The sequence below is a fragment of the Enteractinococcus fodinae genome (assembly GCF_031458395.1).
GTDB classification, from domain to species: domain Bacteria; phylum Actinomycetota; class Actinomycetes; order Actinomycetales; family Micrococcaceae; genus Yaniella; species Yaniella fodinae.
The window spans coordinates 1,956,356-2,014,026 of record NZ_JAVDYJ010000001.1 but is presented as its reverse complement, the minus strand read 5'-3'; the positions used below and the strand labels follow the sequence as shown (position 1 = coordinate 2,014,026).

Annotated in this window: 53 protein-coding genes and 1 tRNA gene (1 of these 54 cut by a window edge); 28 read left to right on the top strand and 26 right to left on the bottom strand. The window is 58.3% G+C overall.

The genetic code is table 11. The features are described from left to right. The 7 genes from eno to J2S62_RS09315 all read left to right on the top strand — a co-directional run. Positions 1-537: the end of a phosphopyruvate hydratase gene (gene eno / locus J2S62_RS09345; protein ID WP_310174007.1), read on the top strand. 744 nt of this gene lie to the left of the window's left edge; only the last 537 of its 1,281 coding nucleotides appear in the window; its start codon lies off the left edge, out of view; it ends in the stop codon at positions 535-537. A gap of 200 nt (positions 538-737) precedes the next feature. Further along, positions 738-1,442 carry a septum formation initiator family protein gene (locus tag J2S62_RS09340; RefSeq protein WP_310174005.1) on the top strand — a complete coding sequence of 235 codons (705 nt, stop codon included), beginning with the start codon at positions 738-740 and terminating at the stop codon, positions 1,440-1,442. 7 nt (positions 1,443-1,449) lie between these two features. Then, positions 1,450-3,036, top strand: coding sequence for a DUF501 domain-containing protein (locus J2S62_RS09335; RefSeq protein ID WP_310174003.1), 1,587 nt, complete (start codon positions 1,450-1,452; stop codon positions 3,034-3,036). Positions 3,037-3,038: 2 nt separating this feature from the next. Further along, positions 3,039-4,397, top strand: coding sequence for a S8 family peptidase (locus J2S62_RS09330; RefSeq protein ID WP_310174000.1), 1,359 nt, complete (start codon positions 3,039-3,041; stop codon positions 4,395-4,397). Positions 4,398-4,447: 50 nt separating this feature from the next. After that, on the top strand, positions 4,448-5,854 hold the full coding sequence (locus J2S62_RS09325; RefSeq protein WP_310173999.1) for an NAD(P)/FAD-dependent oxidoreductase: 1,407 nt from the start codon (positions 4,448-4,450) through the stop codon (positions 5,852-5,854). 119 nt (positions 5,855-5,973) lie between these two features. Beyond that, positions 5,974-6,047 (top strand) — tRNA-Leu (locus J2S62_RS09320). Positions 6,048-6,119: 72 nt separating this feature from the next. After that, positions 6,120-6,527, top strand: a complete 408-nt coding sequence (locus J2S62_RS09315) for an acyl-CoA thioesterase (RefSeq protein WP_310173997.1) — start codon at positions 6,120-6,122, stop codon at positions 6,525-6,527. A 69-nt stretch (positions 6,528-6,596) separates the two neighbouring features. On the opposite strand, the gene J2S62_RS09310 is transcribed toward J2S62_RS09315, so the two are convergent. The 3 genes from J2S62_RS09310 to J2S62_RS09300 form a co-directional block, all read right to left on the bottom strand. Beyond that, positions 6,597-7,775, bottom strand: a complete 1,179-nt coding sequence (locus J2S62_RS09310; protein WP_310173995.1) for an McrC family protein — start codon at positions 7,773-7,775, stop codon at positions 6,597-6,599. Further along, the gene (locus J2S62_RS09305; protein WP_310173993.1) at positions 7,759-11,106 is read right to left on the bottom strand and encodes an AAA family ATPase; all 3,348 of its coding nucleotides are present in this window, start codon (positions 11,104-11,106) and stop codon (positions 7,759-7,761) included. The genes J2S62_RS09310 and J2S62_RS09305 overlap by 17 nt, the downstream gene beginning before the upstream one ends. Before the next feature lie 217 nt (positions 11,107-11,323). Next, a complete protein-coding gene (locus J2S62_RS09300) occupies positions 11,324-12,559 on the bottom strand; it encodes a LysM peptidoglycan-binding domain-containing protein (RefSeq protein WP_310173991.1) in 1,236 nt (411 codons plus the stop codon). 1,017 nt (positions 12,560-13,576) lie between these two features. Here J2S62_RS09300 and J2S62_RS09295 point away from each other — a divergent pair. Genes J2S62_RS09295 through J2S62_RS09285 form a run of 3 tightly spaced genes read left to right on the top strand, consistent with a single transcriptional unit; the run spans position 13,577 to position 17,162 of the window. Further along, positions 13,577-14,815 (top strand): type IIL restriction-modification enzyme MmeI, encoded by a 1,239-nt coding sequence (locus tag J2S62_RS09295; protein ID WP_310173990.1) that lies wholly within the window; start codon positions 13,577-13,579, stop codon positions 14,813-14,815. Then, positions 14,727-16,361, top strand: coding sequence for a DNA methyltransferase (locus tag J2S62_RS09290; protein WP_310173988.1), 1,635 nt, complete (start codon positions 14,727-14,729; stop codon positions 16,359-16,361). The genes J2S62_RS09295 and J2S62_RS09290 overlap by 89 nt, the downstream gene beginning before the upstream one ends. A 24-nt stretch (positions 16,362-16,385) precedes the next feature. Further along, positions 16,386-17,162, top strand: a complete 777-nt coding sequence (locus tag J2S62_RS09285; RefSeq protein ID WP_310173985.1) for a hypothetical protein — start codon at positions 16,386-16,388, stop codon at positions 17,160-17,162. A gap of 313 nt (positions 17,163-17,475) precedes the next feature. Here J2S62_RS09285 and J2S62_RS09280 read toward each other — a convergent pair whose 3' ends face one another. The 6 genes from J2S62_RS09280 to J2S62_RS09255 all read right to left on the bottom strand — a co-directional run bounded on the left by J2S62_RS09280 (position 17,476) and on the right by J2S62_RS09255 (position 23,169). Next, entirely contained in the window at positions 17,476-18,261 is a 786-nt protein-coding gene (locus J2S62_RS09280) for a hypothetical protein (protein WP_310173983.1), read from the bottom strand. 136 nt (positions 18,262-18,397) lie between these two features. Then, positions 18,398-19,156: a cytochrome c biogenesis CcdA family protein gene (locus J2S62_RS09275; protein WP_310175836.1), complete on the bottom strand. Its 759-nt coding sequence runs from the start codon at positions 19,154-19,156 to the stop codon at positions 18,398-18,400. 127 nt (positions 19,157-19,283) lie between these two features. Further along, positions 19,284-19,916: a DUF305 domain-containing protein gene (locus tag J2S62_RS09270; protein ID WP_310173982.1), complete on the bottom strand. Its 633-nt coding sequence runs from the start codon at positions 19,914-19,916 to the stop codon at positions 19,284-19,286. Between the two features lie 327 nt (positions 19,917-20,243). Further along, positions 20,244-20,555: a metal-sensitive transcriptional regulator gene (locus tag J2S62_RS09265; protein WP_310173980.1), complete on the bottom strand. Its 312-nt coding sequence runs from the start codon at positions 20,553-20,555 to the stop codon at positions 20,244-20,246. A 47-nt stretch (positions 20,556-20,602) separates the two neighbouring features. Next, positions 20,603-22,825, bottom strand: coding sequence for a heavy metal translocating P-type ATPase (locus tag J2S62_RS09260; RefSeq protein ID WP_407649948.1), 2,223 nt, complete (start codon positions 22,823-22,825; stop codon positions 20,603-20,605). Positions 22,826-22,959: 134 nt separating this feature from the next. Beyond that, a complete protein-coding gene (locus J2S62_RS09255) occupies positions 22,960-23,169 on the bottom strand; it encodes a heavy-metal-associated domain-containing protein (RefSeq protein ID WP_310173978.1) in 210 nt (69 codons plus the stop codon). Between the two features lie 197 nt (positions 23,170-23,366). Here J2S62_RS09255 and J2S62_RS09250 point away from each other — a divergent pair, with 197 nt between their 5' ends. Further along, a complete protein-coding gene (locus tag J2S62_RS09250; protein WP_310173976.1) occupies positions 23,367-23,963 on the top strand; it encodes a YdhK family protein in 597 nt (198 codons plus the stop codon). 148 nt (positions 23,964-24,111) lie between these two features. On the opposite strand, the gene J2S62_RS09245 is transcribed toward J2S62_RS09250, so the two are convergent. Continuing rightward, positions 24,112-24,519 (bottom strand): four-helix bundle copper-binding protein, encoded by a 408-nt coding sequence (locus J2S62_RS09245; protein WP_310173974.1) that lies wholly within the window; start codon positions 24,517-24,519, stop codon positions 24,112-24,114. A gap of 665 nt (positions 24,520-25,184) precedes the next feature. Between J2S62_RS09245 and J2S62_RS09240 the strand changes: the two genes are divergently transcribed. Continuing rightward, positions 25,185-26,048 carry a 3-hydroxyacyl-CoA dehydrogenase family protein gene (locus J2S62_RS09240; protein WP_310173972.1) on the top strand — a complete coding sequence of 288 codons (864 nt, stop codon included), beginning with the start codon at positions 25,185-25,187 and terminating at the stop codon, positions 26,046-26,048. A gap of 58 nt (positions 26,049-26,106) precedes the next feature. On the opposite strand, the gene J2S62_RS09235 is transcribed toward J2S62_RS09240, so the two are convergent. The 3 genes from J2S62_RS09235 to J2S62_RS09225 are packed head-to-tail and all read right to left on the bottom strand — an operon-like array spanning position 26,107 to position 27,332. Next, positions 26,107-26,436: a hypothetical protein gene (locus J2S62_RS09235; RefSeq protein ID WP_310173970.1), complete on the bottom strand. Its 330-nt coding sequence runs from the start codon at positions 26,434-26,436 to the stop codon at positions 26,107-26,109. A gap of 20 nt (positions 26,437-26,456) precedes the next feature. Next, positions 26,457-26,999 carry a hypothetical protein gene (locus J2S62_RS09230; protein WP_310173967.1) on the bottom strand — a complete coding sequence of 181 codons (543 nt, stop codon included), beginning with the start codon at positions 26,997-26,999 and terminating at the stop codon, positions 26,457-26,459. 36 nt (positions 27,000-27,035) lie between these two features. Continuing rightward, on the bottom strand, positions 27,036-27,332 hold the full coding sequence (locus J2S62_RS09225) for a GroES family chaperonin (protein WP_310175832.1): 297 nt from the start codon (positions 27,330-27,332) through the stop codon (positions 27,036-27,038). A 216-nt stretch (positions 27,333-27,548) separates the two neighbouring features. Here J2S62_RS09225 and J2S62_RS09220 point away from each other — a divergent pair, with 216 nt between their 5' ends. The 3 genes from J2S62_RS09220 (at position 27,549) to ilvA (ending at position 31,064) form a co-directional block, all read left to right on the top strand. After that, positions 27,549-28,424, top strand: coding sequence for a Bax inhibitor-1/YccA family protein (locus J2S62_RS09220; RefSeq protein ID WP_310173965.1), 876 nt, complete (start codon positions 27,549-27,551; stop codon positions 28,422-28,424). 216 nt (positions 28,425-28,640) lie between these two features. Beyond that, entirely contained in the window at positions 28,641-29,804 is a 1,164-nt protein-coding gene (locus J2S62_RS09215) for an AI-2E family transporter (RefSeq protein WP_456077496.1), read from the top strand. A 3-nt stretch (positions 29,805-29,807) separates the two neighbouring features. Continuing rightward, a complete protein-coding gene (gene ilvA / locus J2S62_RS09210) occupies positions 29,808-31,064 on the top strand; it encodes a threonine ammonia-lyase (RefSeq protein ID WP_310173961.1) in 1,257 nt (418 codons plus the stop codon). Here ilvA and J2S62_RS09205 read toward each other — a convergent pair. The 3 genes from J2S62_RS09205 to J2S62_RS09195 all read right to left on the bottom strand — a co-directional run bounded on the left by J2S62_RS09205 (position 31,061) and on the right by J2S62_RS09195 (position 32,978). Further along, positions 31,061-31,726, bottom strand: a complete 666-nt coding sequence (locus J2S62_RS09205; protein ID WP_310173958.1) for a hypothetical protein — start codon at positions 31,724-31,726, stop codon at positions 31,061-31,063. The genes ilvA and J2S62_RS09205 overlap by 4 nt on opposite strands. Positions 31,727-31,842: 116 nt before the next feature. Beyond that, positions 31,843-32,331: a transcription elongation factor GreA gene (greA, locus tag J2S62_RS09200; protein WP_310173955.1), complete on the bottom strand. Its 489-nt coding sequence runs from the start codon at positions 32,329-32,331 to the stop codon at positions 31,843-31,845. Between the two features lie 158 nt (positions 32,332-32,489). After that, a complete protein-coding gene (locus J2S62_RS09195; RefSeq protein WP_310173952.1) occupies positions 32,490-32,978 on the bottom strand; it encodes a DUF4307 domain-containing protein in 489 nt (162 codons plus the stop codon). Between the two features lie 86 nt (positions 32,979-33,064). On the opposite strand from J2S62_RS09195, the gene mca reads away from it, so the two are divergent. The 6 genes from mca to J2S62_RS09165 all read left to right on the top strand — a co-directional run bounded on the left by mca (position 33,065) and on the right by J2S62_RS09165 (position 38,595). Next, entirely contained in the window at positions 33,065-34,027 is a 963-nt protein-coding gene (gene mca, locus J2S62_RS09190; protein WP_310173949.1) for a mycothiol conjugate amidase Mca, read from the top strand. A 7-nt stretch (positions 34,028-34,034) separates the two neighbouring features. Next, positions 34,035-34,406 carry a hypothetical protein gene (locus J2S62_RS09185; RefSeq protein ID WP_310173946.1) on the top strand — a complete coding sequence of 124 codons (372 nt, stop codon included), beginning with the start codon at positions 34,035-34,037 and terminating at the stop codon, positions 34,404-34,406. 13 nt (positions 34,407-34,419) lie between these two features. Beyond that, positions 34,420-35,217, top strand: coding sequence for an isoprenyl transferase (locus J2S62_RS09180; protein WP_407649947.1), 798 nt, complete (start codon positions 34,420-34,422; stop codon positions 35,215-35,217). Positions 35,218-35,285: 68 nt separating this feature from the next. Further along, positions 35,286-35,807 carry a prepilin peptidase gene (locus J2S62_RS09175; protein ID WP_310173944.1) on the top strand — a complete coding sequence of 174 codons (522 nt, stop codon included), beginning with the start codon at positions 35,286-35,288 and terminating at the stop codon, positions 35,805-35,807. A gap of 60 nt (positions 35,808-35,867) precedes the next feature. Further along, complete coding sequence (locus J2S62_RS09170) at positions 35,868-37,004, top strand: FAD-dependent oxidoreductase (RefSeq protein ID WP_310173941.1); 1,137 nt, start codon at positions 35,868-35,870, stop codon at positions 37,002-37,004. 154 nt (positions 37,005-37,158) lie between these two features. After that, positions 37,159-38,595, top strand: coding sequence for an FAD-binding oxidoreductase (locus J2S62_RS09165; protein ID WP_310173938.1), 1,437 nt, complete (start codon positions 37,159-37,161; stop codon positions 38,593-38,595). Between the two features lie 123 nt (positions 38,596-38,718). Here the strand turns inward: J2S62_RS09165 and J2S62_RS09160 are convergent, their stop codons facing one another. The 3 genes from J2S62_RS09160 to J2S62_RS09150 are packed head-to-tail and all read right to left on the bottom strand — an operon-like array spanning position 38,719 to position 41,443. Then, the gene (locus J2S62_RS09160; protein ID WP_310173936.1) at positions 38,719-40,140 is read right to left on the bottom strand and encodes a class II fumarate hydratase; all 1,422 of its coding nucleotides are present in this window, start codon (positions 40,138-40,140) and stop codon (positions 38,719-38,721) included. Between the two features lie 32 nt (positions 40,141-40,172). Further along, positions 40,173-40,829, bottom strand: coding sequence for a carbonic anhydrase (locus J2S62_RS09155; RefSeq protein ID WP_310173933.1), 657 nt, complete (start codon positions 40,827-40,829; stop codon positions 40,173-40,175). A gap of 47 nt (positions 40,830-40,876) precedes the next feature. Beyond that, positions 40,877-41,443 carry a DUF4245 family protein gene (locus J2S62_RS09150; protein WP_310173930.1) on the bottom strand — a complete coding sequence of 189 codons (567 nt, stop codon included), beginning with the start codon at positions 41,441-41,443 and terminating at the stop codon, positions 40,877-40,879. 232 nt (positions 41,444-41,675) lie between these two features. Here J2S62_RS09150 and glpX point away from each other — a divergent pair, with 232 nt between their 5' ends. Continuing rightward, positions 41,676-42,680 (top strand): class II fructose-bisphosphatase, encoded by a 1,005-nt coding sequence (glpX, locus tag J2S62_RS09145; RefSeq protein ID WP_310173928.1) that lies wholly within the window; start codon positions 41,676-41,678, stop codon positions 42,678-42,680. Positions 42,681-42,687: 7 nt separating this feature from the next. On the opposite strand, the gene J2S62_RS09140 is transcribed toward glpX, so the two are convergent. From J2S62_RS09140 to J2S62_RS09120, 5 genes are all read right to left on the bottom strand, one after another. Continuing rightward, on the bottom strand, positions 42,688-43,173 hold the full coding sequence (locus tag J2S62_RS09140) for a hypothetical protein (protein WP_310173925.1): 486 nt from the start codon (positions 43,171-43,173) through the stop codon (positions 42,688-42,690). 86 nt (positions 43,174-43,259) lie between these two features. After that, on the bottom strand, positions 43,260-44,447 hold the full coding sequence (manA, locus tag J2S62_RS09135; RefSeq protein ID WP_310173922.1) for a mannose-6-phosphate isomerase, class I: 1,188 nt from the start codon (positions 44,445-44,447) through the stop codon (positions 43,260-43,262). Positions 44,448-44,475: 28 nt separating this feature from the next. Further along, a complete protein-coding gene (locus tag J2S62_RS09130) occupies positions 44,476-46,107 on the bottom strand; it encodes an LCP family glycopolymer transferase (RefSeq protein WP_310173919.1) in 1,632 nt (543 codons plus the stop codon). A gap of 50 nt (positions 46,108-46,157) precedes the next feature. Then, positions 46,158-46,655 carry a 5-(carboxyamino)imidazole ribonucleotide mutase gene (gene purE / locus J2S62_RS09125; protein ID WP_310175828.1) on the bottom strand — a complete coding sequence of 166 codons (498 nt, stop codon included), beginning with the start codon at positions 46,653-46,655 and terminating at the stop codon, positions 46,158-46,160. 49 nt (positions 46,656-46,704) lie between these two features. After that, positions 46,705-47,865 (bottom strand): 5-(carboxyamino)imidazole ribonucleotide synthase, encoded by a 1,161-nt coding sequence (locus J2S62_RS09120; protein ID WP_310173916.1) that lies wholly within the window; start codon positions 47,863-47,865, stop codon positions 46,705-46,707. Positions 47,866-48,057: 192 nt separating this feature from the next. On the opposite strand from J2S62_RS09120, the gene J2S62_RS09115 reads away from it, so the two are divergent. Further along, complete coding sequence (locus J2S62_RS09115) at positions 48,058-48,621, top strand: GtrA family protein (RefSeq protein ID WP_310173913.1); 564 nt, start codon at positions 48,058-48,060, stop codon at positions 48,619-48,621. Here J2S62_RS09115 and J2S62_RS09110 read toward each other — a convergent pair. Then, the gene (locus J2S62_RS09110; protein WP_310173910.1) at positions 48,618-49,280 is read right to left on the bottom strand and encodes a hypothetical protein; all 663 of its coding nucleotides are present in this window, start codon (positions 49,278-49,280) and stop codon (positions 48,618-48,620) included. The two genes, J2S62_RS09115 and J2S62_RS09110, sit on opposite strands and share 4 nt — an antisense overlap. Before the next feature lie 285 nt (positions 49,281-49,565). Between J2S62_RS09110 and J2S62_RS09105 the strand changes: the two genes are divergently transcribed. Genes J2S62_RS09105 through J2S62_RS09095 form a run of 3 tightly spaced genes read left to right on the top strand, consistent with a single transcriptional unit; the run spans position 49,566 to position 55,251 of the window. Continuing rightward, complete coding sequence (locus tag J2S62_RS09105; RefSeq protein ID WP_310173907.1) at positions 49,566-50,099, top strand: WhiB family transcriptional regulator; 534 nt, start codon at positions 49,566-49,568, stop codon at positions 50,097-50,099. 3 nt (positions 50,100-50,102) lie between these two features. After that, positions 50,103-53,537 carry a glycosyltransferase gene (locus J2S62_RS09100; protein ID WP_310173903.1) on the top strand — a complete coding sequence of 1,145 codons (3,435 nt, stop codon included), beginning with the start codon at positions 50,103-50,105 and terminating at the stop codon, positions 53,535-53,537. Then, positions 53,524-55,251: a DUF5719 family protein gene (locus tag J2S62_RS09095; RefSeq protein ID WP_310173901.1), complete on the top strand. Its 1,728-nt coding sequence runs from the start codon at positions 53,524-53,526 to the stop codon at positions 55,249-55,251. The genes J2S62_RS09100 and J2S62_RS09095 overlap by 14 nt, the downstream gene beginning before the upstream one ends. On the opposite strand, the gene J2S62_RS09090 is transcribed toward J2S62_RS09095, so the two are convergent. Next, on the bottom strand, positions 55,248-55,604 hold the full coding sequence (locus tag J2S62_RS09090; RefSeq protein WP_310173898.1) for a hypothetical protein: 357 nt from the start codon (positions 55,602-55,604) through the stop codon (positions 55,248-55,250). The genes J2S62_RS09095 and J2S62_RS09090 overlap by 4 nt on opposite strands. Before the next feature lie 50 nt (positions 55,605-55,654). On the opposite strand from J2S62_RS09090, the gene J2S62_RS09085 reads away from it, so the two are divergent. Then, entirely contained in the window at positions 55,655-56,035 is a 381-nt protein-coding gene (locus J2S62_RS09085; protein ID WP_310173896.1) for a DUF3499 family protein, read from the top strand. A 75-nt stretch (positions 56,036-56,110) separates the two neighbouring features. After that, positions 56,111-57,652 (top strand): adenosylhomocysteinase, encoded by a 1,542-nt coding sequence (gene ahcY, locus J2S62_RS09080; RefSeq protein ID WP_310173893.1) that lies wholly within the window; start codon positions 56,111-56,113, stop codon positions 57,650-57,652. Positions 57,653-57,671: the final 19 nt, after the last annotated feature.

The window sequence follows — 57,671 nt, the reverse complement described above, 5'->3', positions numbered from 1 at the left end:
TACAACGACGGCTCCTACACGTTTGAAGGCGAACAGCGCGACGCTGCCGCCATGATTGACTACTACGCTCAACTGGTGGCAGATTTCCCAATCATCTCGATCGAAGATCCCCTGGATGAACAGGACTGGGCCGGCTGGACCGACCTAACCGCTCGTCTTGGTGATACCGTCCAGCTGGTCGGCGATGACCTGTACGTGACCAACGTTGAGCGTCTGCAGCGCGGTATCGAAGAACAAGCCGGCAACTCGGTACTGGTTAAGGTCAACCAGATCGGTACCATCACCGAAACCTTCGAAACCATTCGCCTGGCACAGACCAACACCTTTGCGTGTGTCATCTCGCACCGCTCGGGTGAAACCGAAGACACCTTCATCGCCGACCTGGCGGTGGCCACCAACGCCGGTCAGATCAAGACGGGTGCACCAGCACGATCCGACCGGGTTGCTAAGTACAACCAGTTGCTGCGCATTGAAGAAGAACTGCACGACAGCGCCCGCTACGCTGGCGCGGCAGCCTTCCCACGCCTGGCACGCTAAGGCCACGCGAACTAACACCGCGGCCGAGTTCGGCCGCGGTGTTTACGTGTCAAGAGAAAACGTGTAAACCTGGGGATTATCTGACAATTCGCAGCTCTACCGTGTTGGCGATGGCCCATGACAGCTGTCCGGCCAGTACACTAGACAGACCAAGAGCTAGCCACCCGGGAGGTGACACCACGGTGCCGAAGAAACCCCGTATGCCCAAAAGCGTTCAGCCCGATACTGCCCCCGTTGAAGCGGAACACGAGGACGACGACGCGATCATCCTCGATGACCCGGCACCCGTCACCAAAATCTCGCGTCAAAGCACCCGAAAATCCCAAGCTGCCAAGCATCAGGCCGAAGAGCCCGACCCGGCAGAAGAAGACGTTGCACCAGCGCCGCGCTCAAAAATGCGAGAGCGACTCCTCGAGACCGCGAAGAAAGCACAAAAGAACCCAAAAGAGCCGAAATCTAAGCGGATCGATCGGGATATCTGGGAGCGCGCCGAACGCGCCACCAGCTTTGAAAACGACCCGCAACCGGCCCGCCAATTTTCTGGTCGCACCGTCGCGCTGCTAGCGGTGTTATTTATCGCAGCGCTGATCATGGCACAACCACTGCAGTTACTACTTGAGCAACAAGCCGATATCACCCAGGCCCGCCAGCAGCTAGCGCAAGAACAACAGCGCGAACAAGAACTGCAAACGCAGTTGGAACGCTGGGAAGATCCGGCCTTTGTGCAGCAGCAGGCTCGGGAACGGTTTAACATGGTGATGCCCGGTGAACGAAAATACCTGGTGATCGGCGACGAAGAAGCACCCACCGAACCAGAACCTAACGTCGCCACCGTCGATGAAGACATCGAAATGGGCTGGGCAGATCGCCTGTGGGGCTCAGTACTACACTCCGGTCAGGAATAGGAAGCACGTGACCAAAGAACCAACCGCTCAAGACCTCGATACACTCTCGCGGCAACTCGGACGACCCGTGCGCGATGTCGTTGAAATCGGGGCCCGCTGTGTTTGCGGTAGCCCCCTGGTGGCCACCACCGCACCCAGATTGAGCAACGGGATCCCGTTTCCCACCACGTTTTACCTCACCCACCCGCACGCTACCGCGGCCGCATCCCGGTTAGAAAACGCCGGGGTCATGGAAGACATGACGCAGCGTTTGAATGACGACGAAACACTCGCCGCAGCTTACAGGCAAGCCCATGAGAATTACCTCAGCGCCAGAGCTCGCATCGGTGAGATCTCCGGTGTCGGCCCGGTCCCAGAAATTTCCGGGGTGACCGCAGGTGGTATGCCCGAGCGCGTCAAATGCATCCACGTGCTGGTCGGCCATTCCCTAGCTGAAGGCCCCGGCGCCAACCCACTGGGGGATGAAGCCCTAGAACTGATGCGCCATGACTTCGACCCAACCGTGTGCCGTTGTGAAGGTGCCTGGGATACCGCAGGGGATCCACCACAAAAAGACCTGTCACGCCACACCCGCCGCCTGCGCCGTCAAGGCCGCACCAATCCGATTCAGTACGCCGACCCGGGTGCCGGACCGGTGGCCGCCATTGACGCCGGAACCAACTCGGTCAGGTTGCTCATTGCCCAACTTGGCGAAAACGGCGTTGAAGAACTCCACCGTGATATGCGTATCGTCCGCCTCGGTGAAGGGGTCGATAAAACCGGGGAGTTCGCACCGGCAGCCCTGGAACGGACCTTTGCGGCCGTACACGACTACGCCCGGGAAATCACCCGCCACGGGGCCCACCCCACCAGATTCATTGCCACCTCGGCTTCCCGTGATGTCTCCAACCGCGATGCGTTTGTCTCCGGCATCCGGCAGCGACTCCACGTCACCCCTGAGGTTGTCTCGGGTGATGTCGAAGCAGAACTGACCTTCGCCGGTGCAGCTTCGGCGCTGGATACCTCCCGCTGGGACCGCCCGGTGCGCGTCGCTGTTGTCGATGTTGGTGGGGGATCGACCGAAATTGTCATCGGCACGATCGATCCCGAATCCGGCGAATCGACCATCCAGGCTCAGACCTCAATGGATGTTGGCTGCGTGCGCTTCCAAGAACGCCACCAGCTCAGCGACCCTCCGACCGAGACTCAGATCCGTGCGGCACAAGACGATCTGGCCACCTACCTCGACGAGCTTGATCCAGAAGCATTCGACTTCAACTCCATCGACGCGGTGGTCGGGGTTGCCGGGACGATCACGACCATTACTGCGGCGGCACTTGGCCTGCCCGCTTACGATTCGGAAGCCATCCATGGCACAGAGTTGAGCGTTGATGACATCCTCACTGCGGCCACGAACTTGATCGGCCAGACTAAGGCCGAGCGTCTCGAACTGGGTTACATGCACGAAGGCCGGGCCGATGTCATCGGCGCTGGCGCGATCATTTGGGCCCAAATCCTTGAACACATTCGCACCGCAACCGATGGCGCGGTCAGCACTGCCATCACCAGTGAGAAAGACATCTTGGACGGCATCGCACTGTCCCTACTGAGGTAACAATGTACAAAAAGGTAGTGGCCGGATTCGCCGGCATTGCCCTCACCATCCTGCTCGCCACCCCCGCTGCCGCTGATAGCTGGCGCGATGAACAGTACTGGCTGGAAGACTATGGCTTCACCGAAGCCTGGGAAACCAGCATGGGGGAGGGTGTGACCGTCGGTGTCATCGACACCGGCGTTGATGGCTCCCATCAAGACCTCGAGGGTCAGATTGCTGGCGGCTATGATGCTTCCGGCACCGGCAACGCAGATGGCACCACACCCATGGGACCCGACCCGAACCACGGCACCATGGTCGCATCCCTAATCGCCGGGCACGGCCACGGTGACCCACCCGAGCAAGAAGAAGACGAGGACGACGAAGACGCCGATGAGGACTCGGATGATGAAGAGTCTGAATACGAGGAAGAGGAATCCGAGGAAGAAGTCGAACCCGAGCCGATCGACGAGTTCGGGACCGACGGCATCCTCGGTACCGCGCCCAAAGCAGAGATCCTGTCAGTATCGGTGCTGCTGGATGATTCCGCACCAGAGGTCCCCTCGGTCGATGAACAAATCGCCGATGGCATCCACTGGCTGGTCAACCAGGGCGCCGATGTCATCAACATCTCACTAGCTTCCTCGGCACAAGACTGGCCCGAGTCCTGGGATGACGCCTTCCTGCACGCCGAACAAAACGACGTGGTTGTGGTAGTAGCTGCCGGTAACCGTGCCTCCGGATCGGAGATTGTCGGCGCACCGGCAACCATCCCGGGTGTGCTGACCGTGGCTGGTCTGGATCAAGACGGCAACGCCTCCTGGGATGCCTCTACCCAAGGCATCACCATTGGTGTGGCCGCACCGGCAAACCCGCTCATCGGGGCGACCCCGGATGACAGTTACACCCACTGGTCGGGCACCTCTGGAGCAGCGCCGCTGGTCTCTGGACTCGCGGCACTCATCCGAGCAGATGACCCCTCCATGCCGGCCCCTCAGGTGATCAATCAGATTCTAGAAACCGCACAGAATTCCGGAGAGGCAGGCCAAGATCATCTGTACGGCCGTGGCATCGTGGATGCGGCTGCAGCGGTCGCCGCCGATATTCCACCGGTCAGTGCGAACCCGATGGGCTCGATCGCCGACTGGATTACCTTGCATCGTCGCGGCGAACTTCAAGAAGTCCAAACCGATGATGAAGGTCGCGAAGTCGCCGGATCGATCGACTACCCAACAGAGATACCGCAGGCTGCGCAATTAGAAAAACAACCTGATGTGTTGCAGCCCATCGTGGTGATTACCGCCGGGATACTGCTCCTTGCAGCGGTCATTACGGCACTGATTTTGCTCCGAAAACAGGCGAAAACTCGCCAATCCTCGTGACTTTGGTAAAAACTTCACAAAGTCGGCTCAAGGCAACTAAGGTAGGGCACATGGCTATTACTCCTCATCTATCTCCAAAACCACGCGTACTTGTCGTGGGCGGTGGCTACGCCGGATTCAAAGTGGCCAAGCGCCTACAGAAAAAGATTCGCGACCGTGGCGGCATCGTCACCGTTGTCGAACCAAACTCCTATCTGACCTACCAGCCGTTCCTGCCAGAAGTAGTCGGCGGCTCGATCGAAGCACGCCACGCACTAGTGGATCTGCGCACACACCTGCGCCAGTCAGAAGTTGTGCAAGGCAAGATCGTTGAAGTCAACCACGCCGAAAAGACGGCAACCGTCGAAGGCCCAGAAGGCAATACCTTCGAACTGCCATACCAAGACATCGTCATGACCGCCGGTGCAGACTCCCGTACCTTCCCAATCGACGGACTCGGCGAAGCAGCTATCGGTCTGAAGCGCATCGAAGAAGCGGTCACGATTCGCAACCAGATCCTGGAGCGCATCGAATCGGCAGCCCTGATGACCGATGCAGATGAACGTCGCCGCGCACTGACCTTCGTAGTAGTTGGTGGTGGCTTCGCCGGTGCAGAACTCATCGGCGAAATCGAAGATCTGGTTCGCACCGCGATCTCCAAGAACCCACGACTGGCACAGTCCGATGCTCGCATCGTGCTGATTGAGGCCATGGGTCGCATCATGCCAGAAGTCAGCGAAGAACAGGCCCTCGAGGTTGTCGAAGCATTCCGTGCACGCGGCATCGAAGTTCTGCTGAATACTTCACTGGGCTCAGCGGTCGATAACCACCTGAAACTGGTCAATATGTCAGATCAGTCCGATGCCGGTTCCTTCTACGCCGACACTCTCGTGTGGACCGCAGGCGTGGCCGCCAACAAGGTTGCCAAATCAACGGACTTCCCAGTTGAAGACCGCGGACGCATCGAAGTCACCCCAACCCTGCAGATTTCTGATGGTGAGGGTGGGGTCCTTGAAGGCGCATGGGCCGCTGGCGACGTTGCAGCTGTCCCAGACCTGACCGGTGACGGTCCAGGTGGCTTCTGTGTACCAAACGCTCAGCACGCAGGTCGTCAGGCAGAACGCCTAGCCGATAACCTCATGGCAGTGCGCTTCGGTGAAGGTGCAGTCGAAGAGTACTACCACAAGTCGCTGGGTGCAGTAGCCGGAATGGGTGTCGGTAAAGGTGTCGGTAACCCATTGGGTATCGAACTGTCGGGTGTCGCAGCATGGTTCGCACACCGTGCCTATCACAACTACGCCATGCCAACTTGGGAGCGCAGCGCACGCGTATTTGGTGGTTGGGTAAACGAACTCATCTGGGGTAAAGACACCACCCAGCTGAAAGAACTTGAAACCCCACACAATGCATTCCGTGAAGCAGCGGGCGTAGAGCGACTGCCAAACCGCATGGATAGAAAAGCCTCCGCAGACGCCTAAGATCAGCTCTTAGAACGTCACGGTCCGCTAGGAGAACTGGCGGACCGTGACGCTTCCTGGAACAAGAGTTCGCAAAGTATGCTCATGCCTACTAAATGCGCTAAACTCTAAATGTTCCAGCCTCCGTGGCCCAATAGGTAGAGGCAAGCGACTTAAAATCGCTGTGTTATGGGTTCGAGTCCCATCGGAGGCACCGTTTGTTCGGAGACCTATGACTACCATCCTCTGCAGGCTCCGTTAGGCCCGCAGAGTTCAACGAGGAATTATGCTAACTTCAACGGTCAAACCACGAATTGACGATATGGGCCCCGCAGGCCACGTTCACAACACCGTGCTTCCGGCATGGTTCCAACAAGCACGTCAGCCTTTACTTGACGAATTTCGGACTATGCCCAGCTGCACCACAGTGCCGTTGATGATCAAGGAATATACGGTTACTTTTCACCGTGAATTGCTGCTCAAACCTGACGTCGTGATCACAGTTTCCGTAGAACGGATTGGCAATAGCTCGTTTGTACTTCATGAGGTAGCCCGTCAAAACGACGAGGTGGCTGCCGAATCTCGCGTGGTCTATATCTATGTGGGTGCCGATAACCGGCCGGCGCGTATCCCAGATCAGCAGCGAGCGCTACTCGATTCTTATGTTGAGGCTTCTCAAAAGGTCATGAGCTGAACTAGCCGGTCATAGTAAGACGTGCTTCCTCGACTGTCTCGAACTGTTAGAGACTTAGTCTAGGAACTTTTATCCATTTGGGGATTGAGCGCCGAGCTTTCCGATGAGTAGGTTTCGGGCCTCGTATGCCCCGAGGTTCACAGTCACGAGGTGAACGGTCTTGTCTGCTTCGGGGACTGTGATCTTTTGATCTATACCGTCCACACCCGCATAGATCAAAGTCCCCTCTGAGAGCCCTGTTGCAGTGAGGTAGGCGAGCATTTGGTAGATGTCGTTGCGATCTGGTCCAGAGCCTCGTCTTGAACTGGATCCAAGGATTTTGTACTTGACGTCTCCCACGAAGGACCAGGCTCCGTTGCGCCGGATAGCCAGATCCGGTTGTAATTCCACCCGGCGAGCCTCATCAAGCCAGAGGGCACCTTTCCAGCTATCCTGCATCTCCGCTTCGTCGACACCCCAGGCACGTCGTAGCGTTACCCGGACCCATTGTTCGATCACTTTTGGCATGTCGATGACGAATCCCGGGAGCGTCTCCTCGCCGAGCTCGGCGCTTACTCGTCCAAACGATAACAGCAGCATTGCTAGTGAAATGGCCTGCTGATACCACTGGTTGTGCCGGGTCCACACAATATTCTTGGCGGTGGCTAGTGGGTCGCGCAATGGCGCGACGTGCCGGACATCCCGCAAGACGTGGTGGGCTTGTTGTCGGGTGTGATCCGACAGGCTGGGAGTGGCTCGCACTTGTCGCAGAGCGGCTGCGAGCACCTGGTTTTCGGGTGTGTCATCGTCAAACACATCCGTTTCGACCGTTACCGGGACGGGCCCAACCTGTCTCAGCGTTTGCGGGACGAGGAGCTTTCCGCGGATCACGTTCAGTCGTTGCCGTTCGCGCCGGTAGGCACGGTGCATTCCGCGTTCGAAGGTGCGATGGCAAGACTGAATGAAGAGCGCAACAACAGCGTCGTCCAAATCCTGTCTTGTCGTAGTGGCTGCCTCTGCTTCGAGCCAACCGTAGGGATCGGCTATTTCCGATATCAACGTGAGCAAGCGATGAATCGGGAGTTTGGGCGCGACAGAGACCTTCAATCCGTCGATTACTGCGCCACCTACCCGCGAACCGGGGATCACATGAAGCAGACCGTTATCGGCCGGCACGAAAGCTGCCTGAAACCATTCACGCAGCTTTTCTCGCTGGACGACAGTGAGCGCTACAGGTTCGCTGCGGCTGTGCTCAGTCAGCTGCAGCATCGACACCACCGGTGAGTGCATAAGCTCTCAACTGGTCGAATGTGAGCTCGTCTAATCGCCCTGATTGCCCGTAGAAGTGCTCACGAAGAGTCGGCATGACGGTGAACTTCCATGCCTGACGTGCTGTTTCTTCAGTGAGATCGTCGCCCAACAGGAAATGGCTGGGCCCAATGCTTTGGTCCTGATCGCCGATCAGTTCGTTGGCGCGCTCCAGGAGCTTGACCATCCATTTGAGATCAGGAGCGTATTGGTCCAGATGTTGATCGAGCACATCGTTCATGGGCACTTCTTCCGGGCGCAGATCCCGGATGAAAAACCGGCGCCGAAGAGCGGAGTCGATGGCTGCAATGGACCGATCAGCTGTATTCATCGTACCGATGAGCAGTAAGTTCTCGGGAAGTTTGAATCTGTCCCCGTAATTCAGGGTGACCTCTTCGTTTCTATACTCCAGGAGGAAATACAACTCACCAAAGACCGCGGGAAGGTTGGCGCGGTTGATCTCATCAATGATCATCACGTGAGTGGCATGTGGCTCCTGCTCGGCTCGTTTTGCGGCTTCAAGCAGCGGACCGTTGCGGAGTGCGAATGCGCCAGATGTTCCTGTTTCGGGCCGGAGCCCTTGCACGAAATCTTCGTAGGTGGTCGCGGGATGGAACTGCACCAGTGTGACTCGTGCAGGGTCCTGTGTCAGGAACTCGGCGAGTTGGCGTGCAAGAAATGTTTTACCGGTTCCCGGAGGTCCCTGGAAGATGATCTGGCGTTTTTGCCATAGTAATGACTGGGTGACACGCAACCATTCGTTACTCTCATCGGTGACAAACGTCAGCCGCTGAGCAAGCGCATCGAGAGTGGCAGGGATCGTCTTGGTCCGAGCTTCTCGTGGGGGAGTCGGCTCAGTATCGTTTAGGGACTGGGGCTCCGTGGCGAGTTCATCCGGAGAGACACTTGGCAATCCAGCGCGCCAGTCAGCAAATGCTGCTCGGGTGGCTTGGTCCCAATCGGTAGCACCCAGGTCTAAAGAAATCACCTGTTGCGCGAGCGCGGCCAGTACCGGCACATTCAATTCGATTCCGTCGCGGTAGAACAATCCCGACCGGAGTGATTCCATGGCTTCCCGAAGTGACATGAAGAGTTCACCCGGTGAAGCCTCTGGGCTGATGGTGAGCGAACACAGCTCCATGAGGAGGGGACGGACGGAGGCCCGATAATACTTCGGCACCGTCTCATCGATTTGGCTGAGGAGTCCGGTGGCTGCTTCGAGAAATTCTGAGCTCGGTCCATCGAAACCGGTCTGCTGGTGAAGGTGATCTATCGCTGCGCTAGTCTCTGTGTCACGTAATTCAGCCAGTGCTTTGAGGCCCCGATTGTGATCAGCTTGGAACCAGTCGAGCAGTGCCTTCGACGCGTCGCTGTGAAGTTCCTCGAGTGGCGCAGTGATTCTTGGAAGATTATCCGGGGTAAGTTCTTGAGCCTGTGTAGCTGGCTCCTCATCCGTCAGTAGCTCGGATTCCTCCAAGATGAGCGACGCCCAAGCGGACCATGTAGTAAGGCCGTCTCCTATCCCGAGCCATTGGGATCGGTAGGGCGCAGCATATACATTGACCTCGTACCTGTCACCGTACTGAATGTTTGGCTCTAGGAACTGGATGAGGTCATTGACGTCGCCGTCTTTTTCAAGAAACTCACTAAAAGCAATACTCATACGCTGGCGATCAGCCGTGCTGGCATTCAGTAGAGCTCGATCCGGGAAGAAAAGATGTTCCAGGATCAGTCGCATCGACTGGGCTCCCTGAACATGTATGCCGTCGAGCAGTTCCTGGAAGGCCTCCCAGTCATTGAGTGCATGGTCGCGTTCGTCAAATGACTGGGAGGCGAGCTCATGCATGAGATGTACTAAGTATTGGAATATCGCCCAACGAAATGTGTGAAAGGCGGTACCGACTCGAATGATGCCCGCTCGCAGGCTCGTTTCCAAGGCATCTGGCATCGGCGAGCTATCGTCCCGCCAGCCAAGGATGGTGTTCACGTGGGAAATCTTGGTTGTTTGCTTCATGCTGCCTGGTTGTAGCGGCAGCGTGTAGATAAACATGAGCTCGGCCGCCAGTTGAACCGTTGAGGTAGGAGCTGGCGCTAACTGTGTCTGGAGTTTGCCCAGGAATGTTCCCTCGCCGGCATCCGGTCGGTTAACGAAATACTCGATAAAGCCGGTAGTGGCTTCTTTATAGTCCAACGATTCGCCGGAAAATAGGGACTGCCCTTCAATGACAGCATTCTTCCAAGCCTGTGCCGCGTCGTATACCGGGTCTGCGGTGGGGTTTGCTTTGCGATAAGAGGGGTGGCGGACCTTGTCCTCGCGAGCACGCTTCGCTCCCTCGTCTCTGTAGCGCCGCCAGAACTCGGAATTGAGGAAGGCTTCATAATCTTGAGGCTCGTCGTCAAAGATGAAACGCTCAAGGTGCGGCGCCCAGTGATGATCCTGGTTCAGTCGCCATATGGCATGTCGATGGGTGAAAAAGTACCAAACACGCTCTCGGAAAGCGTGATCCCAATCCACAATGATGCGGTCTGATTCAACCGCCTGCACCATGCCCCGTGCCTTGATGATCATTGTCGACACCGGCAGGCCGTAGTTTTCGAACGGTAAATCCCTTTTCTTCGTGGTGGTAGCTTTGATAGCGATTCGATCGCCGGGGACCATTTCCTGCGCCCGGCCAGGTACTCCGTCACTAAGGGCCCAGTAGCCGCTATTTACGAAATCTGCAGTTTTGTCCTCATTATTTATCATTGAGCCGACCAGCCAGATATTTCGAGCACGATGTTGCTCTGCGCTTTCTTGACCGGCTTGTTGGAGCTCATCGAGCTTAGCCTGGTCGTGGGCAAGTTCTTGAAATAACTCGGGTTCTTGTCGTATGCGTGAGAGAGTGGAGATATTTCGTAGCCCATTTTGGACGTTAGATGGTAATGCGTCCTTTGGGAAGTCGCTAACAGTCCACTTCACCGGGATGCGATGGCGATGAGTTTGAGCCCCAGCTTCGTAATAGTACGGACCCGTCACGTAGCCGATCCGTAGATATCTGCTTTCGCTATACGGTCCCACGACGATGTCATCTTCAGCGATGCCGTCGCGAAACCGCAACAAGGTATAGGCCCAGGCCCGTAGAGTGCCCAAGGAGCTCTCGGGGTTTAACCGACCTAGGTCAGCGATGAGATCTTCAATTTCTAATGATCTTCGGTCGAGGTCCCCGGTCCCATCCCACCCGATGGAGATGAAACCGCCTTCTTCGAGTTCCTGACTGAGTGTATCGTTCCGGATGAGCCAAACTTGAGTCACAAATACCCTTCCATCGTGGAGCTAGACCCATCGTAGTCGAAGCCATGCAGTGGCTAGTGAGTATTGGGAGCGTCTGGAGGGTTACCTTGGGCGAGTAGGTACGCTGGGTAGCGCTCCGAACCTAAAGTTCAATAGACAGTGCTTAAACGAGTGATGCCCCGATGATCAAGATCATCGGGGCATCACTCAGATGTGGAGGACTACAGCGCTATGCAGTTTAGTAGCGGCCGTATCCGATCACGTTGTTGTACTGGGAGTAGGTGTTGAGGTTATCAACGGACAGCCCTGCGCTTGGGTTACGAGCGTGAGCAATCTGGCCGTTGCCGACGTAGACGGCTACGTGAGTAACACGACCGTTGCCGTAGAAGACCAGGTCACCTGACTGCAGCTGACCTTTGGAGATCTTCTGAGCGGAGGCGTACTGTGCTGCTGAGGTGCGCGGGATGCTCTTGCCGTCTTGGCTCAATGCGCGCTGGCTGAAGCTGGAGCAATCCCACTGGTTACCTTCTCCGTTAGCACCCAAACGGTAGCTTGAGCTCGAGCTGTTTGCAGTGCTGACAGCCCATGAAGCACCTGAAGTTGAGGTGCTCGAGGTCTGGGTTGCGCCGCTGCTAGCGGTGGTGACGCCACTCGAGGAGGAGTTGGAGCTGGTGGAAGGAGTCGAGTTGCTCGACGATGAGCTGGATCCGGAGGAGCTGGAACCCGAGGAGTTCGACGAGCTAGAGCCGGAGGAGCTTGAGCCGCCAGGAATGGTCAGCTGAGTACCTGGGTAGATCAGCGTCGAGGACAGGCCGTTTGCGCTCATCAGTGCTGAGACGGAGGTGCCGTGCTGGGAAGCGATGCGGCCCAGAGTGTCCCCGGAAACCACGGTGTGGCTACCACCGGAAGAGGTAGTCGAGCTGCTCGATGAAGAGCTGGATCCGGAGGAGTTCGATGATGAGTTAGCTGAAGAGCTGGATCCGGAGGAGCTTGAGCCGCCAGGAATGGTCAGCTGGTCACCTGGGTAGATCCAGGTCGAGGTGAGGCCGTTCTCGCTCATGAGTGCAGACACGGTAGTGCCGTGCTGGGAGGCGATGCGGGACAGGGTATCCCCGGACACAACGGTGTGCGTTCCGCTGCTTGAAGAAGTTGAGGATGAAGACGATGAAGTCGAGTCCGAAGAGCTCGAGCTGTTCGAGAACGACAGGTTCTGACCTGGGTAGATCAGGTGCGATGACAGCCCGTTTGCCTGCATGAGGCTTGAGACCGTTACGTTATCGTACTGCGAAGCGATCTTCGACAGAGTGTCCCCGCGCTCTACGGTGTGGTCCGCATGTGCCGGTGCAATACCTGCAACAGTGACACCTGCAAACGTTGCGAAGCTGGCCATGCCGACTTTCATGGAGCGCATGTGGCGACCGCGGCGTTGGGCCTTCTCAGCTTCGATGCGTTCGCGGCGAGTTGCGTAAATCATTTTGTTTCCTCCGGAGTGACAATGTTCAAAAATTTATAAAGCGTATATGTGTCAGGCGCACCGACATTGCGGTGGCTCTTTCGGAATGTCGCCGGAACAAGTACGCCTTGCACCGTTACCGAACCGTGATCTAGTTTATCGATTCGTTATGAAAAAGCAATTCCGTCGTGATTTTTCCCCTTAACGTTTGCTGAGCGTATGCCCTCGAAGGACGATCAGAACTGGACAAAATCATGGGCTAAACGTCTCTTCTCCCAGGCCAGCGTAGAAATTGGGGTCTTGCTTCTTTGTAGGACACCCACCCGGTTAGTGGGCCGCTATGCTGAGAATGAACTCGTTATTGCAATTTGTCGGATGTTGTCTAGACGTGTCGCTGGTAGTTAGAGAATCCACTGCCACGTCCACCTTCCATCGAGGATTCAGCCTGAGATGTGTTCACAGTTGCTGAACGAAGCGGTAATAACTCGTTTGTCTTTCACGAGGTAGCTCGTCAAAACGAGGAGCTGACTGCCGAATCTCCCGTGGATTATCTCTATGTGGGGCTGATAGCCGGCCGGCACGTACTCCAGGTCGAGAGCGGGAATTTCTGGAATCGTATGTTGAGGCCTCGAAAGATTATCACGAGCTGACTAAATTAGTTGATACGTGGAGGGGCTCTTCTCTTGCTACTGCCCAAGCCACGAATAGCGGTTTTCGACACGAAGCAGGGTGCCCGGTATGTCTGGCGGGGCACCAATGGCACGGCCTGCGACCCGTTGGAGCGCAACCGATGTTCCAGACTCCGAGTCACTAGAATTATCGCAGCCCGGCGGCAGGCTAGCTATCCTTAGTATAGGGATCGCCGCCCGGGGGAGTATCGGTGAATTGTATGGCAGCACTTCGTAATTTCAGTTGGTGGTCTTACTTTTACTATGCCATTCGCTGGGATGCGCTCTTGACCGTTAAAGGCGCTTAAATAACAGAAACATTCTTAGGTACACAGGCAGCGAGCCTATCGCTGTATGGGATACTAAGCGCATGGTTAAAGTAAGTCAGGCGCAGCGTGTGGTTGCGGCCCGGGAGTTTGTGCAGCGGTGGAAGGGTCTCGGCTACGAAAAAGGTGATACGCATAAATTCTGGCTGGATATGCTGACCAATGTTCTGGGGATGGATGATGCCACCACTAACGTGATGTTCGAACAGTCCACCGTCTCACGTGGGTATATTGATGCGATTGTGGTGGATGCGAAGACCTTTATCGAACAGAAGTCCTTAGGCGTTGATCTGGATAAACCAGAGATTCGCCAGAATGAACCGGTCACGCCGTTCCAACAGGCCAAGCGGTACGCCGATGCCCAGCCCAATGTGCAGCGCCCCGACACCATCATTGTGTCGAATTTCTATGAGTTCAGAATCCACGACCTTGCTGAGGAACCGTACCCCGAGCATAACTACGTGGCGTTCACGCTCGATGAGCTGCCCCAACAACTGCACCTGTTAGATTTCTTAGTCGATCCCAAAGCCGACCGCCGTAAACGCGAAAAAACTGTCTCGGTCAACGCTGGGTATCTGATTGGCAAGCTCTATGACATGCTGCGCGAGCAGTATCTCGACCCGGAATCACCCGAAGCCCAGCACAGTCTCAACGTGTTGTGTGTGCGCTTGGTGTTCTGTTTGTTTGCCGAAGATGCTGGCGTGTTTGAACGTCGCTCGTTCTATGACTACCTTAGTGGCTTACCTGCCCGACAGGTCCGGGTGGCCTTGCGTGAACTGTTTTTGTATCTGGATACTGCACCAGCCGACCGGGACCCGTACGCTAGCGATCACCTCAAATCCTTCCCCTACGTCAACGGGGGACTCTTTGCCGACCATGCCGTGGATATTCCACAGTTCACCGATGAGATCGTGGACTTGTTGCTGCATGAAGTCTCCGCTAGCACCGACTGGTCGACGATTTCCCCCACGATTTTTGGTGGTGTGTTTGAGTCCACCCTGAACCCGGAAACCCGCCATGCCGGGGGCATGCACTACACCAGCCCCGAAAATATCCACCGGGTCATTGACCCCGCATTTTTGGATGACCTCACCCAAGAACTTGAAGACATTATCAATGAAACGGGCGTCGGGGCAATCAAGCGCCGCAACAACCTGCGCCGCTACCAAGACAAGCTGGCCACTCTGCGATTTTTTGACCGAAACCTATTTGTCATTGCGTCGGTTGGAAAACAAAGTCATTTCCGAACTCACCCACGGTCAGACCTCCGTGGCGTTCGATGACCTAGATATTAGCCCGATCAAAGTGTCCCTGGATCAGTTCTATGGGCTAGAGATTAATGACTTTGCCGTCTCAGTTGCTGGCACCGCGCTGTGGATTGCCGAGCTGCAAGCCAACCTAGAAACTGAGATGATCGTGACTCGCACGATTGAGTCCCTGCCGCTGAGTGAAGGCAGTCGCATCATCCAAGGCAATGCCCTACAAACCGAGTGGTCAGAAGTCCTCCCACCCGAGGAATGTGACTATATTATTGGCAACCCGCCATTCCTTGGCGCGCGGAACCAATCAGCAGCACAAAAAGCAGAAATCAAAACAGCTTTTGAAGCAATCGGTGCTACCCGCAACCTCGGAAATATCGACTATGTTGCGGCCTGGTACGCCAAGGCCGTCACCTACATGAGCGATCATAAAATCCGGGCAGCGTTTGTCTCCACGAACTCAATCTGCCAGGGGGCACAGGTCGCTAACATCTGGCATCCTATTTACGAACACGGCATCCGCATCGACTTCGCCCACGACACCTTCCGCTGGGCCAACGAAAGCAACGACCCCGCCGCTGTATATTGTGTGATCGTGGGATTCTCTAAACTCGGTGGACAAAAGACCCTCTATCATTACCCAGACATCAACGGGGAACCCGAAGTCTCCCACCCCGAACGCATCAACGCCTACCTCAAAGACGCACCCCAGGTGTTCGTCTGGAACCGCAACAAACCATTAAGCGCGGTCCCCGAGATGGGGATTGGAAATAAGCCCATCGACGGCGGAAATTACCTGTTCACACCCGCTGAAAAAGAGGAATTCCTAGCGTTGGAACCCGCGGCTGAAAAGTTCTTTCACCGCTGGCACGGCTCCCAAGAATTCATCAAAGGCATCGAACGCTGGGTGCTATGGCTAGGCGAAGCAACACCAACAGAACTCCGAGCCATGCCGCATGCACTAGAACGTGTGCACAAGGTAAGAGAACTGCGGCTTGCCAGTAAGAGTGCGCCCACTCAGAAACTCGCAACCACTCCCACGAGGTTTCACGTAGAGAACCTACCTAAAGGAAATTCTTTACTGATGCCGAAAGTGTCATCTGAACGGCGACGATACATACCAGTGGGAATGGTGGGACCCAACGATTTTTGTAGTGACCTGGTGTTCCTGGTTCCAGATGCGTCGTATTTCCATTTTGGCGTCTTGCAATCTCGTCTCCACAATGCGTGGATGCAATCTGTGGCAGGGAGACTTGAGGGCCGATTCCGGTATTCCGCTGGCATTGTCTATAACAACTTCGTCTGGCCACAGGTCACCAGAGACCAAGAATGTGAAATCGCAGAGCGCGCTCAAGCGGTGCTGGATGCACGCGAGGTGTATTCGGATGCCACGATTGCGCAGATGTACGACCCCGACCATGAGTGGCTCTACCCAGAACTCACCGCAGCACACCAGGCCCTCGATGCGGCAGTAGAACAAGCCTACGAAATAGAACCAGGCGAGGATGAGAAGGTTATCGTTGAGCGGTTATTCCAGCTCTACGCAAAGGCCATCAACGGTCTTCGCTAGCTTCTCAGCGCCTACGATGGGGGCATGAGCGACAGATATGAACTCCTGTTAGGGCTGGCTGACACAGCTGGCGCGCCGTTAGGCACGATGTGTCGGATCACGGCAAAGGGCAGACATTTCTATGTTGATTTCATCGGCACAACCGAGGTTAACCTTCATTTATCAGTGCACGGCCCCAATGGGCCGTTTGAAGACCACCGATTCCATGTCAAAATCGACCGGCACAAAGAAAAACAAGCCCAAGACGCGGGGTACGTTATGAACCCCCAACTCCATAAAAAAGGCATCATAATTCCAGGACGACGCTTGGCAGAAAACGCCTATCATGTGGCTCGTGTGCGCTGGACCTGGGATCTTCAACGTCCGCGCTACCGGCCCGTTGCCCTGAATCGCGAACCAATACCCGAAATTCATGATTCTAGGCTAGGGGGGATCATGGAAGTGCCCCTAAAAAAGAATCATGCGTGGGATGTGGATCTGGTGGTGTCCTACGGCAAACCCCTGTGGATGGCTGATGTGTTCTGGATGCCGCGTAAACAAGCTAATTTCTTGTCCCCAAAAATTGGGTCACTTCAGAACGATGCAGGAATGTATCTAACGGCCACTTCCCGAGAATCATCTATCACAGCTGAACCAGGCCCCACGGAGCAACTAGTGCCCCGACCAAAAAACAGTGAAGATGCCCAGCTATTAATATCAGCCGGATTGGGAGAAGGGCGTTTAAAAGATACGCTCTGGTTCGAACAAAAAGTCACCTCGAAAAACTTCCCGCAAGAATATGACTTCATTCTTGGCGGATGATGAGGTGTGACTGTTAACTTCGTTTGGCGGTGTTTCGCAGCTTCATGTGGCGGCCTGCCTGTCACCTAATTGTTGCTACCCAAATGCACCACCTAGAGTCCCGGAGCTGACCAAGGCGGATAGATGCGTGCGTAAAAGCGGGTACACCCCTGCGTACAGTTCCAAATACACTGACACTATGAGACGCCGGAGAGCATTTAAAAGCTCCCAGCCCGTAAACGCCTTGGGCACAACCTCGCAGTTGAGTGATGACGCCGAGATCAATAAAAGACACTCATATCGTCATAAGTAAATCGATCCACCTGTACTATTTTTACGGAGTCTCGCTGCGTTGATCGTAAAGTGACCAGCCCCGCTTCAAGATTTGGAATGAAGCCTCGAATGGTTGAGCAATAGCTTGGAACGATCCGCCTGCCGTTGCTGAACCGAGTAGCTGTCCTTTTTCGGCGGCAGCAACTGTAGATCTAAGCCCTACCGACCATAACAGTGCGTGTGCGTCACCACTCAAGTGTCGCCAGAAAAGATTTACTGCATGCTCTTTGTCAGGTTCCGCTCCATAAACTATTTTTGCAGCAGATGAAACAACATCAGTTGCCGACACATTTTTATCTGCCCCGGTCGCACGTGCGGCTCCCAGGCGTTGCCCGACCCAAGCAATCTGGTCGCTAAGCTGCTGCTTTTCAGATTCGGTTACGTCTGGGGCGCTCAGCATATCCTGATGATATTGTTGGAGCCGTTTATAGGTCTCTACGACGACCGCCAGACCCCGAGAGCGACGTTCACGTGGCTCGTTGGGTCCTAAAATGTAGACCCCCTGGGAAGCCGCAAGCAACGCTGTGCGCAGGGTCGTGAAGTGCGCCACAGGGTAGAGCTGCCCCGCTTTTAGGGCGGTCATGGCAAGACGAAGATGCTCTCCTGCTGAAGTAAGAGAGATGCGTACTGCCTCGCTAATCGGGCTGTAAGGAAAGACCGCATCATCGTCAGCAAGTTCGCTGTCGGTCTGTGGCGGCTCCGGCTTCTGTGCCCGGAGACGCCACCCCTCTAAATCTGGCTCGCGGGACATTATGTGATCAAAGTATGCTTCCTCGGTTGAATTCATGCGTGCCCTGCCTCGTGCGTCATTGGTGTGCCTTTTCTCGCTGCGTCTTAACTTGCACTCTAAAGGATGTGGTGTAAAAGCGGGTATACCCGTGGGGCCGCTACATTATGTTGTTTAGGTGCAGTTGTGTTGAGGTTTAGATGGGGAGTCGGACTTCGTTGGCGAACCAGGTTTGGAGTTCTGTGACCCAGAGGTTCCAAATGCCTGAGACCATTAGCACGCCGACGAGGATCAGTAGGCCGCCCCCGAGACGCATGATGAGGCGTTGGTGTCGACGGAAGAAGGCCATGGTGCCCATAAATCGGTTGAATCCGAGGGCGATGAGCAGAAATGGGAGGCCGAGGCCTAGGCAGTAGACAAATGCTAAGAGGCCGCCGCGGGTGGGGCTGGGGGAGCCGGCGGAGGATAATAACAGCACTGCTGAGATGGTGGGGCCGATACAGGGAGCCCAGCCCAGGCCGAAGATGACCCCGAGCATGGGGGCGCCCAGTAATCCGGCTTGGGGTCGGTAGGTGATGCGATGGTCGCGTTGGAGTTTGGAGAGTCCGCCCATGAATACCACGCCCATGAGGATGACGACGAGGCCCAGTACTTGGGTGAGCCACTGGCCGTCGCCTTGGAGCCAGATGAAGGCTGAGGAAAACATCAGGCCCAGCAGCACAAAGACGATGGTGAACCCCAGGACGAAGAGGCTCATGCCAATAAACATCCGGCCGCGTTGTTGGTTTTCGAGGTTCACCCCTGACATGCCGGTGACATAGCCCAGATACCCTGGTACCAGGGGCAGGACACAGGGGGAGAAAAATGAGACGAGGCCTGCCAGGATGGCCACCGGCACCGCCAGCAGCATGGAGCCGTCCAGGGCGATTTCTGCAAAAACATTATTATTCGTCATGACGATAGCGGTGGCCAGTGTGGTCACGCCGGAGACTCCTTATGCGGTGGGCATCCAACCAGGGGATATTAAAGACTTCAGCAGTAGCCAGGGTTGCAAGGCTGCGCGTCACGGTGGGGGCGGGGCGTTAATCGGCCAGCAGGCCCTCACCTTTGGCCTCCAGGAGGTCTTCCATTTCGCGCATCTCAGCAGTTTGGATCTCAATCATCTGTTGGGCTAGGTCGACTAGGGGCTGGTAGCCGCCGTTATCGATCTGGTCCTGGGTCATGGCAATGGCCCCTTCGTGGTGGAAATGCATCAATTGCAGAAACCGGGTGTCGGCCTGATCACCTTGCAGGGTTTTTAGTTGGTCCATCTGCTCGGGGGCGATCATGCCATTGGCAATGTGTGGGGCATGATGGGCCATCAGCTCGTGTTGGTCCCAGTCATCAGCCCAGCCGACCATGAGGTCGATTTCTTCTTGCTGGCCGACTTTAATCCGCTGTGCCAGGTCATCGGTGGCGCTGCTGGTGCCGTCGGCAGCCAGGATGATCTCACTCATGTCCACGGCTTGTTGATGGTGTGGGGTCATCATCGCCACAAAATGCAGATCCACGCCGTTGACTTCTTCTGGTTGATTCGCCCCGGCGGTCACGGCGACCCCATCTATATCGGTCATCGCGGTATCTTGCGGCTGGTCAGCGCATGAGACCACACCGGCCCCCAGGGCGGCAACCGCCATGAGATTCAGCATGCGGCGCTGCAATGGTGTCCTTGTCATAAATGTCACCTTCCCATGCCTGAAGTGTCGGACGCTGTGGGTCATGAGCAGCTGACTGGGCAGGCTCCCGCGTCCACGATAGGCATACCCCCTAAGGGTACAATCGGGGTGATGAGCGTGTGTCTGTTTTGCTCCAGATGTCTTCTCCCCAGCCGACCACGATCTTCTTTTTTGAACGCACCTTCGTGCACCCAGCGCCCAGAGGATCGGTGCCAAGGCCAGCTCAGGTTGGGAGCAGGTCAGCAAGCCGCTGACCTGCTCTTACCCATGACTGGGATCCACCCAGGCAGCGGAGGCAGGAAAGTTCCCCACGATCCCTGGTCGTTTTTAGGAGCGAACGAGCCGGGCGATGGCATCGGCGGCTTCGGTGAGTTTTTCTTCGGCTGCTGGCCCATCGGTTTGAGCGGCACGGACGACGCAGTGGCGCACATGGTCATCGAGTAAACTCAGCGCGACGTTGTTCAGCGCCGAGGTGATAGAACTGATTTGGGTGAGGATATCAATGCAATAGGTCTCGTCATCGATCATCCGGTGGATGCCGCGGGCTTGGCCTTCAATGCGTTTCAAGCGCGCCAGGTAGCGGTCTTTGTCACTGATATAGCCGTGGTCAGCGGATTCGGCATGCGGGGTGTTGGTCATAGATCTACTTTCTTCGTGCACCGGTGTTGTCATAACAGTGTCTGATCTTAGGCGTCCACGGTTTCGGGTGCCCGGGCCAGAGCTTTGGTGGTGCTTGCTTTGGGGGTGAGGTCCAAGCGGCGCAGCAGCTGGGCATTGAGTGCTACCACCACGGTGGAGGCCGACATCAGGATCGCCCCCACGCTCATGGGGAGCACAAACCCGATGGGGGCCAGCACCCCGGCGGCCAGGGGGACGGCCGCGATATTGTATCCGGCAGCCCACCAGAGGTTCTGTTTCATTTTCCGGTAGCTGGCGTGCGACAGCTCAAAGACCGACAGTACCGAGCGTGGATCCGAGGAGGCCAGGATCACCCCGGCTGAGCCGATGGCCACATCGGTGCCAGCACCAATGGCGATCCCAACATCGGCCTGGGCTAGGGCCGGGGCGTCGTTGACGCCATCACCCACCATGGCCACTTTGCGGCCCTCGGCTTGCAGTTCAGCAACCTTGGCGGCCTTATCTTCGGGCCGGACCCCGGCAAAGACCCGATCAATGCCTAACTCGTGGGCCACGGTCTCGGCCACGGCCTGGGCATCTCCGGTGATCATCACCACCTGGACCCCGTGGGCATGCAAGGCATCCACGGTGTCACGGGATTCGGGCCGGATTTCATCGGCTAAGCGCAGCGCGCCGATGACCTGTCGATCAGCTAGCACATGGAGAATGATGGCGCCTTCGTCGCGCCATTGCCGGGCGATGGGTAATTCTGCTTGGCCATGCCGGTCTAACAGGTAGGGGCCGCCGACTTCGATGACGGTGTCCTTGACGGTGGCTTTGACCCCAACGGCCGGCGAAGAAGAGAAGTCGGTGGCCCTGGGAACGTTGAGTTCGCGGGTGCGAGCAGCGCCGACAATGGCATGAGCTAAGGGGTGCTCGCTGTCGGTTTCGGCCGCCGCCGCCAACGCCAAGATGTCATCTTCGGTGTGGTCCCCGACCGGGTGGATCCCGGTGACGGTGGGCTCACCTTTGGTCAGGGTGCCGGTTTTATCGAACAGCACCGCATCCACGGTGCGCATGGACTCTAGCGCCAGGCGGTCTTTGATCAACACCCCGCCACGGGCGGCGCGTTCGGTGGCAATCGACACCACCAAAGGAATCGCTAAACCTAGTGCGTGGGGGCAGGCGATGACTAGCACGGTGATCGTGCGCACCACCGCCATCTCAGGTATCCCAAGCAGCCCCCAGATGATGGCAGTGATCAGTGCCGCGCCCAAGGCGAACCAGAACAACCAACCCGCCGCGGTATCAGCAATCCGCTGAGCTTTGGACGAGGAGGCTTGGGCATCGGCGACGAGTTTCTGGATCCCCGCCAGGGCGGTGTCATCGCCGATAGCGGTGACTTCGACCCGCAGCCCGGAATCGGTGGCCACGGTGCCGGCCACCACGGGATCGCCCAGCCCGCGTCGGACGGTTTTGGATTCCCCGGTGACCATGGATTCATCCATGGAGGCGCTACCATCCACGATCTGGCCATCAGCCGGGACCGCAGCCCCAGGCCGCACAATGACCACATCCCCCACGACCAGCTCAGCCGGATCGACGGTGACGACCTCGTCGCCGTCGATCTTCTCGGCTTCATCCGGCAGCAAGGCCGCCAGGGAGTCCAGAGCGGAGGTGGTCTGGGCCAGGGATCGCATCTCAATCCAGTGGCCTAACAACATAATGACCACCAACAGGGCCAGTTCCCACCAGAAGTTCAGCTCGTGATCCAAGATGCCTAAGGTCGCGCCCCAGGAGGCAAGAAAGGCCACCGTAATGGCTAACCCGATGAGCAGCATCATGCCCGGTTGTCGGGTCCGGAGCTCGGAGACAGCCCCGGTCAAAAACGGTTGCCCGCCCCAGACATAGATGATCGTGCCCAGAATTGGCGACACCCACCACACCCAGGCGGCATCGGGGAGCTCATAGCCCAGCAGGTGGGCGAACATCGGATTGAACGCCACAACTGGGATGCCCAGGACCAGCATGATCCAAAACAATCGCCGGAACTGCCCGACATGATCCCCGTGACCGGCATGCCCGCCGTGGGCTTCGTGGCCGGCATGGTGCTGGCCTTCCTGGCCGTGCCCGCCCGAGGCATGTTCATGGTGTTCATGAGCATCGTGACCCATGGCGCCGTCGTGGGCTGCGTGATGATCCGGGTCGGTGCCGGTGGCCTCAGCAGACCGGGGCTGGTCGTGAGCCGTATGGCCGTTGGGGTGGTGTCCGTGGTGGTCGCGTGCAACCATGCCGGGTTCCTTTCCGTGGTAGTGATTATGAAATGGTCCCGTGGCCGAAGATCCAGGCGATATCAATCGAGGGTGTAGCGCTTCGTGAAGGCCTGTGGGCTCATCGCGGCGTTGGGTTGGTCGGTGGTCGCGCGCTAGATAGACGACGCGCGGTATCCTGCCGCATCGATCGCAGCCAGCACCGCCGCATCATCAATCGGTTCCTCAGCGCTGAGGACCAAGCGACCGGATTGGGCGCTCACTTGGACGTCGGTCACCGCAGGGAGCTGGGAGACCGCCTTACGAACCGAGGCCTCGCACCCACCGCAACTCATTCCCTGGACCAAAAACTCGCTGGTATGCATTCCTGTGCTCCTTTCAGGCCTCCTTGCGACGATAGCCTATACCCCTATAGGGTATACTTCAATGGATGGTCACCACAGGACCCGACCCTCCCACAATGCCAAAAGCTAAGGGCTCACAGCGTGAGATGATCGTTGCGCCATGAGGTCCTTGCCCGACCAGAACCGTCCAGAGATGCGTTCACGCGACAGGAGCACTGATGAACAAACTGACCCTGATGACCCGACTCGTCTTTGGTGCCGCAGTGGGGACCTTGGCCCTGACCAGCTGTGCCGGAGCAGGTGACGACGAGACAGCCCCAGAATCCGCCCCCACCCAAGACGAGACAGCCTCCGATGCCTCAGATCATCACGCAGGCGCCCATGATCACGACCCTGACGGTGGTCCGCCACCCGAAGGGATCCAGGAAGCCACCGATCCCAGATATGAAGTCGGCGAAACCGTCGTGTTGAATGCCGATCACATGCCCGGCATGGACGGCGCCGAGGCCACGATCTCCGGTGCATTTGATACCACGACCTATTCGGTCAGCTACACGCCCACCGATGGCGGCGACCCGGAGACCGACCATAAATGGGTGGTGCATGAAGAACTCGAAGACCCTGGCGAGGCGCCGCTTGCCCCCGGCAGCGAGGTCGTTTTAGATGCCGAGCACATGCCCGGGATGGCCGGGGCCGAGGCCGCCATTGATCGCTCCACCGACGAAACCGTCTACATGGTCGACTTCGAGGTCGACGGCATGGAGATGACGAATCACAAATGGGTCGTGGAAAGCGAAATCCAACCCGGCAACTAAGACCCAACCAGCCCACCAGGCCAGCAGAGTACTGCACCCACCGCCACGACACAGCGAGGGCCGATGGTCGTGGGGGAGTAGCCCGAATGCCAACGGACCAGTCGAAGGGATGTTTCGGCTGGTCCGTTGGACTGTTAGATATGGTGGTTTAGCTGATGGTGGCCAACAGGTCTGCGCAGGCCTGTTCACAGCGGCGGCAGGCCTCAGCACACACGCGGCAATGGTCGTGCATGTCGGCGTGTTGTTCGCACTCGGCGGCACATTCGGCACACGCGATGCGACACGCTTCCAACACTGCCTTCACGGTGGCCAGGTTACTGCCGGTGCGTCGACTGAGTAGGTGACCAGTCGCGGTGCACACATCGGCGCAATCTAGGTTGAGGCGAATGCAGTTGCGCAGCTCGGTGACCATCTCCTCGCCCAGACAGGCATCAGCACAGGCGGTGCAGGTCTGGGAGCATTCGAAACATGCCGCAATGCAGTTCGCCAGCTTGGCGACGTCAAGATCACTGGTGGTATTGGGGTGAGTTTCAATCATCGAGGTGATATGGCTCATGGGGCTCGTCCTCCTATAACACAGCGGTTTCATTCTTGCTTCCCGGGAAATGCCCCGGTAGGTGCGATGCTACGCCCTTGCCTACGGTTCGCTCTAGAGGCCGACCAGCACCATAAATCATCCTCAGGCCGGCAGTGCCCTGAGGAGAGGACCGAGTCCACGCTCTTGTGATTTTGAATCTCGGGTTCTGGCAGCCAAGGGGCCCCGATAGATATGTAAAGGGGGGTATGCCCACCTTTACGGTATCCGGAAGATTACAGGTGGAGAAAATCCGTCAGCACAATTAGTTCTCACACCGTCAATTGAAGCTGCGAGAAGGCGCCAAATGTAGTTCCCAGATACAATGACTTCGTTGTAAAAGCAAGCTGAAATTGTTTGTTTTGACACTTTGCCTATAAGGGCCTTAAAGGTGTTTGGACAAAGTATAGGGTACGGCCGACAGCATCTACTGGATCCAAAGTGTCGCATCGGCTCAGCAGCAGTTCCCGCTCGTGGAGGTGCGTTCTCTCAGTGGGCATGTTCGTGCGGCATACCGCTTGGGCAACTCTTCAGCAATTGCGAAAGCCCTCGTTCAGCTAGCCGTCAGCTCCTGAAGTGTTGTCTTCGGACTTGATTCCTAGAATGATCTTTCGAGGTATTGAATATAGGACTAAGGAAGAGATTTTATGAAAGAATCCGCAATTACAGTTATCGGTGGCGGAACGATGGGGCGCGAAATTGCTTTCGTCGCCGCAATGAGCGGTTTCCAAACCTATCTGGTGGATATGGAACAACGCTTTCTCGATAACGCTCGCGAACAGCTCCAGAATTCTACGAAGCGTCAGGTCGAGCGTCAGCGCATGAGTGAAGAAGCTGTGGAGACGGGCTTTAATAACCTCACCTTCACCGTTGATCGTGACGCAGCAGTCAAAGAGTCTTCTTTCGTCATTGAGGCAATCGTCGAAGATCTGGAGATCAAACGTCAGGTATTCGCTGAGCTTGATGAAATTGCCGACTCAGATACGATTTTGGCTTCGAACTCCTCATCTATCGTCTCGTCAAAACTCGCAGAAGGACTGAAGCACCCCGAGCGCGTGTGCAACGTCCACTTCTTCAATCCGGCGTTGCAGATGACGCTGGTGGAGGTTGTCGGCGGCGACCACACTGACCAGAAAACTCTGGATCGCTCGTTAGAACTTGCGAAGGCCCTCGGCAAGACGCCAGTGGTGGTCGAGAAAGAAATCTTCGGATTCATCGTGAACCGAATCCTGATGGCCATCGTTGGCGAGGCTCTACACCTGCACGAAGAGGGTTACGCCTCGATCGAAGATATCGACATCGCGATCAAAGAGGGTTTGAGCCACCCGATGGGCCCGTTCACTCTCATGGACCTCGTCGGTCTAGATATCAACTTGGGCATCCAGACATTAGCAGCCGAAGAATCGAACGACGACCTGGTCGAAGAAGTCAGCCCCACACTCGAGAAACTTGTCGAGGAAGGCAACCTCGGTCGAAAAACCGGGAAAGGGTTTTACAACTACAGTAAGTAAGCCAGTTATTTGACTCTGGGTCCGTCACGCATCTGATTGCCGTGGCGGGCCCGTTTCGTTAACCGCCGAGAAAGACTTGGGAGATCAAGATGGCGAGGATCGCGAAAACTCCAACACCGATCAGTGAATAGAGCAGCAATGTAGTCATCGCGAACCGCTCATCCGATTGGTCTGTCTGGTGGTCTTGGGGAGTGTATCGCTGGTACTGGACCTCGTCAGTGGAGAGTCTCTCGTATGCTGCGGCTTCGCGGAGTTGTTGACGCTGCTGCCCAGAAAATACCATCTCGGTGGCCAGTCCGACGTCCTGCTCGTGAGCAGACCAGTCTGCGGGCGGCGGAGGTGGGGGATTGAAAGCTCGTAATTGTTCAGGTGTGGGATAGTTCGACATGACAACCTCGGTGCATGGTCCTAGTTGAGCTGTGACATGGCGTATTCGGTTTGTTCGGCCGTGAACTGCGGTCCGCCCGGTTCATCTCGCAAGAGGTTTTCGATTTCCTCATCGGTGGCATCCGGGTATTCTTCACGCGCCAGCGCCGCGAAATGGGCGGCCTGTTCATTCCAGTCGACCTCAATATTTTCAACAGCGAATTCCGCTGCTTCCTGGCTGAACCCGTAGTCGTATTCGGGGTTGGTCAGCAGTTCTTGGAGCAGGTGCTCTGAGACGATATACGTATCAGCTTCGGCCTGTGCGGCAGCTAGAGCCTCTTGTTCTTCAGGGGAGGCATCAGGATAATCCTGCTGAACCTGTTCTAAGTGCGAGCCCGCATCGGGCTGCCGTTGATCGCCAGCATCCTCGGTGGTTGTCTCTTCAGTCGGCAGGGCGTTTTCCTCGTTGGAGGCCCAGACCAGACCATATATCGCAAGACCGACGGCCAGCACCAAGATAATAACGGGGCCAATATATTGGCGCCATTTGGAAGACTGCTGCGGCTGATCGTACTGGCTGGACAAGATGGTCCCTTTCGACTCGTTTACTAGCGTGCGGTGTTAGAGGTACATGCCCTGGGATTGCTGGCTGCCGTGCGGATCTGCAACGGCATGCAAATCACGTTCACGAACTAACACGTAGGTTTTGGCATCGATCTCTACCTCGTGGCGATCCTCCGGATCATAGAGAATCGTGTCATCGAGTTTGACCTGACGCACTGACGGACCCACCGCGACAACCTTAGCCCACGCCAATCGCTTGCCCATGGCAGCCGTAGCCGGTATGACAATGCCGGAGGCTGAGCGACGTTCGGTGGCACCCTCATCAGGTTCAACCAGGATGCGGTCGTGCAGCATGCGAACGGGTAGCTGAGTCTGTGGAGTTGGGTTCTGAGTAGTCACGCCACCAGCTTACGGGGTTCCGTGGATTGGCATGCAGCCAGACGCAATATGAATTCCTCGTAAAACGTAGTTTCTGGCGTGCAATACACAGGTTGTCCCATTAGGCTAGAAACCGATACGAAACACCTATCGAATGACGCTAGTCGATAGGCATGTCCAGAAAGGATTGGTATGACCAACCCCGTATTTCGTTCGAAAGCTTTTCAGGCGCCGGTGCAGCGCGCCAAGCAGGAACAGCCTGCCGGTTTCCAGCAGGCACCAGGTCAGCAGCCATACGGTTCCGCAGGCCAGGCAGGTACCCCATACGGTGCACAGCCGAACCTGAGCCCGGATCAGCTGGCCAACATGTACCAGCAGCCATCGGCCACCCCGGCTGATACCGGTCGCATGACCTACAGCTCGGTCATCAACCGCACCAGCATGGTGTTCTTGATGATCGTCGCCGGTGCGGTCTTCGGCTGGACCTTTGCCAACCCGGTCCACAACATGGGCTTGTACTTCCTTGCCGCACTCGTTGGCTTGGTTACCGGTCTGATCAACGCATTCAAACGGGAACCATCCCCGCTGTTGATCTCGGTGTACTCGGTTTCCCAGGGTGTCTTCCTGGGTGGCCTGTCTGCCATGTTCGAGCTGCGCTGGCCAGGCATCGTCTTCCAGGCCGTGTTGGCCACTCTGTCCGTCTTCGCCGTGGTGCTGGCGCTCTACCGTTCCGGTAAGGTCCGTGCCACTCCGAAGATGACCCGCATCGTGCTGATCGCAATGGTCGGCTACCTAGTCTTCAGCCTGCTGAACTTCGTGCTGATGATCACCGGTGTGGTTGATGGTGCCTTCGGTCTGCGTTCCGGCTGGCTCGGCATTGCCATCGGTGTGCTCGCAGTACTGCTGGCGTCCTACTCGCTGGTTATGGACTTCACCGCTATTGAAGAAGGCGTTCGTGCAGGTGCACCAGAGCGCTACTCCTGGACCGCAGCATTTGGTCTGGCAACAACCATGATCTGGTTGTACGTCGAGATCCTGCGTATCTTGGCTATCTTCCAACAAGATTAATCGGCGGCTTGCTCGCCTAGACCCTCCCAACGATGGCCGGACCAAATGGTCCGGCCATCGTTGTATTCTGAAGGAATATAACGCACGCCGGCGCAGCGAGAGACTACGCTAGACAGCAGCTGTAGTGAAGGAGACTATGTGACGACCCCACCACCGTCGTCGGCCGGAAAACACGGGCCAGACGGCACTGCGCCGCAGGCTTCGTTGCCTACGCGCATGCAGGAAAAGCTCGCGGCAGATATTCCCTACGGTATCGTCGTCGCCGCTGCCTGGTCGTGGCGGGTGCTGCTGATTATCGTAATGACAGCGGTGGCTGTCTGGTTGCTCTCCCACGTCTCACTGCTCATCATTCCGCTACTCATTGCAGCGCTGCTGGCCACCCTGCTGCAACCGGCCCACCGGCTCTTGTTGAAACTCAGATTCCCGCCGGTGCTCTCCTCGCTGACGCTTACGGTGCTGTTGGTACTGGTGGTGGTAGCGCTGTTCACCCTGGCCGGCCAACAACTCGCTGCGGGCTTTGCGACCATGCAAGCTTCGGTATCTGCCGGCGTGCGAGACTTCATCGCACTGATCGAGTCCTGGGGCCTTTCGCTCGAACGGCTCGACTACCAAGAACTGCTCAATGACCTCGGCGAGACATTACAAGCCAACTCCGGGGCGCTGCTGTCTGGTGCACTCGGGTTCGGCTCCACCGCCACGAACATCGGGGCCGGGATCGTTATGGCGCTGTTCGCGCTGATTTTCTTCCTCAAAGACGGCCCCAAAATTTGGAGCTTCTTACTGAACTTCGTGCCGGCAAAGCATCGCCGTGCCGTTGACGGGGCAGGGTATGCCGGGTGGGGCTCGCTGGGTGCCTATGTTCGCGTGCAGATCTTCGTGGCCTTCGTGGATGCGGTCGGCATCGGAGTGGGCGCCTGGATTCTGGGTGTTCCATTGGCCATGCCCCTGGGTGTGCTCGTATTTCTTGGATCATTTGTCCCCATTGTCGGAGCCGTAGCGACCGGCGCTGTAGCCGTGCTGCTCGCACTGGTGGCCAACGGCTGGGTCAACGCCCTGATCATGCTGGGCATCGTGCTGGCCGTCCAACAGATCGAATCCAACGTTTTACAACCCTTGGTGATGGGTGCGGCAGTCAACCTGCACCCGCTGGCAGTCTTCCTTGCAGTGTCGGCCGGTATCGCGACCCTTGGTTTAGTCGGTGCGGTCTTTGCCGTACCGGTGATGGCCTTCCTCAACGAATCCATCAAGTATCTTTCCGAGAAGCCCTGGTTGGATGATCCGGACCCCGCGCCCGAACAAGAACCGCCCGAACTTGAGCCCGAAACACTGCCAGACCAGCCCGCCGCAAACCTACCTAACACCTCAGATGCGCAGGAGTAATCGTTGCAAACCACTGAAACCGGTTCACCACTCGTTCGATATGAAGATATCGAAACCGCCCGCGAAACGCTCAAAGGCGTCATTAGCGAGACCTCGATGGATCACTCGCGCGCGCTGGGCCGAATTACCGGTTCCACGGTGCACCTGAAATGTGAGAACTTACAACGCGCCGGATCCTTCAAAGTCCGCGGCGCTTATGTGCACATGGCCTCACTAACCGAAGCGCAACGGGCCAAAGGTGTCGTTGCGGCATCGGCAGGGAACCATGCCCAAGGCGTGGCGCTGGCCGCTTCGAAGCTGGGCATCAACGCTCGGATTTACATGCCATTAGGTGCGGCCCTGCCAAAAGTACAGGCCACCCGTGATCACGGGGCCACCGTGGTGTTGGCGGGCAATAACGTCGATGAGGCGCTTGAGCTCGCTGCTCGCTACGCACAAGAGACCGGGGCCACGTTTATCCACCCGTTCGATAACCCGAAAATCGTGGCGGGCCAGGGGACCGTTGGACTGGAGATTCTGGAACAACAACCCGATGTCGACACCGTGGTGATGAGCATTGGTGGGGGAGGCTTGCTGGCCGGTACCGCCATCGCGCTCAAAGAACATGCCCGTCGCCAGGGACGCCACATCAATGTGATCGGCGTCCAGGCCGAGAAGGCGGCTGCCTACCCGCCGTCATTGGTGGCAGGCAAGCCGGTGGCCTTAGATAATGTCGCCACGATCGCCGACGGGATTGCGGTGGGTCGTCCCGGCGACGTTCCGTTTTCGGTGATCAAAGAACTCTGCGATGAAGTCGTCACGGTAACGGACGATGAAATCGCCGCGGCGATCGTGTTTCTGCTGGAACGATCTAAGATGGTCGTCGAACCGGCCGGTGCCGCACCGGTGGCAGCACTGATGACCGGCAAGCTGCAAGAGGCCGGGATCGAATCAGAATCCACGGTCGCCGTGCTGTCGGGTGGAAACATCGATCCGATGCTGATGCTCAAAGTCATCCAGGTTGGTCTATCGTCAGCGGGACGATTCTTGACCGTTAAAATTCCACTGCGCGACCGCCCGGGCGAACTGAAAACCATCTCACGGATCATCGCCGAAAACGACGCGAACGTCACGCGCGTGGATCACTCACGAGTCGGTGCAGGGCTGACCATGGGTGGCGTACACATCACCATTGACATGGAGACGCGCGGCCGGGACCACTCCGAACAGGTTCTTGAGAGCCTGCGCGAAGCCGGTTACGAAGCGATGGTGCAGCACTAGGCAGCCGAGGGCTGCGACAGTGCTGGCATCTTGGATTTCTCCATCAGTGCGGTCATCGACGAAGTTGCCTTGACTAACTCGGCAACAACCGGGTGGCCAGAAGGATTCTGGTGCACATGGTCGCTGAAGTCGTTGGTGGACCAGTCTGGCTGTTGAGAGCCGAGTAGGAGCTTGCTGGCGTTGATCGCTTCGATAACTTCCAACAAGATCCGGTCTTGGCGTACCACGGTGCGTTGACCGCGAAGCGCTAGGCCCAGATCGTCCTGCAGCTTGTGCAGCGCGTCGGTGGCGACCAGCGTGTAGTGCTTCGGTTTGCCGGTTAGCACGCCTTGCCGGGCAAGTTCGGCTTCGAGCCCCTTGACTGGGTCAAGTTTTTTATTGCCCAGGGCCGCTGAGACCCGTTTGTTGTGGAACTTGTCGAGCTTTTCGAAAGCGTCGTTGAGGCCGACAGCGTCGGGGGTGCGGGACTCATTGACCTGAATGCGCGGGTTGGTCATATCCCAGGCTTGCGTTGCGTCAGCAGGAGCCAAGGTGATGGTTGAGGTGCGTTCAAACTCGATCAGCGTCAACGCCGTCCGTGCGGTAACGAACAGTGAGTCAACCTCCGTGAGTCGTGAACGGTACGGAACGGTTAGCAGCAGAAATTTCTCGATGTTTAACACACCACCAGGCTAACACCAAAATGCCCCTTTAAACGGCTAAAGGTGGCCTCTCTTGCGGGGAGAAACCACCTTTAAAGCAGATGTATCAGCAGCACCGTGAACCAGGTGCGCTCATGCTAGCCGTTATATGGCTCAACCGAGATCAGCTCGACCTCGATTTCCTTACCGTTCGGTGCCTCGTAGGAGACAGTATCGCCGGCCTTGCGACCTTCGATTGCTGAGCCCAGTGGCGAAGCCATCGAGAAGACTTCCAAGTCGGTGCCTTCGGCGATTTCACGCGAACCCAGCACGAACTTCATGTCATTGCCGGCAAGCTTGCATTCGATGAGCATACCGGGCTTTACGACCCCGTCATCGGTTGCGGATTCGCCAACTTCGGCGTTTTCCAGGAGCGCCTTGAGCTCCTGGATGCGGCCCTCATTCTTGGACTGTTCTTCACGGGCCGCATGGTAACCTGCGTTTTCTTTCAGGTCACCTTCTTCGCGGGCCGCTTCGATTCGGTCGACGATTTCCTGGCGGTAATCGCCGGTGAGGTAATCGAGTTCGTTTTTCAACCGGTCATATGCGGCTTGGGTTAGCCAAGGGGTGCCGTTCGTAGTGGCCATGCCGGCCTCCTTACTTTCTCATTTATCAAACTAAAAGCCCCGCGGCACCACATGTGCAGACGGGGCGACAGCGTTTGGGAAGATACCGGACCTTATCATAGCACCGGCCGTTCTCACGACCACAAGGATTGAAGCTCTACTTTCGTTAGAGAACCGGTTTAGTAGTCGCGGAAGTTGGAGATGTTCGGGGCTTCCTTTTCCTCGATGTACCAGCAAGTATCGACTTCGCCGGACGAGCCCAACTGATCGGTGCGCAGATCAGTTTCGTAGTATTTCGTCAGGTCTTTGCCAGCGGCATCTGGGTTCTCATCAGGGCCGATCACCACGGTCTTATAGCCAGCGACCGCTGCGGTGTCGGTGAGAACTCGAACCGCACACGCGACGGTTTCTTCGGGTTCTTTGGTGAGTTCGAACTCCACCCATGCTTCAGATTCGTTGTGGATTTGATAGCCCACGCTTTTTGCGGTGAGCATGCTTGAGCTAGCAGAAAAAGCGAACCAGAAAGTGACAGCAATAGCGGCCAAGAGCGCAATAATGGCAATGATACGTCCCGTCTTCTTCGAAATACGAGACTTTTTGGCGCCACCATAACGTGTCGCTACACTATTGTCGGCAGGGGCTGGTGCCTGATTCGAGTTCGAAACCATATCGCAAGATAGCCTAATACAGCCGTTACCAAGGTCCGAATTGTGTCCGCCGTCAGCGGCACGCATAGTCGCAAGGAGTGCACGTCATGTCGTCCGAACCGCAGTTGCCACCTGTCAAAGATCCGGGGCTGCCTGACTCCACCGGTTTGCGGCTTTTAGCAGTGCACGCGCATCCCGACGATGAAGCTTCGAAAGGCGCTGCCATGATGGCCGCCTATGTTCATGCTGGTGCTCGCGTGATGGTCGCGACCGCCACCGATGGCTCCGCTGGTGACCTGATTAACCCGAACTACGGGGAAGCAATACGCGTCGAGCGCGACATCACCGCTGTACGGTTCGAAGAAATGGCCGATGCTGCCAAGATCCTTGACATCGAGCACCGCTGGCTGGGCTTCCGCGACTCCGGTTTCCCAGAAGGTGACGACCCGATGGCAAACCTTGAACCCGGCTGCTTTGCCGATCTGCCCTTGGAAGACGCGTCGGCACCGTTGGTTCGGCTCATCCGCGAATTCAAACCCCACGTTCTGGTGACCTACGACGAGATCGGCGGCTATCCGCACCCTGACCACCTGCGTACCCATGCGATCTCGATGGAAGCCTATGAAAAGGCTGGCGACCCCAATGCCTATCCTGGCACCGGTGAAGCCTGGCAGGTCTCCAAACTTTATTACGATCGCGCTTTCAACCCAGATAAATTCAAAACCGTGCACCAGGCACTGTTAGATAACGGCTACGAATCGCCCTATAAAAAGCGGATCGAATGGTACGACCGGGTAGCTGCCGGTGAAGACGACCCCGATGCTTGGCGCTTGACCCACCATGAGGTCACCACGCAGGTGCATACCGCCGCGTTTTTGGAGTACCGCGACTCCGCCCTGCGCGCTCACCGCTCGCAAGTCGACTCGCACGGCATGTTCTTCTTTACGCCGAATGAGATTCTTCGCAACCACTGGCCTTGGGAAGATTACGTCCTGACCGATTCCAAAGTGCCAACCAGCTTGCCCGAAAGCGATTTATTCGCAGGACTTCGAGACACACCGGTAGACTGAGACCACCATGCTCTATACGATTTTTTCCAACGTCGTCATCGCCGGCGTTGAAGACCCAGTTCTCCGCGAGGGTTTACGCGACGAAGATGTCACCCCCGGCATTCTCGGCTTCCTGGCTACCTTTGCCTTTGTGCTGGTCGCCATCCTGGTGTTTCGCATCATGATTCGCCAGATCCGTCGCGTCAAACTGCGCTCAACCACGGCCGAAGACATGCTGGTGGAGCGGAATCAACCGCACCTGAAGCCAGAAGATCGTCGCCGCCCTGAAGTTGATGAACTGGAACAGAGCCAAACTGAAGTGTTGCGTAAGAAATATCCCGGATACCTGGATATGCCGACCCTGGAGGCCAAAGAACCCGACTCCGGTCGCAAAGACTAGGACGTACTAGCGCATGGCCACTTCACCCCTGGGGGCGCTGCGAGTCCCTGACGTCGTCTACCGGTTTTATGAACGACGGCTGGCACGAAGCCTCGAGAACCATCCGCTCCCGGGACATATCGGTGTCGTCCTCGACGGTAACCGCCGGTGGGCGAAACAATCCGGGGCGTCCACCGCCTACGGCCACCAAGTCGGGGCCGAAAAGATTCACGAGTTTTTGCACTGGGTCGCAGAATTTAACATCCCCGTGGTGACCCTGTACATGCTCTCGACCGAGAACCTTAACCGGGATAAAGCAGAGCTCGAACCCTTGCTGCGCATCATCGCCAATACGCTTCGAAAGCTTAGTGGCGGCTTGGCCGATGGCACTTCTTTGAAAGTCCATCCGGTGGGGGACGACAGTATTTTGCCCCCGGATTTGGCCGAGCTACTGCACGAGACAGCCGAAGCCACCAAGGACCATCAAGGGGTCCACGTCAACGTCGCGATCGGTTACGGCGGGCGTGAAGAAATTGTCGACGCGGCCAAATCATATCTGACCGACGCATCGCAGGCCGGTTACACGCTGGATCAAGCTATTGACGGTCTTGACGTGGATGCAATCTCGGATCGGCTCTATACGCGCGGTCAACCCGATCCCGATCTCGTCATCCGAACCTCCGGAGAACAACGCCTGTCGGGATTTCTGATGTGGCAGTCAGCCTATTCTGAGTTCTACTTTTGTGAAGCACTCTGGCCGGCGTTCCGGCGCGTGGACTTTTTGCGCGCACTGCGGGACTACGCCACCCGCCATCGCCGCTTCGGTGCATAACCAGGCGATTATCCACACATGCGGTGATCTTTCACCGGTAGTGGTACCGGTTGGCTAGGGTGACATACGTGATCCACTTGCTCAGCCGGGACATCTCGTCCGAAACCCTGGCACTGTTACCCGCACTGTTCCTAGGCGTTGCTCTGGTCTGGTTTGCGGTGTGCGCCATCGTTTTGTTCGTCGTGGATATCCAGCAGCATCGCTTACCAAATCGCTGGACCGGTCTGCTCTTCGCCGGCGCTGCTATCTTCCTGTTGGCCAGCACGCTGTCAGCACCTGAAGACTCCGCGTTGTCGGGCCGGTGGTTGCCGACGATCCTCGGATCGCTGAGCTATCTTATGGTGATGTTCGTGCTGCACATCGTCACTCGGGCCGGCATTGGTATGGGCGATGTCAAACTTGCCGCCGGGCTGGGCCTCTACACCGGCTTCATCGGCGTCGAAACACTGGTCGCAGGCTTCATGCTGGCCTTCCTCTTCGGAGGCCTGCAGGCGATGTATCTGATGGTCTTTCGAGGTGCCAAGAAATCCACACGAATCGCATTCGGCCCCGCAATGCTAGTGGGCTGTGCTGTCGCATTGCTCATGTAGCTCATGCAGTGAGACAGCTACACTACAAGAAACACAGCCATTCACCAGGGGAGATCATAAATGCGTATTGCGGTGATTGGTGCCGGTATCGCCGGTCTGGTGGCCGCCGCGAGTCTGCAACGCGACGGCCACGATGTCACCGTCTATGAACAGCGCGAAGAACCCAATGCTGACGGTGCCGGCTTGACGCTGTTCGGTAATGCGTTTGCTGCTCTCGACGCCGTGGGTCTGGGTGATACTGTTCGCGCTATTTCCGATAACACCCTCCCGACTCTGCGCACCGGGCAGCGCACGCCCGACGGCACGTGGCTCACGACCATCCCGGCCCAGACCGTCGGCCAGTTACACAGCTTGCACCGGATAACACTTCATGAGACACTGCTGAGTCTGTTAGAGCCGGGTACGCTCCACACCTCAGCACCCGCCGTTGTAAGTGCTGACGGTCGTGCGATCGTTCATGTCGCAGGAACTCCGGAGACCTTCGACTTGGTCCTTGCCGCCGATGGGTTGCGCAGTCGCACCCGCCAGCGACTGGGCCTGGATGCCGGGCTCCGGTATTCGGGATACACCGCCTGGCGCGGAGTAACCCAGCCCGGCAGTGTCGATCTTGCCGGAGCGGCCGCAGAGACTTGGGGGAGCGGCAGTATCTTCGGGATTGTGCCTCTACCAGAGGGCCAAATGTACTGGTTCGGCACCCTGAACCAGCCAGCAGGAAAACGCTTCGCCGATGAGCCCGCAGCAGCTGCCGAAGCGTTCGCCGCATGGCACCATCCCATTCCCGAAGCGATCGCCGCCACCGCCCCGGAGGCAGTCATCCGACACGACATCTACGACTTAGAAGAACTCCCAAAGACGTTTGGTCGCGGTCGGACCGTGCTACTGGGCGATGCGGCCCACGCGATGCTGCCAAACTTAGGCCAGGGCGCCGGCCAAGGCATCGAAGACGCCGTGACTTTATCCCTGCTGCTACGCTCCAACCGCAACCAACCGCTTGGGCGGATATTGGCACGGTATTCGGCAATCCGTCGGCGACGTACGCTGACCTTATGGCGGCAGTCGCGTCTCATGGCACGTATGGCGCAGGCATCCGGGCCAATCGCCACGCGAGGGCGCAACCTCGGGATGCGACTTGTGCCGCCCCACCTCATTGCTTCGACAAGCCAACGATTCCATCAATGGGATGCTCCGGTCTTGTAAGTATTTGTCAGGGTTGCCCCAAAGCTATACGCCCGGGTGATCAAAACCGGTATTCCCCACCAACACCGGTACTTCTTGCGACAGACCCGCCGTGATACCCTCGACATCAGTGATTGATGTCACGCGACCATTTCAAAGCAGAAGGACGCCGAGATTGGCACAGGCATACACGGATAACAGACCGCAGTTGCAAGAACTTATAGAGTCATTAGGCGAAAGCAAAGTCGTCACAAACCCTGCCACAATTGACAACTATCGCTGGGATCGCGCTAACGACCCTGGCGCAGGCATCCCTATCGCCGTGGTGCGGGCCACGAGCTCTGATGATGTCCAGACGACAATCCGTTTCGCCTCTTCTCGTAGCATTCCGGTAGTAGCCCGCGGCGCAGGTTCAGGCCTGTCCGGGGGAAGCTCCGCAGTCGATGGTGGCATCATCCTCTCCATGGAGAACATGCGCGATATTGAAATCAATCCGCTCACCCGTACTGCTGTGGTGCAGCCGGGCGCGTTCAATGCAGAAGTAAAGGCTGCCGCAGCGGAACACGGATTGTGGTACCCGCCTGACCCGTCATCATTTGAGTTCTGTTCCATCGGCGGCAATATCGCTACCAATGCCGGAGGACTATGCTGCGTCAAATATGGCGTGACCGCTGACTACGTTCTCGGCATGAAAGTAGTGCTCGCCGATGGTCGGGAAGTGGTGCTGGGAGGACCCCGGCTGAAGGACGTGGCCGGGTTAAATCTGACCCAGCTGTTTGTTGGCAGCGAAGGAACGTTGGGGGTCATTACCGAAGTCACTCTTCGATTGGTCCCCGCGCAGCGTCCGCCGACTACGCTGGTGGCCACGTTTTCCAGCCTCGATGACTCGACCGCAGCGGTCCTTGGGATCGCCTCCACGATGCGTCCCTCAATGCTGGAATTTATGGATCATCCCACAATCAATGCCGTCGAAGATGCTACCGGGATGGGGTTAGATCGGGACGCCGCGGCGATGTTGATTATTCAGTCTGATGAGCCTGCCGAATATGCTGCCAAAGAGATAGAACACATTGAAGCGCTGTGCAACCAGCACAATGCCACCGATATTTTCGCTACCTCTGACCGTGAAGAAGCCGAAGCCGTGATTGCGGCCCGCCGAATGGCCATTCCGGCAGTAGAACAGCAGGGCACGGTGCTGCTTGAGGATGTCGGCGTTCCGCTGCCCCGTCTCGGTGACCTGGTTCGGGGGATGGAGCACATCGCTCAAGACCGGGATGTCATGATCGCTGTCATTGCCCACGCCGGCGATGGCAACACTCATCCGCTACTGGTTTTTGATCCGATGAATGAGGATCAAAAGCGTAGGGCACACATTGCCTACGGTGAGGTGATGGACTTAGCTGTCCGACTGGGCGGAACCATTACAGGTGAACACGGGGTGGGACGCCTGAAACGCCCGTGGTTGGTGGACTCCATCGGGGAGGACGCTTTGGAGCTCAACTATCGAATCAAGAAGGCTCTTGATCCGCAAAACATTTTCAATCCGGGTGCTGTCTTTGATCCGGCAGCGATTGCTCAGCAAGACCCGGCCCAGTCTGCGGGGACTCCGTAGCCACGTACTACCCGTTCTGCCGCATTGGGCTGCTGAACAGGGCGATGCCACGAGGGGGCTTCACCCCGATGGTTAAACGCGTGATCCCCGCACGACGGCGGGGATCACAGTGCTAGAGCAGAGTTAGCTTGGGCGAGTCATCGACATCGGGTCAAGTGCTTCGTCCAGCTGTGCTTCGGTCAGTTCACCGCGCTCGACGTAACCCAGCGCAATGGTCGCTTCACGAACCGTGATTTTTTCGGCGACGGAGTGCTTAGCGATTTCGGCGGCTGCTTCGTAGCCGATGAGCTTATTCAGCGGGGTCACAATCGACGGGGAAGCACCGGCAAGGAATGCGGCGCGTTCGACGTTGGCTTTCAGGCCGTCGATCATCTTATCGGCCATCACGTGCGACGAGTTGGCCAGCAACCGGATCGACTCCAGCAGGTTCGAGGCCATGACAGGAATACCAACGTTGAGCTCGAAAGCACCATTGGTTGAAGACAACGAAATCGTCGTGTCGTTGCCGATGACCTGTGCACACACCATCGAGACGGCTTCAACGATGACCGGGTTGACCTTGCCGGGCATGATCGACGAACCTGGCTGCAGGTCAGGAATGTAGAGTTCGCCCAGACCAGTGTTCGGGCCCGAACCCATCCAACGCAGGTCATTGTTGATCTTCAGCAGCGAGTAGGCGATGTTGCGCAACTGGCCGGAGGCTTCGACCAGACCATCACGGTTGGCTTGAGCCTCGAAATGGTTACGGGCTTCGGTGATCGGTAGCCCGGACTCTTGGGCCAGAACCTCAATCACACGCTCAGAAAAGCCTAACGGGGTGTTGATGCCGGTACCGACTGCGGTACCACCCAGTGGGACCTCGGCTACGCGGGGCAGTGAGGCGTCGATGCGCTCGATGCCGTAGCGAACCTGGGCGGCGTAGCCCCCAAATTCCTGACCCATGGTGACCGGGGTGGCATCCATGAGGTGGGTACGGCCGGCTTTGACGACGTCGGCAAATTCTTCGGCCTTACGTTCGAGCGACTCGGCCAGGTGAGCCAATGCAGGTTTGAGGTTATTGATCAGCGCGTTGGTGACTGCAACGTGCACCGAGGTCGGGAACACATCGTTTGAAGACTGCGAGGCGTTGACGTGGTCGTTCGGGTGCACCGTTGCATCCGAACCCTTGGCCTGCAACGACTGGTTGGCCAGATTGGCAATGACCTCGTTGGTGTTCATATTGGATGAGGTACCGGAACCGGTCTGGAACACATCAATAGGGAACTGGTCATCGTGTTTGCCGGCAATGATTTCGTCGGCTGCGGCTTTGATAGCTTCGGCCTGTTCGTCGGTGATCACACCGAGTTCGTTATTGGCGACCGCACAAGCTTTTTTCACCAGCCCCAGCGCATGGATGTGGGAGGGTTCAAGCCCCTGGCCGGAAATTGGGAAGTTTTCTACGGCACGTTGAGTTTGGGCGGAGTACAGCGCATCGACTGGAACCCGCACCTCTCCCATGGTGTCGTGTTCGATACGGAATTGTTGATCATCAGACTTCGTTGTCATAATCCTCATCCTAGGCGGGGAACTACCCCGGGTTACGTGTGTTTCGGCAGTGGCGCTGTGCTCTGGGCAGGGGGTTTGACCGGGCCTACCGTGTCACCGACCTGTACCGATCCGTCGGACAGGGAATATGTTACTCCCATGACCGCGGTGCGACCTTCATTGACGGCTTTCGAGACCGCATAAGAGGTGTCGACAACCCGGTGGACCATCTGATCGGTGTGTTCTTTAACCGTGCCGTTGACGTCGTTGATGCCCTTCGCCCGGGCAGCCATGACGGAGGGCATGATCCGTTCGACCAGCGAGCGCATAAAGCTCTTCGGCATCTTGGCGGTATCCATCGCTTCGCATGCCGCGGTGACCGCACCACAGTTGTCGTGGCCCAGGATGATAATCAGCGGTACTTGGATTTCTTCGATCGCAAATTGTAACGAGCCCAACACAGCATCGTCGATAACCTGGCCGGCGGTGCGAATCACAAACACATCGCCCAAGCCGACGTCGAAAATAATCTCGGCGGCTAGTCGGGAGTCAGAGCAACCAAAGATCACCGCGTGTGGGCTCTGAGATTCAGCCAGCGCGGCACGCCACCCGGCATCTTGGTGCGGGTGATCTACTGTGCCGTCGACAAAGCGCTGGTTTCCGGCCTTGAGTTGCTCCCAGGCCTGCTGAGGCGTCAAAGATGTCGGCATTTTTGTGCTCCTTCGTATCAGCACCCGAAGGCGCAAGCGGTGGGTTGTTAGCGATATTGATTCAGGACTTCAGCAGCCAATTGGCGCAGTTCGTCCTCGTCCATCGAACCGGACAGGATTAACGTCATCGTGTCAGACGGCTCGGTCAGCTCGACCGGTCGGTCGCTCATATCGACGGCTGGCTGCTCGAATTCAGCCACATAGTAAATGTGTTCATCTGCTCCGACCCAGCGGGTCACGGGGTGATTCGCCACGGTTGTTTCGGTGGGTTCACCAACCGGGTTGATGGTGTCATCAATCCAGGCGCCGGTCGCATTGGCGGTTTGGGCAATCCCGAAGAACTCGTCGTTCTCGGTCAAATAGCCGACGGTCCAGGCTGGAATGTCATCCATCGCACCGGAATGCCAGCGAGCATAGTTGGCTCGCCACGTTTCGGGCGCGTTGACGGTGGCCGGGGTGAAGGCGGCAACCGTGTCGACTTCTGCTTCGGCGGCTGCGACATCGACACCGGGTTCAAACTGGCGATCCTCTTGCGGGGTGAGCGCGATAAAACCCGCGACGATGGCTAAGGTGGCCAGCACCGAGTAGGTCATGGCCTTGGCGCTTTGGCTCATCCGCTCGCCCTGAGCTTTGGTCAGCTTGGGTTTTGGGATGGCTTCGTCGTGCTGGGGCTGAGTCTGGGTGGTGTCAGCCTGATCATGGTTGGTAGCGATGTTTCTGCCCTTTTCAACAACACTAGAATTTTGTTCCTACCCTATTGTGCCACCAAACGGGCCCGGCATCATATTCACGTTAGACTAGGAAAGAAATTTTTCTCGCACAGTCTCAGTTTTCGGGAGTAACTACATGACGAACAAAGCTTCGGCGCAAACATTCAAAGGTGCCGGTGCGCAGGATCGCAACCTGGCCATGGAATTGGTCCGAGTGACCGAAGCTGCGGCAATCGCTGCTTCCGAATGGGTTGGCTTTGGTGAAAAGAATATCGCCGACGGCGCCGCTGTCGATGCGATGCGAGGATTTTTACACACGGTTCACATGGATGGCACCGTGGTCATCGGAGAAGGCGAAAAAGACGAAGCCCCGATGCTGTATAACGGCGAGCGGGTCGGTGACGGCCAGGGCCCGAAAGTCGATGTCGCCGTCGATCCGATTGATGGCACCCGCCTGACCGCTATGGGGTACAACAATGCGCTATCCGTAATGGCCGTGGCTGACCGTGGCGCGATGTACGACGCCTCCAGCGTGTTCTACATGGAAAAGATGGTCGTTGGGCCAGAAGCCGCCGATATGGTCGATCTGCGCTTGCCGATCAAACAGAACCTGATGCTGCTGTCCAAAGCCCTAGACAAAAAGGTCTCCCAGCTCAACGTGTGCGTCTTGGACCGCCCGCGACACGAGGGTCTGGTCCGAGAAATCCGCGAGGCCGGAGCACGCGTCAAATTCATTATGGACGGCGATGTCGCCGGTGGCATTGCCGCAGCCCGGCACAACACCGATGTCGATATTCTGCTGGGCACCGGCGGAACGCCCGAAGGTATTATCACCGCGTGTGCGATCAAAGCCACCGGCGGGATGATTCAGGGCCGGCTGGCTCCGGTTGATGATGAGGAACGCCAACAGGCTATCGACGCCGGACACGACCTCGATGCAATCTTGACCACCAACGATCTGGTGGCCACCGATAACTGCTACTTCGCAGCTACCGGTATCACCGACGGTGACTTGCTACGTGGGACCCGATATTTCTCCAACCGGATTGAGACCCAGTCGATCGTGATGCGCGGTCAGACCGGAACGGTGCGCACGATTGAAGCTGAGCACCGTCCGGCCAAATGGAAACGCGAGAACTAAACTGTTACTAGGCCGCGGTTGCTGACGTATCGTCGTTGGCGGCCGCGGCTTTTGCGTCCCGCTTCGCGTCCAACTGCCTCGAGACCGTCACACTGCCCGACGTAAACGTCGTCTGAGCGGGTGACTGGATATCTTCCGCTGTTTCATCGGTGGCTTCGATGGCGGCATAGCGGTTGGTGGCGAGCATCCAGGTGACGGCACCGACGACGAATGCCAGAACCGGTGCCACGGCCCAAATTAGTGAAGTCTCGCGAACTGCCACCGTGCAAAGTGCGGGCACGACCAGTAGCCCGGCGATGGGCAAGGTCAGCGCTGAGTCACTGCCCTTGGGGCCGGTGAGAATCGTCAGAATACTTGCCACGGCGCCGGCAGCGAGCCAGTAGAACACCTGGGGGATCGGCGCGAAGCCGATGGCAAGAATACTGACTGCTGCTGCGGCGGTCAGGACGCCAATACGAACCGAAATCGGATTGGTTTGAGTCGTGTGATGCAAATTTCCCCCTATTTTGTTATGTAACTGCTGTTACCGTTTAGGATAACCCAGCCTCGTCAACAATCAAGAGGAAAACAGCGTGTCGATCACGGCTGACTGGCTATGAACATCGTCACACCGGTACCACCCGTGGACAGATCCAAACTGCCCCCGTGACCGGGTGCAAAGATCCCAACCCCGGGGGTAACCTCAACGGTCTCACAGCCCGAGCTCAGGGCACCGGTACCGCTTGTCCCTACAGCAATATGGGGTGTGACGGCCGTGATCGTCAGACTCGTGTTGGGTGGCAGATCATAGCGGGTCAGTGCAAAATCCGTCACCGGGGGAGTAAACCGGGTGACGACCACATCATCAATAGTCCGTACCGAAGGCTCAATAATGGGTGGATTTGCCGGGGTGTAGCTGACGACTTTTTCTAATTCCGCCACGTCGATGTGTTTGACCGTCAACCCGCCTCGGATGACATTATCGGAGGTTGCCATGACTTCTAGTCCCAGCCCGGAAACATACGCGTGGATGGTGCCGCTGGGGACAAACAGTGCTTGGCCGGGTGCCAACTCAATCAAATGCATTAACAGGGCAACCAGCGCACCGGGGTCGTCGTGGTGTATGCGAGCGGCAGCCAGCGCGTTGCGTAAGTATGGGTCGGTGGTCCCGCTGTCGGCTACCGCGGTGAAGATGGCCCGCGTAAAGCCCTCGACCTCCCAGAATGGTCCGTCCGGGTCGACCAGCTGTCCAAACACGCCCTGAATGTTGCCTTCGGCCAGTTGGTCGGCCATGGTTCCCAGGAGGCTGGCCAGGTCGGCGTCGTTGACCAACGTGCCGAGCTGACGGAAGGTTTCGGACGAATCGGCGGGATCCCGAAAACCTGCCATCGCCGTGAAATTTGACAGGGCGATGAGCATTTCCGGTTTGTGATTGGCGTCTTTATAGGTCCGTTGGGGATGATCCAGCGGAATGCCGGCGGCGTTTTCGGCTTCGAAGCCAATGCGCGCTAAGTCTTTGCCCGGATGCGCCTGGATCGACAGTGGCTGTTCGGCAGCCAACAGCTTCACCAAGTAGGGCAAGTCTGCGATGTCTGCCAGTGCGGTGCCGTCTTCCACCAGCGTCGGGGTGGTGGGGTGGGTGCCGAACCACATCTCGGCCTGTGGCGTCTGAGATGGGGCGGAACCGGTGAGCTCAGCCAACAGGGTCCGGGAGCCCCAGGCATAGTTCTTGATGGGAGCTTGAAGACGATACAGCGACTGCGGAGGTAAACCAGACGGTTGAATCAAGTGTGCGGCCTTTCTTCTCTGCCTGAGTTTAGCCCGGATGGCACTGGTGGTTGGTTTCTGCGGCGTGCGTCAACAAACTTGTTTGGCCGGCGTCTTCAGCCCTCATGAGGTATTCTTCGGTGATTTCGCTCCCGTCGGGCTGGGTGGGTACCGGATCCCAACCCGCCGTGGGATCATCGGTCTCGGCGTCGAGCAGATACATTCCTACGGGCGGCATCAGATGTGCACCGGTGGGCGGGGTGCCATCGGCGGCTAGCAGGTCGTGGACGCGTGTGTGGATTTGATCAAAGTCTGGATAGGTGGTGAACTGTCCACCCTCGAAATCCGGTGGGCCAATCGTGAGGCGATCCATATCGTGGCGCTGAGATTTTGCCCCAAGGTGCAAGAAGCTACCAACCTGAGATTGGGGAATGGAGGTTTCGACCATCTGTTCACCGGCACCCATGATGGCTTCGAACCTGGTCAACAAGGTTGGGACGTCGAATTGACTCAACATTGCTTGCTGGACGCACTGCTGGCGTTGAATCCGCGAGTAGTCAGTTGACCATTTTCGGGACCGGGCAAAGCCTAGCGCGTCGTCGCCGCTGAACGTGTAGGTGTCCGGGCCCCACCACGCGTTGCCCCACTGTCCATCAGGACGTACCCCGCGGTAGGGGGTCCACCCACCCGTGGTGACCGTGATGCCACCCATGGCGTCAATCAGGGTCGAGAACCCGTCCATGTCAATCATGACGTAACCGGTCACTTCGAGATCTAACACGCCTGAGGCAGCGTCCATCATCGCTTCGGCGCCGGGGTCTTCAGATAGTGGGTAGAGATCTGCATGATTGTGGGTGACGTCGGTGTACAGGCTATTGATAATGCATGCGTCCCCACAGTTATAGCCGTTGGGATAGACATTCCACAGCGGTGAGTCGGAGGCAAAACGGGCGTTTTGTAAGTTCCGGGGAATGGAGAATAAGAAGATCTTACCGCTGTCGGCATTGATTGAGGCCACCGAAATTGAGTCGGGACGTAACCCTTGGCGGCCTTCGCCTGCATCGGCGCCAATAATCAAGATGTTATAGCGCCCGTCAGATTCCTCCACGGCCGGTCCGGAACCAAAGATCGTGCCCAACGATGAGGTTGAGGCGTTGAGCAGAAAGGCACCGTAGGCGGTCGCACCAGACGTCACCGCCGTCATCACGATAAGTAGGATGGCAATCAGCGGCCGGGCTGGTCGTTTGAGTTTGACGAATTGGATGATGCGGGCCGTGTCCAGCCACAAAATAAACCAGCCCACGGCCAGGGCAGCAAGATAGAAGATCCCGATCGATTGGAGAAACGGGTTGAACGCCAGCGACATGGTGAACTCGCGGGCCACAAACAACCCGATGATCGCGGCGACAATGATCGCCCAGTTGATCAGCGTGACGGTCAGCCCAATGCGGCCCAACCGATGGTTTCCGGTGACACTTTGTGCGCCGCCGGGTACCAGCGTGGTCAGCGCGATGAGCAGGATCGCACGTCTGGCGCGCTGAGCAAACGTCGCGTCGCCGGGGCGCTTGAGCGGATCTCTTCCGGTTCCGCCGTACTCAAGTTGGCGGAGCCGCTGGTTGAGTTCCTGGCGGATCTGGCGCTCTGATTTCCCGGGGTGGGAAGAGGTGGTAGTGGGAGTCACGGCAGCTCGATACTGGTCGGGAGGGCGTTAGTTCAACCGGACAAGATAGTCTAGTCGGTTTTTGGTCCGGACAGCTGAGCCTGTAAGTTGGCACCCTTGGCCTGTGCTTGGGCATTCAGGTCGGTGGCGAAGTCTTTGAGCTTCTCACGGAGCTGTTGTGCATCGTCGTCGGTGTTGGCAGCGAGCATTTTGACGGCCAACAATCCGGCGTTTCGCGCTCCATTAATGGACACGGTGGCTACCGGGACCCCGGCGGGCATTTGGACAATCGACAGCAATGAGTCCAAACCGTCCAGCGCTTTGAGTTTGACCGGTACCCCGATCACCGGTAGCGGGGTGGTTGAGGCGAGCATGCCGGGCAGGTGGGCTGCCCCACCGGCCCCGGCGATAATGACGGACAGGCCGCGTTCGGCTGCGGTGGTGCCGTAGTCGATCATTTCGTGTGGCATGCGGTGGGCCGAGACCACCTGGACTTCATGGGGGATATCAAATTCAGTGAGCGCTTCAGCGGCGGCCTGCATGACCGGCCAATCTGAGTCCGATCCCATGACGACGCCCACGCGCGGGGTACCCGATGAATATGTCACACGAAACTCCTTAGTAGTCGGTTCTACCGTGCCGGATAATCTCGGCCGCATCAATGGCAGCTGCGAGTGCGGCATCGAGGTCGCCGTCGGTTGCTAAGACATTGACGTGGCCAATCTTACGTCCGGGTCGCACCGATTTGCCGTAAGCATGAACTTTGGCCTGCGGATATTTGGTCATGGCTAATGGAAACGCGCCATAGAGATCATGGTTGTCGGCACCTAGGTAGTTTTTCATCACTGTGAAGGGCACGATCGGGTCGGTAGCGCCCAGGGGGAGCCCCAGCACGGCGCGCAGATGTTGTTCAAACTGGCTGGTGATCGCACCGTCTTGGGTCCAGTGCCCGGTGTTGTGCGGGCGCATGGCCAACTCGTTGATCATGTAGCCGGCTTCGGTGTTCGGGGTGTGGAAGAGCTCCACGGCCAGCATGCCGGTGACACCCACCCCGTTGGCGATCGTCTCTGCCGCTTGGCGTGCCGCAGCTACTGTGGTGTCGGTGATATCGGGAGCCGGTGCTTTGACAAGGTCTGCAACCCCGTCGGTTTGGATGGTTTCGACGATCGGATAGGTTGCGGTTTGACCGGTGGTCGAACGGGCGATCTGGGCGGAGAGCTCCGACCGGAAGTCCACCTTGGCTTCGACCAACAGGGCTTCGTGGTCGCCGTTGAACCAGACTGTGGCTTCTCGTGCTTCGTCGGGGGAGTCAAGAATCCACACCCCCTTGCCGTCATAGCCTCCGCGTGGGGTTTTCAACACCACCGGGTAGCCGATGTCCTCGGCGGCGGCGAGCAGCTCATCAACCGAAGAGACCGCCCGCCAGTCGGGCTGGGGGAGGCCCAGTTCGGCCATCTTGCGCCGCATGACTAATTTGTCCTGAGCATAGACCAACGCACCGGGACCGGGCGCCAGGGCCACCCCGGCTGCTTCTAAGCGCTGCAAATGCTCTGTGGGGACATGCTCGTGATCGAACGTGACCACATCGACCTCGGCGGCGAAAGCTTCCAGGGTCGCATAGTCCGTATAGTCACCGACCGTATACGTTGCGGCAGTCGTAGCCGAGACGTCAGCTGCTTCGGCTAAGACATGCAATTTGATTCCGAGATTTATCGCGACCGGAGCCATCATGCGGGCTAATTGGCCGCCACCTACTACACCTACTGTTGGAAAAGACACCCTTCTACAGTAGCTTGGTTTACTCGCAGCCGGTGTTTCGTGGACGTCCAAGACATGCCGGTGCGCTCGCGGGCTGTTGTTCGAAGATTTCCACACGTGTGAGCAGTTCAGCTATTTTCCAGGCTCCACCGACTAGAGTATCTAAAACCCTGTTCGCCCTACCGCCCAAGCCACGTCCGAGGAGGAAGCCCGATGCTACAACGCCTTTGGGATCGCATCGTCTCGCTCGTTCGCCTGCTGTGGCGTGAGGTTGCCAAGTTCGGTGTGGTCGGCGGCATTGGGTTTTTTATTGATACCGGGATTTTTGTGTGGCTCATTACCGGCCCGATGGATGACTCCGCGGTCAAGGCCAAAATCATCGCCACCGGGGTTGCCACCGTCTTTTCCTGGGTGGCTAACCGCTATTGGACCTTCCGGAATCGTCGGCAAGCCAACGTGATGCGCGAGCTGGTGTTGTTTCTCGTGATGAACGGCATCGGTGCCGGGATTCAGGCCGGTTTCGTGTTTATCGCCAAATACCTGCTGGGCGTTACCTCGGCCGGTGGCATGGTCTTATTTGGCAACGTCATCGGCTTGGCTTTCGCCACCGTGTTTCGGTTCATCGCCTACCGGCTGTGGGTCTTTACCGAAGCCGTGGAAGCCGACCCGTCCACCACTCGCGACCACGAAGTTCTCACGGGCGCCGTCCCGCGGGTCACATCCCAGCATGATGTCGCCGACGGCGACGACCCACAAGATCGCCCGGACACTGGCTAGTTCAGGTGCTCGGTGTCGATGATGCGCGCCAACTGCGTCTCATCTGCGGCATCGACCAACACCACCGGTTTGCTGCGTCGCCAGGCATCCACCATCGCCCACCACACAGCCGCATTCATGCGCAACCCCGCCGATTTGATAATCGTGCCGGAGCCTAAAACTTGCACGGTGGGCTCTGCCGGTTCATCGGTCTGGGCTCGGCCAATGATATCGGCGCTCCCCAGCAGCGCCTGATCTGGATGCGACAACACCTCGTCGTCGATATCGACCAGCGCGGGATTCACCCTCTCTTGGTGCGTCACGAAAATTTCGGCAGCCGCCGTCATGTACTCATCCGGCTGGTCGGTCAAGATCGCATCCACCTCATCGGCCTCGGTCGTCCACTCCAGCTCGGCCCAGGCCGCCCCCAGCACCAGCACCGTGCTGCGCCAGGTCACCGGCACGTCGAGGAAGATCGTGCCCGGTGCGGCCACACCATAAGAATCCAGTAGGTGGGTGACCTTGGTCGCCCAGTTCACCGCGACCCGGCCGGATAATTCGGTCCGCCCCTCGGCGGTATAGTGAATCACCGCGGGTCGGGGCGACGCGGCCAGGTGTTTGATCAGGTCAGCCGGGGACTCCAAGGGCTGATTGGACGGGATAGCAGGTATCGAAATCATAAAATCCTTTGCGAAAAATAACTCTGCTGCCTAGGCTAACCGGTCGAGCATAATAGTGCAGGTGGGCTACCAGATGCAGGGTACAGTGTGATGGGCAGACAGCTGGAAATTCACTGGCGCAGCCGAAAATGGGGTCGTCTCCGGGCTTGACTAAAACCGAGTTACACCGGTGTAATTAGAGATCAGTACAATAGATAATTCACCACGACGATCCACGTCCGTACGATAAACAGACCCGTAAAAGGGCGATTTAGCGTGCCCGGTGAAACCGCAGGAAAGGAACCAATGGACAATGCACAACGGGCGGAGCGTTCCCGCCTTGAGAGCCAATCCGTATCTCGAAATTCACGAGAGGTTCCCATTGACTGGTTCGTCGATCCGGCTGATCCCACCGCCGGTCACGACTTAGCTACCCTGGACGATCGGGGTACCGCTTATCTCGCCGCACACGATGCGATAACCGACCTGGTGACCGAGGAAGATACCCCGGCTGCTACCGTTACCACGCTGCACCCCAGCATCGGAGCCGAACCAGAAGTTCCCGAAACCCTCGACCTGTGGCAAACCCTGCCGGGATTTGGTGACACCGCCGACGAGGGCCAGCTGGCCTGGCAGGCCGATGCGCTGTGTGCCCAGACGGACCCGGAAGCATTTTTCCCAGAAAAAGGTGGCTCCACCCGCGACGCGAAGAAAGTTTGCGGGTCCTGCCCCGTCAAACAAGAATGCCTCGAATACGCGCTGTCCAATGATGAACGCTTTGGGATTTGGGGCGGCATGTCAGAACGCGAACGTCGCCGACTACGCAAGAAATCTTTATAACTGTTGGCTAAGTACCACGTCACCGGGGTCTTCTTACTCGAAGACCCCGCACACGCTACGACCGAAGTATTCACCTCCGCCATCAACGGCACAGTAGGGATCGATGCTGCGGTCGTGGTGACCGAACCCACCGTTGAAGCCGCGGTCCTGGAAAACCTCGACCGGCTCATGACCGAATCCGGGATCGAATACCATCACGTGGTCCGCGATACCAGCACCACCCTGGCCGAGCAGCTCAACGACGTGGTCGCGCCTGATCAGCAGCGCATCAATGTGCAATCCTGGCTGTGGTTTTTGACCGATGACACGGTGGTCTCACCGACCAGTCTGGCCAGCCAATTACAAGCCGTCGAAATTTCCCCCTCGGTGGCCATCGCCGGGGCGAAACAACTGGCAGATCGCCGGCTGATCGACGTCGGGCTTTCTGTGGCTCTCAGCGGCGAGATCGTGTCGCTGATTGAACCCGGAGAACTTGACCAGGGTCAATACGACCATCGCACCGACGTCTTTGCGGTATCGCTGCCCGGCATGCTCGTCCAAACCGAGCTGTTTACCCGGCTCAACGGGTTTGATCCGCTGACCCCCGAACTCGCACAGACCGTTGACCTGTGCTGGCGTGCCAGACTCGCCGGCCACCGGGTCGCCGTGGTCCCGGCGGCCGAAGTCCAACACACGGCCCTACCCGATGAGCCGCCCATCGCCGACACGTGGGAGGCCTCCCGCTGGCTGCGACTGAAACACACCGGCTTTCTTGGTGCCCTCGGCGGCTGGCTGTGGGGACTGTTATCGGCCATGGCCGTCGTCGTTGCCGGGCTGTTCGTAAAAGATCCCGGCACCGGAGCGGCCCAAGCCCGCGGTATTTTGCGCACCCTGGCGCGCCCAGTTGCACTGGCTGCATCCCGGCGAGCTGCCAAAAAGACCAAAACCAGACCGTTCCACGCCGTCGATGAGCTGCGACCATCGCGGGCTCGCGTCCGGGACTACCGTCGTTCGGTGCTCGAAGGCGGCGACACTGCCGACGTCATTGGGGATGGCACCGGGGTCTCGGATGCTCCGCAAGAGGCCACCGGCGGGCACGATGACTTTGATGAACTGGCCACGCCCGATCGGAACTGGGTCGGCATCGGCGCGGTCACCCTGGTGGTAGTTCTGGGCACTGTAGCACTGTTGGGGCTGCGCCACCTGTTGGGTGCCCCTGCCCTGGCCGGCGGGAACTTGTTGCCGGCGAGTCAAGACCTCTCGATCCTGGTCGCCAAGGCCGCCAGCGGGTGGGCCCACCCCGGAGCCGGCGCACCGGGGTATGACGGACCCTTCGGCTGGTTGGTGGCACTGTTTGGTCTGACCACCAATGCCTCTGCGGTGTTCGTCTGGCTCTGGATCCTGGCGCTGCCACTGGCCGGATTGGGCGCGTGGGTACTGGCCGGCACCGTCACGACCTCACGCTACGCCCGGTTTGCCGCAGGACTCATTTGGGCCAGCGCACCGGTGCTGCTCACCGCGGTATCCGAGGGTCGCGTCGGTGGACTGATCGTGCACCTGGTGCTGCCCTGGTTCGCGTTGGCCGTGTTACGCGCCATCGGCTACACGCCCGAAAATACTCGCCTGCCAGCAGACCAGCCCGAACACGACGACCGCCCCGTGCTGCTGGGACGCAAACCGCGCAACACTACGGCCACTACCTCCTTGACCGCAGCCGCCTGGATCGCCATCCTGCTGACCGTCATGACTGCGGCCGCCCCGTCGATGTTCCTCCCGTTGACCGCCGGCATCATCATCCTGGCACTGGTGCTGCGCAGTCGAGCGAAAGTCCTGTGGTGGACCCCGATCCTGGCGGCCACCGCACTGCTACCCGCCGTCGTCAGTCACGGCACCGATTTGCGCGCTATTCTTGCTGATCCGGGCGCTCCGGCCAGTTACGATCCGGCCCCGACCTGGCAATTTCTGCTCGGTTTACCGCACGAGGTCGCCCTGGATGCTGGCCTGGCCGAACTGCCCTGGCTGGATGCACTCAGCCCGGCGGCACCCTGGGCCGGCATTGCGGTGTTCGTCATCGCCCTACCGCTGGTAGTCCTGGCGATCCTGGGTGTGATGCGACCGGGAGCCGGCGGCAGCCTGGCCCGCTCGGGTCTCCTGGCCGGATTTATCGGCCTGGCCATCGCCACCGCCAACTCGGGGCTGACCTTCTCGATTGACCAAACCGGCGAGCCCGTCGCGCTGTCGACGATCCCACCGGTTTCCCTGGCCTGGCTGGGCTTCTTGCTCGCCGCCATCGTCGGAATCAACACGCTCACCCGCTCACGGACCCGCTCCGCCGGATACGTCACCCAACACCGCGCCGGTTGGCCGGCACACACGGCCATCAGCGTCCTGGTCCTCACCGGGGTCCTCGCCACCGGACTGTGGCTCACCCCGCGCATGGTGCCCAACGACACCCTGACCCAAGCGCGCGAGACCTCAACCGACCAGCGTGGCGTGGCAGTCGCTGAGGCCGCCACAGACGAACTGGTCGAGGAAAACAGCACCCGGGCCAGCCTCGACTACGTGACCGGCACCCCGAGGGTCGCCGGGGTACAACAACACGCTCTCCCGGCCACCGCGGTCGACTCGGCCGTCTCCGATCTGCGCACCCGCACCCTGGTCATTACGCGCACCTCAGAGGGCCTTCGCACCCATTTGATCAGCGGTGAAGGCACCATGATCGATGACATGACCGGCACCTGGACGGCCCGCACCGTCACCGGAGACCTGTTCGACCCGCAATCAGCCCCCGCCGATGACGCAGATGAGGCGCTGCGCACCGTCGCCGCCCAACTGACCACCGGCACCGACGCCGACCCGCGGCCGCTGCTGGATGCCCTGGGCGCCGGATACGTTGTCCTGACCGACCCGGCCGGCACCGAAACCACCCTGGCCGCAGGCATCGATGCTGCCCCCGGTATGGCGTCGGTGGGGCACACCCGCGCCGGTTGGTTATGGCGCGTCGTCCCCGATGAAGGCACCAACGATGACGGGACCGAGCTGGGCGTAGAAGTTCTCACCGAAAACGGGTCCAGCGCGCCCCGCGGCACTGCAACCGCCCGAGCCCGCATCGTTGAAGACGAGGCGACCGTGGCCCTGGCGGCAACGAATCCAGACGGGTCCATCGACGTCCAACTGCCCGACACCACTACCCAACGCGAACTGATTTTGGCCGAGCGCGCCAACCCGGGTTTCCGAGCCTGGCTTGATGGCGAGGAACTCAACTCCACTGTGACCCAACCCGAGTGGGTCCAAGCTTTTGAGCTGCCAGAAACCGGTGGTAACCTGACCGTGGAATTTGCCCCACCGGCCGGGAAATGGCTGTGGTTGATCCCCGGCATCCTGGGAATCATTACGCTGGTCTTGGGGATCCCGGCGCCGGCACGCACAACGTCCGGGAGGGTCCATGAGCCACGATAAACCAGCCCCCAAACCCGCGGTCGAACCCACCGAACCCGCTCCAGACACCGGCTCGACCGACCGGGCCCGCCGTCGCGAAGCTGCTCTGCGCCGGCTACACCAGACCACCATTTCCAAGCGCACCGCCGCAGCCCTGGGGGTGGCCACCGTCGCTGCCGTCGCCGCGGTCACCGCCGCCGGCAGTATCTGGGCCCCGACCCAACCGGATATCGACACCGCCGCACAGGCCGCGAATCTGCCGGCCACCCCGGTGCTGAATGTCTGCCCCGGCGCCCCCGTCCTACCTGAGGGGGCTGGCGAGGGCGAAGATCTCGACTTTTCACCGGTGTCTTCCGACGCCGTCACCGCCCTGTCGGTTGCGGCTGTCTCCGATTTAGCCGGCAACATTCCCGGCATGTCATATTTCGCAGCCGAAACTGACCCGTCGAGCCAACCAGACAGCACCCGGATCACCGACTCGCTCGACGAAGAAATCCAACAGGGGCCACCGGCCACTGCCGCCACCGACGGCACCGTGACCCAAAACGCTTATTACGACGTAATCGCCGACCCGGATGACGACGGCCAAGCCATCGCGGTCGCCACCGAACCGCTGGGCGGCAGTCCCGCCACCTCGGCGGCCGCTTCGCAATATGCCGCAACCGATGGGGATTTGGCCGGCATGACCGCTGCGGCCTGCACCACGGCGGCACATCAACACTGGCTGACCGGTGCGGTCACGACCCCCGGCACCACCGCGGTCCTGAATATCACCAACCCCTCGGCCACCAACTCGACCGTCAACCTGTCCGTGTTTGACGGGGACGGACGCGTCGAGGCCTCGGGCGCATCGGGTATCGTGCTGGCCCCTGGCCAAACCCGTTCCATTCTGGTCGCCGGGTTAGCTCCAGGCCAAGACTCGGTGGCCATTCAGGTGTCGTCCTCGGGTGGCCCGGTCGCCGCCGATATCCAGCAGCACCGTCTGGATGGCATCGTGCCCGCCGGCGTCGATACCCTGCAACCGGCCACCGCGGGATCAACCGTCGTGATTCCCGGGCTGACCATCCCAGACGACGCCGAAGACATCGCTGATACCTCAGATCTGGACGGCCAGACCCCAGTCCTGCACCTGGCCTCGACTGGCGCCGCCGCTTCGGCGACCGTGACCCTGCGCGGACCCGACGGCCCCGTCGAACTTCCCGGGGAAGCCTCGGCCGTAGACTTGGCCGCTGGGGAAGCCACCACCGTTGACCTGAGCGGAGTTGAACCCGGCACCTACGCGGTCCAAATCGACGCCGATTCGAACATCATCGCTTCGGCCACGTCGCTGGCTTTCAACCCGGCCGCCGATAACGACGACGCGACCGGCAATACCGAAGCCATCGACACCGCCTACATGCCGTCCACCGACCCCATCCGGGGCGAGACCATGGTCGCACTACCGGCTCTGGCCGACCCCGAAGCGCAACTCGTGCTAACCGCCGATGCCGAGGCCACCGTCTCCATCACCCCGGTTGATGAGGATGGCGAACCGGGCGAAACTGCCACCCAGGAACTTGCCGCCAACACCGCCGTCACGTTTCAAGACGACGATGCTGCGGCATACCTGCTGGAAACCGGGTCGAACTCGGTGCATGCGGGCGTGCTCATCGACTCCTCAGCTGGTATTTCCGCTCTGCCGGTCAATACCGTGGGAGAAACCGGATCCGGGCTACCCGTTCGGATCGGCTACTAAAAGTCCGGGTCGACCTCGGCCACGGTTTTGCCGGTCAGCGCCGCCCACTCGGTGATCAACAGTTCGTAGAGCACCTCGGGCAGGTACGTGTCGTCCGTGACCTTCAACTCAATCAGCTTCCGGTACAAGGTCAACGCGACCGTGCCGTCGGCATTGATCCCACCCGAGATCAGCGGGGCCCGCGTCCCGGGTTGCCACCACGCCAAATCCACCGGCGCCGTGAGGTATTGCACCGTGGCAACTGCTCCAACCCGGTCCAAAAACCACCGGTGAGCAATACCAAGTGCGCGCTCGAACCGGTCGTTGTGCGCGGTGCGTCGACCATGTCGATCACGAGAAAAGTAGCCAGCCACACCCCAACCCTAACAACCTGAATACCCCCTGTACGCTAGAGTCAGCTGTTGTGGGAACTCAACGACTGTGCACCAAGACCGCTTGCTCCAATTCAGCTGCAGCAACGCTGACGTTTAACTACGCTGAATCGACCGTAGTCTTGGGCCCGATGTCCCAGCGCGCCGAACCGCACGCGCATGATTTATGCGCCAAACACGCTCAACAATTCACCGCCCCGATTGGTTGGGAATTTCTCCAACTCACCGAGCACCTCACCGACGACGATGACCTGTTAGCCGTCGCCAACGCGGTCAACGCCGACGATGAGACTCCCGAGCCCGCTGACGCCAGCTCCGGGACCGTCCATCCGGTGGATCGTTCCGTCGCGCCGACTCGGCCAACCCCGATGGCTGACAAGCCCGGCATTTTGCGTCTGGTGCGTGGCGAGTAAATTCTGGCTGAACTTTGTGACCCCGCGTTGCATCGCTGACCGCGCCGAGCGCTTGACCAAGTAGGGTTAAGCACCATGACTACTACGCCTGCCGTTGACTCGGCTTTTTCGAATCAAGAGACCGTCCCAGGGGCCGCCTTCGATTTCGCAATTCGCGACATCAACCTGCATGAAGCCGGCCGCCATCAGATCCGACTTGCCGAACACGAAATGCCAGGCCTGATGGCACTGCGCGAACAGTACGGTGAGTCGCAGCCGCTCAAAGGCGCTCGGATTGCCGGTTCGCTGCACATGACCGTGCAGACCGCGGTGCTCATTGAAACCCTGACTGCCCTGGGCGCTGAAGTGCGCTGGGCATCGTGCAATATTTTTTCCACCCAAGATGAGGCCGCTGCGGCCATCGTCGTTGGTGACGGCACCGCCGAAAAACCAAACGGTGTCCCGGTCTTCGCCTGGAAGAACGAGTCTCTGGAAGAATACTGGTGGGCCGCCGAGCAGATTTTCCTGTGGCCCGGAGCCCAAGAGGATCCAAGCTTTGGCGCGAATATGATTCTCGACGACGGTGGCGACGCCACGATGTTGGTCCACAAGGGTGTCGAATTTGAAGGCGTCGGCATGGTGCCGGCCGCAAGTGAAGACGATCCAGACGAATACAAAGTCATTCTGGAAACCCTGCGCAAGTCTCTGGAAGCTGACAGCCAGCGTTGGACCCGTATTTCCAAAAACCTCCGTGGGGTGACCGAAGAGACCACGACCGGTGTGCTGCGGCTCAACCAGATGTTCCAGTCCGGTGAGTTATTGTTCCCGGCGATCAACGTCAACGACGCGGTTACGAAGTCGAAATTTGATAACAAGTACGGCATCCGTCACTCGCTGCCTGACGGCATCATGCGCGCAACCGATGTGCTGCTTGGTGGCAAGGTCGCCGTCGTCGCTGGGTACGGTGATGTCGGTAAGGGCGCGGCGGATGCATTCCGTGGTCAGGGCGCACGTGTGATCATCACTGAGATCGATCCGATCAATGCGTTACAGGCTGCTATGGATGGCTATCAGGTCGCGACACTTGACGATGTCGTTGATACCGCAGACATCTTTATCACGACCACTGGCGGTCGTGACATCATCATGGCCGAGCACATGCTGCAAATGAAAGATAAGGCCATTGTCGGTAACGTCGGCCACTTCGATAACGAAATCGATATGGCCGGCCTGGCTCGTATCCCGGGTGTCGAGAAAATCGAGATCAAACCTCAGGTTCACGAGTGGGTCTTCGATAAGGGCACTGACAACGAGCGTTCGATCATCGTGCTGTCCGAAGGTCGCCTACTGAACCTTGGCAACGCTACTGGTCACCCATCGTTTGTCATGTCGGCTTCGTTCACGAACCAGGTCATGGCCCAGATTGAATTATTCAATGCCGAGGGCGGTGCCGGATCGATTACCGGTAAGACCTATGACATCGGTGTCCACGTTCTGCCGAAGCTTCTGGACGAGCAGGTTGCTCGGTTGCACTTGGAAGCTCTGGGTGTGAAGCTGACCGAATTGTCCAAGACCCAGGCCGAATATTTGGGTGTGGACGTAGCAGGTCCGTTCAAACCAGAGGACTACCGCTACTAATCTTGGCTTCTAGTGGCCG

Coding starts and splice junctions, on each gene's coding strand:
- purE (WP_310175828.1), bottom strand. CDS start 46,655: ATGGGATCGGACTCAGATTGGCCGGTCATGCAGGCCGCCGCTGAAGCG.
- J2S62_RS09195 (WP_310173952.1), bottom strand. CDS start 32,978: ATGGTTTCGAACTCGAATCAGGCACCAGCCCCTGCCGACAATAGTGTA.
- J2S62_RS09095 (WP_310173901.1), top strand. CDS start 53,524: ATGAGCCACGATAAACCAGCCCCCAAACCCGCGGTCGAACCCACCGAA.
- J2S62_RS09245 (WP_310173974.1), bottom strand. CDS start 24,519: ATGAGCCATATCACCTCGATGATTGAAACTCACCCCAATACCACCAGT.
- J2S62_RS09225 (WP_310175832.1), bottom strand. CDS start 27,332: ATGCTGCACGACCGCATCCTGGTTGAACCTGATGAGGGTGCCACCGAA.
- J2S62_RS09300 (WP_310173991.1), bottom strand. CDS start 12,559: ATGATTTACGCAACTCGCCGCGAACGCATCGAAGCTGAGAAGGCCCAA.
- J2S62_RS09115 (WP_310173913.1), top strand. CDS start 48,058: ATGCTACAACGCCTTTGGGATCGCATCGTCTCGCTCGTTCGCCTGCTG.
- J2S62_RS09295 (WP_310173990.1), top strand. CDS start 13,577: ATGGTTAAAGTAAGTCAGGCGCAGCGTGTGGTTGCGGCCCGGGAGTTT.
- J2S62_RS09280 (WP_310173983.1), bottom strand. CDS start 18,261: ATGAATTCAACCGAGGAAGCATACTTTGATCACATAATGTCCCGCGAG.
- J2S62_RS09325 (WP_310173999.1), top strand. CDS start 4,448: ATGGCTATTACTCCTCATCTATCTCCAAAACCACGCGTACTTGTCGTG.
- J2S62_RS09180 (WP_407649947.1), top strand. CDS start 34,420: ATGGCCACTTCACCCCTGGGGGCGCTGCGAGTCCCTGACGTCGTCTAC.
- J2S62_RS09265 (WP_310173980.1), bottom strand. CDS start 20,555: ATGACCAACACCCCGCATGCCGAATCCGCTGACCACGGCTATATCAGT.
- J2S62_RS09185 (WP_310173946.1), top strand. CDS start 34,035: ATGCTCTATACGATTTTTTCCAACGTCGTCATCGCCGGCGTTGAAGAC.
- J2S62_RS09155 (WP_310173933.1), bottom strand. CDS start 40,829: ATGCCGACATCTTTGACGCCTCAGCAGGCCTGGGAGCAACTCAAGGCC.
- mca (WP_310173949.1), top strand. CDS start 33,065: ATGTCGTCCGAACCGCAGTTGCCACCTGTCAAAGATCCGGGGCTGCCT.
- J2S62_RS09310 (WP_310173995.1), bottom strand. CDS start 7,775: ATGCTGCAGCTGACTGAGCACAGCCGCAGCGAACCTGTAGCGCTCACT.
- J2S62_RS09220 (WP_310173965.1), top strand. CDS start 27,549: ATGACCAACCCCGTATTTCGTTCGAAAGCTTTTCAGGCGCCGGTGCAG.
- J2S62_RS09150 (WP_310173930.1), bottom strand. CDS start 41,443: ATGAGCCAAAGCGCCAAGGCCATGACCTACTCGGTGCTGGCCACCTTA.
- J2S62_RS09330 (WP_310174000.1), top strand. CDS start 3,039: ATGTACAAAAAGGTAGTGGCCGGATTCGCCGGCATTGCCCTCACCATC.
- J2S62_RS09170 (WP_310173941.1), top strand. CDS start 35,868: ATGCGTATTGCGGTGATTGGTGCCGGTATCGCCGGTCTGGTGGCCGCC.
- ahcY (WP_310173893.1), top strand. CDS start 56,111: ATGACTACTACGCCTGCCGTTGACTCGGCTTTTTCGAATCAAGAGACC.
- J2S62_RS09235 (WP_310173970.1), bottom strand. CDS start 26,436: ATGTCGAACTATCCCACACCTGAACAATTACGAGCTTTCAATCCCCCA.
- J2S62_RS09240 (WP_310173972.1), top strand. CDS start 25,185: ATGAAAGAATCCGCAATTACAGTTATCGGTGGCGGAACGATGGGGCGC.
- glpX (WP_310173928.1), top strand. CDS start 41,676: ATGACGAACAAAGCTTCGGCGCAAACATTCAAAGGTGCCGGTGCGCAG.
- J2S62_RS09160 (WP_310173936.1), bottom strand. CDS start 40,140: ATGACAACGAAGTCTGATGATCAACAATTCCGTATCGAACACGACACC.
- J2S62_RS09285 (WP_310173985.1), top strand. CDS start 16,386: ATGAGCGACAGATATGAACTCCTGTTAGGGCTGGCTGACACAGCTGGC.
- J2S62_RS09270 (WP_310173982.1), bottom strand. CDS start 19,916: ATGACAAGGACACCATTGCAGCGCCGCATGCTGAATCTCATGGCGGTT.
- J2S62_RS09250 (WP_310173976.1), top strand. CDS start 23,367: ATGAACAAACTGACCCTGATGACCCGACTCGTCTTTGGTGCCGCAGTG.
- J2S62_RS09105 (WP_310173907.1), top strand. CDS start 49,566: ATGGACAATGCACAACGGGCGGAGCGTTCCCGCCTTGAGAGCCAATCC.
- J2S62_RS09315 (WP_310173997.1), top strand. CDS start 6,120: ATGCTAACTTCAACGGTCAAACCACGAATTGACGATATGGGCCCCGCA.
- greA (WP_310173955.1), bottom strand. CDS start 32,331: ATGGCCACTACGAACGGCACCCCTTGGCTAACCCAAGCCGCATATGAC.
- J2S62_RS09215 (WP_456077496.1), top strand. CDS start 28,641: ATGCAGGAAAAGCTCGCGGCAGATATTCCCTACGGTATCGTCGTCGCC.
- J2S62_RS09255 (WP_310173978.1), bottom strand. CDS start 23,169: ATGCATACCAGCGAGTTTTTGGTCCAGGGAATGAGTTGCGGTGGGTGC.
- J2S62_RS09340 (WP_310174005.1), top strand. CDS start 738: ATGCCCAAAAGCGTTCAGCCCGATACTGCCCCCGTTGAAGCGGAACAC.
- J2S62_RS09275 (WP_310175836.1), bottom strand. CDS start 19,156: ATGACGAATAATAATGTTTTTGCAGAAATCGCCCTGGACGGCTCCATG.
- J2S62_RS09110 (WP_310173910.1), bottom strand. CDS start 49,280: ATGATTTCGATACCTGCTATCCCGTCCAATCAGCCCTTGGAGTCCCCG.
- J2S62_RS09260 (WP_407649948.1), bottom strand. CDS start 22,825: ATGGTTGCACGCGACCACCACGGACACCACCCCAACGGCCATACGGCT.